This is a genomic window from Aromatoleum toluolicum, from assembly GCF_012911005.2.
GTDB classification, from domain to species: Bacteria; Pseudomonadota; Gammaproteobacteria; order Burkholderiales; family Rhodocyclaceae; genus Aromatoleum; species Aromatoleum toluolicum.
This window is the reverse complement of the sequence record NZ_WTVS01000030.1, coordinates 1-55,983: the sequence shown is the minus strand read 5'-3', so window position 1 is coordinate 55,983 and position 55,983 is coordinate 1. Positions and strand designations below refer to the sequence as shown.

Genomic DNA, 55,983 nt, shown 5'->3' with positions numbered 1-55,983 from the left:
CGGCGAGCGCTCTTTCGAGTGTGGGTTCATCGGTGGGGAAGTACCCGTTCTTCACGAAATTGCGGGCGAGCCGCGGGAACATGAGTGCCATGGGAATCTCCTTGGCATGTCGATGAAGGGAAGCGGACATGCGCGTGGGCATGTCCGGTGCGAAGACCTCAGGCCACCGCTTCGAGCGATAGGTCAGAGGTGATCGGGTACCCGGAGTCCTCTGTGGTGAGCACGTTGCTACGGATCAGCCCGCCCAGCGCCAGGGTCAGCGCCGGTACGTCAATGGCGAGGCGATGGCCTTCCAGTGGCCCGAGGGCGAGCGGAAGGCGGGTCAGCATCGACCGCGCCTGCAGCAACTCCAGCACGATGTCGCGCCAGTGATCGAGCAGCGGCAGCGGGCAGGTATCCCGCACCAACGACCACAGCCGGTCGAGCCGGTGTGCGGACTCGCGCGGCAGAAGCGCCAGCGCGCTGGCGTTGGCCTTGTCAGGCCTCACGGCGCGATGGTCGAACAGCCACACGTTCGTCAGCGCACCGAACAGCGTACGGCGGTAAGCGCGGGTGATGCGCTTCTCCAGGTTGTCGACGTTGCCGACGAAGACCGGAAGCGCGCCGCCCTGCTCGGTGACGACGTGGAACTGGTCCAGCCCCTGCTCGTCGCGCCCGAGGGTCAAGCGAGCCAGGAACTCCTGGACGGCGGTGTCGCGCGCCCAGACGGACAGGAAGACTAGGTTGCCGTGTTCGTCACCCACGCAGCCGTCGGCCATGAGGTCGGGGCATTCGTCGATGCGATACAGCGTCTTGGAAGAATGGGTGGCAGGCATGGTGTTGTCCTCGAAGAGATCGGAGACAGCACGGCCCTTGGGGCAGTCGCTGCCCCAAGGGGTGGAAGAAAGCGCCGGGAACGGCTTGGCGAAGAAGAACGACCTGCGCGTCGCAACGCGTCGTAACCTTGAAGGTCTTGGCTACCTCGGCATGTTGTCGGCATCGCCGACGGACATAGCAGTAGAGTGCTTCAGGTGACCGACGGGCGGGCGCAAAAAACCGTTGTGCTGCACACCCCTGTTTGCCCGAGTAGTTCCTACTGTGGGGGGACCTGCCGACTAATCCTAACTCCAGACTGTGGGGTTCGAGATGCGACGAGTATGAAGGGATAAAAGCAGAGTCCGACCACTATGCGGACGTTTCGAGTCTGAGCTGCTTCCAGACATTTGGGAGTACCGGTTCTCCTTATTTGCGTAGCTCAGCAGGGCCAGAGTCCTCGCTAGCTAGACACCGCACCGCCTCCAAAGCAGCAGAGAAGATTGGTCAGCGCCGAGACTCTCAGAGCGTTATCGGAATGGGACCGTCGTAGCCAGCACTTACAACATTCTGGTTCGAGTTGGCGACCGCCGGGGACACTTGGACAAGGGTCAGCGTCCACGCATTTCGGACCTCGGGTTCGTGCTCGCCCTCCCGGCCCGCGGATCCGCGCCCCCCTCATCGTCACTCAAAGTTCGGGCGCATAGGTATCCACAAGGCAGCGAGTCAGCTGCTCGCCCCGCTTGCTGAGCTTTTCGATGTTCCCCTTCGACATTGGGTTGAAATTCGTCGGGTAGTCGATAACCTGATCACGACTGACCAGGTCGGCAGGCCGGACCGGCAGCGCGCTATCCCGCTGGCCGAGATACGGCATGAGAAACCCCTGAATCTCCCCGCTGGCCGCCATCCGGTGGAGGAGACTCTGTGTCAGCGTCTGCGTCCGCCGGTGGATAGTGATGACCGTCGCCAGCATCCGCGACATCCAGAATGTCGGCCGCCTCGCCCCAGACGGCATCCCCTGGCCGGCATCACACGCAATGATGAAGTCCACCGGGAACACATTGGTACTGAACTCGCTTGAGCGCCCAGGTAGCATGCAGGACACACCAAGATTGTCGTAAACACCCCCGTCCGTGACGATGACGCGATGCTTCGTTTCGACACCGTTCTTGGTGAATGTCAGGTAGTGATCGAGCGCGGGCAGGAATGCAGGGAATGCCGCGGAAGCGGCAACCGCGGTGGCGACGTGCGGGGTATCGGTCAGCCTGCCGAACCGCCAACATCCGCTCTCAACGGAGCCATAGCGGAATGCCGTCTCGGTACGGAGCTCGGCCGCATTGATGACAACCGAGAGCTCTCGGCGCCCGACAGCATCCATGCGCCGGTCGCCGAAGTAGCAACGAACGAGGTGGCGCTCGAAAGCCGTCGTGAAGCTCGCAAACCGTGGGGCAAAGTCGAGGATCTGCTCGGCGATCGTTACTAGCCACTTAGGCCGTAGCTTTACGAGGCTCAGCAACCATCCCGTGAGCTGGAGAGTCCGCGCCAGAACGGCAGCCGGGCCGGCGAGGATCGTGGCGACCACAATCTTAGGCAGTTCGAACGACAAGAGCGTCTCGCGGGCAATTCCCCACACCATGCCGCGCGAGAGCGCCGCCTCGACTCGACGCGCAAAAGCTTCGAATGGTTCATCGCTGTAGGCATAGAGCGCCGCGATGACACTGCCGCCCGAGACCCCCGAAAGCACAGCGACCTTGTCGAGAATTCCGCGGTCGTGAAGCGCACGCAGGCAACCCAGGTGAAAGGCGATGGCCCGAGATCCGCCACCCGAGAGGGCCAAGCCGATTCTCGAGGAGCTCATTGTTGCCCTCCATCCTCTTCCTCGTGCCGCGCAATGAAGACGAATTCGTTGCGCCGGTAGAGGTAGTAGTTTTCTTCGCGCCTCGTTGCGGCGTACCCTACGATGAGCATGACCACCTGGCGCGGCGGAAACTCCTGGAAGTGGAGCAGCTCCAGCATCGCATTGAGGTCGTCTTGGCTCGGCCGGCCGCGACTGATGGGGTGCGTATGCCAGATGCCGATGAAGCGGCTCGACTTCCCACTCGCCACCGATTTGAACGCGTTCAGTTCCTTCGTGCCGGCAGTCCCGCACAGAAACTGCATTTCAGTCGCGGTACTATCCGGCGGCGGCCCGCTGACACTATCGACCCAGATTACCTGATGAGCGTCGTCAACTTCACCGAAGATGAGGCCGCCAGTTTCGACCCTGTCGGAACGCGTGCGTGCGATGCGCCTCAATTCTGACGCCATATCGAGCGCGGCAACATCCGAGCGCAGCACAGCGTAGCCGTGCCTCTGCTCGCTATGACGAGCGTAGCCCTTGAACGTGTAGCTCAGGCGCCGCTTACTATCGTCCGCCCGCAACCACGATGCGGCGACGAGGTCCAGACTTGCCGCATCGGGCGCAAGGCTTTCGATGCGAGACAGACCGATGTTCAAGAGGCCCGCTGCGTGGTGGTCAATGTCGGCCGCCGAGCCGATGAACGTCGGCGCCGAGCAGCCTGGCTCCGGCTGAAACACCGTTACCGTCTCGCGCTCTGGCCAGAACGCCTTCGCCAGTGAATGGCCAGCATCCTTTGCTAACGCCTCTAATTTGGCCTGTCGCGCAATGTGATGCGGACCCCCACGGTACTGAGGCATCTTCACCAGCACCGATCCGTTTTCGGCCGCAGCACTGACCGACATCGACAGCATTGGAATCGGAAGGCTCTGTGCCTTCAATTCCTCTTCGATGCGATGGGTTGCGCTCGCTGACGCCGTGGCGTCTATGACCAAGTCCCATTCCTTGAAGTCGAAACGGGACAGCGCCTGATTGGCGAGGTTACCCTTGCCCACAGTGACCAAGCATTCAAGGCCAATGGCCTGCAAATGCGCTTGCAGCGCGGTGGCCTTTTCCGAGCCGATGTCGCTGTCCGCATAGCGCTGCCTGACGAGGATTCCAGGCTTCACTATGCCGTAGTCGACGAGATGCAGTTTGGCGGCGCCAGAGCGCAGAACCATCTCGGCCACCGCCGACCCCAGTGCTCCGCAACCGAGGAGCAGGACCCGTTTCTCAGAGAGGGCAGCGAGCAGCGTTCCGCCGTCTCGCCGGTTGACGATCTCAGGCCGGTCTTCGAGGACGTCGCACCACCTGACGCCTGCCTTAACCATCCACTTGACGAGCTCGTCTCGCGCGGCTTCGTCTTCCCCCTTGCTCCGCACCATGGCGCGGAGCGTCTTCAGCGTGTCCGGACCAATTTCCCAAACGGTCAGGTGCGGCTTAAGCGGCTCGCCGGCCGCCTTGCGCCGCATCGGAGCGCCAAGGACGAAATATGCGGGCTCCTCCTCTGAGCCGACCAGGGAGAAGAGTCTCAGGAGGGAGTACAGCAAGCCGAACGACAGCCCCGCGTTCTCGACGAGTTCGATGAGATCGTTGACCTTCGTCGGAAATTCGGTCGCGAGCGGCTTGTCGAATAGGATGGCGGCAGCGATCGGATGTCCAGGGTCGGTATCGCCCCAATCATCTAGCTTGGTCCACCCGACGAGGTCGAAGCGGTCACCCCTGACTTTGCGCAAGTCCGCACGCCCGATCCAAATCCCGTCGTCCGCCATTCCGGCAGGTGTATCAGCTCTGACGACGAACGTGGTCGAGGACGTGGTGTAGGCGACGGGCGGATGCAGAGGCGCATCATCAGGGTCCAGCTCGCCCTTTCCCGCCGCGCGCATCCACTGCTCTACCCGGTCAAAGAAGCCGAACATGCCATCGGACGGCTCGTACTCCGTCTCGCCCGATTGATAGAGGCAGATCGAACTGCCCCACTGAACGTGCGGCGTTCCGATGAACCGCGTGTGCTTGAAATAGATGTCGGGTTTCTTGAATGGGAAGTCCGGATGAACGTGCAGGCTTATTCGCTCACGGTCTCGAAATGCGAGACCGTTTCTGGTTCGGTAGTCCTTCGTTTCGAGCGATAGGTGGACCCAGACGTAGCCCTCCGATTTCGACTCGGCCGCTAATTCAAGAACCTCCAGAGCACCGTTCGAGTTGTCGGCGATATCGGCGAGTTGAAGAAGGGCGAGCTGCTGACCTCGACTCAGTTCGGGCATCCAAAACCTACCTTGGTCGAAGGCGTCGCGTCGCTTCCGCGGGCCGCGCTGACCGCCGCCGACAAGGCGCTCGTTCCCTTTTCCTGGCTCTTCGTCTCAGCGTAGTCGATGTCTGAACCGTCCACGGTGAACTTGAGCGGTTCCGCATGCCCGCCATCGTCGTGCGTGCAGACGAACCCGCCGGCCGCGAGCTCCTGATAACGGGCCTTCGCTTTGGCATGAGGCGGGTTGTCCCCGTCCTTGTTCGACGCGGGAATGCAATTCGCGCTGGCCACGACGTAACCCGCGCTGACCTGATATGCCCCTAGGTCGTCGAGGATGTCCTGTTTAAGGAGCTCCTTGCCGTCCTCGTCCTGGTACATCACGGACTTGCTGCAATGGTGAGGCGCGAGCAGCACCTGCCACCGCAGATTCTCCTCCTTCCCGTGCTCCTTGGTGACATCCAAGATCTTCCGGATGACGGGGTATTTGTGGTCGCCGAAGAGCAGCACCCCTCCCACTGAAGGGTCATCTCCGAGCACGACCTGCATAGCCAAGCTCGTGTCGTTCCGGTCCCCAACATCCTCGTCCGAGCCTTGCTTGAAGGGGCCGTGGATGAACGCGCGGAATTCGCCGGTCAGGTCTTCGCCATCGAGCGATTCCACGACGTCGCCAGGCACGCTAAAGAACTCGGACGGAAATCCCTGGTAGTGTTCTTCATCGAGCAGATCGTCCCAGCCGACGAGACGCACCCGGTTTCCAGCGCCAGGGTCGCCACCCGCCTCAACCGTGGCGGTTACGCGCCGGTGCGCTTCGTCGCGGAACGCCTTCGCATCGTCGCCGAGGCTGTCGGGGTCGTCGTCGTGTTCACGGAAGATGCGCGGGGAAAACCACAGCTCGCCGACCGTCACCCGCTCCAGCAGTTCTTCGAAGCCTTGAATGTGGTCCTTGTCAGGATGCGTGATGGCGAACGCCGAGAGGTAGGGCTTTCCATCCACCTTCGGCAGATGTTCCTCAAGGTAGTCGATGACCGGAGCGCAGTCCGTCTCCTCGTCTTCCGACTTCTGACTGTGTCGGAGGTCAACCTGGAACACGACCTCGTTCGGACGCACCACGAACGTCGTGCTGTCACCCGTGCCGACCGGCCAAAAATATACGCACTTCTCGTCGAACATCTCGTCCCCCCCATGTTCCAACGTAAGGCTACCTTATATGCCCTAAGTGCAAATATCATAACAAAACCAATGCGTGCAGGATGAACACTACGGCAACGGCCGTCACGGGTCGTCTTGAATTCTGATCTCACCTTGTAGGTCAGCACACATGGAAGAGAGCGGGCCACACCCATCAGGGCATGGTCCGCTTGAAGATCAGGCTTTCAATTGACGCAAGCCTTCCGCGAGCAGCCAGAGCGCCCGGTTGAGCCGGACGTTCTGGTCGATGCCCTGGACAGGCCGGGTGCGCTGCTGGCGCCCATTGGCGCTGCGGCCAGTCAGGCCGCCTTTGACGAGGTTCTCCTGGACCCGGTTGAACGTCGACCACAGGTCCGCATGGTTGTCGTCGAAGCGACGGGGACGCAGGATCTGGCTTTCCGTGATCGGCAGGGTCTTGCCAGGTTCGTCGTACTTGAGGACCAGGGCCGATCTCGCGAAGACCTCGGCCTCGCCATCGTCGAGCGTGATGGCACGCATGGCGTCGCGCGAGTCCTGCATCTGCTCGAAGCCATGCAGTACCTCGTAGGCGCCCTCGATCACATCGTCGGTGACGTTGCCCTTGTGAGGCACACGGACGTCGGCGAACGTGTCGCCGCACACCAGGCCGTTCTGGCAGACGAAGCGGAACATTCCGGCCAGCATCTGGTAGCTGCTGGTGCCATCGTGCGAGTTGAGCAGGATGATCTCGTTCGCCTCGGTGCCGTTGATCTGGCTCGCATGGCGAAGGCGCAGCATGTGCTTGGTATAGTCGCGGTGGTCCTCCTGGCGCACGCGAGTCTGGCACACCATGAAAGGCTGGAAGCCTTCCTTGCGCAGTTCAGCCAGCACAGCCGCCGTGGAGATGTAGCTGTACCGCTCGGAGCGGCTTTCGTGCGGGGTGTCCGCGAAGATGGAGGGCGCGACGGTGCGAATCTGGTCATCCGACAGTGGCTGATTCGACCGCAGCACCGGGGAACAACAAGCGAAACGGGATGCGAGTTGCATGACGATCTCCTTGAATAAGAGACCGGGGCCCCGCCCACCGGGGAGGAACCCCGGCGGTTGGTGGAACGCCGCTGACGCGGCGGTGGGAATCAGGCCTTGACGAGATGCCAGTCCTGGGACAACGGAGCGAACGCGTAGCCCAACACACCGAGACGGTCGCACTGCTGACGCAGGATGCGGCGATCGACGGTGGCGTCGAGTTTGACTACATCGCCCAGCGGCCAGAGCGAGCCGAACAGTGCAGCATCGTCGGCCGAAACCTCGGATGCCGCTGCGGCCGGCTCGCTGCCGAACGGCGTGGTGTCGACCAGGGGGTCGCGCGAGGAACGCGACTTCGACTTGGCAGTGGCCTTCATCGAGTCCGGTGCGGGCGCCTGCGTTTCCTCGTCGATCGGATCGACCTCCTGCGGACTCAGCCGGCGGGCTTCGTCGCGGCTCAAGGCGTCGATGTTGGACAACGTCATCCCGCCCAGGAGGGCGCGAATTTCAATGACCATGCGGCCGTTGGCGCTGTACGTAGAGGGGCGAATCTCAGCGATGACGAAATCGCCCTCGTACTTGCCTTCGGTGTACTGGTCGAGCTCGGCGTTCTTCACGACGAACTCGCCGATGGAGGTCGCGAGGCGGCCGACGTTGAAATCGCCGTTGCGACCGTGGATAGTCTTGATGGCCAGTTGGCCGGGGATGGTGATCATGAAGGTCTCCTGCTGACGATGAGAAGACAAGACCCCGGTAAGGGGCCTTGTGGATCAGAACGACTCGGCAACGGCCAATGCAGAAGCATCGGCAGAGTCGTCGTCAGCAGCATCCGCGGCCGGCTTGGAAGGCTCCGCTGCTGGGGCTTGCTGTGCGGCGGGCACGTCGGTCGTCACAGGGACTTCCGGAGTGCACTCGTCGGTCTCGGTCGGCTTGGACTCGGCCTTGTAGGCGAGCTTGCCGTCGACTTTGATCCAACTGACGAACAGCAGGCGGGCCTTGAGGCTCACCCCCTGCTCGCCGGCACGCTTCCCCTTGGAGTAGGTGAAGGTGTCGGTCCACAGGTCGCCCAGACGGAAGCCGATCATCACCTTCTTCTCGGCGTCGACCGCCTGGATGCAGCGGCGCACCAGGTGCTGCGCTTCCGAACCCGATACGCGCGTGTCGAAACGCACGTACGAGACGTCATCGCTGGGACCGTTCAGGGCCGCGATGTCGCAGGCCAGGAACGCATCGCCTTTCTTGGGCTTCACTTCGCGGATGCGATTCAGATACCCGAGGCCGGTGATGTGCAGATCGAAGTAGGACTTTTCGGTGGAAGTGGTCATGGCGGATCTCCTGAAGGACAAAGAGGCGGAGACACACCCGACCCAGGCGGGGAAGGTGTGGAAACCCCCGCGTGGGTTGATGGAACAGCTTGGTGGCATCACCATCGGAAACCGATGGGCGTTCGCGCGTGGATGCCGGTGCGAACTGGGATGATCAGCGCGGTCGGAACCGCGCCGTAGCCCTGAGGATCGTGGCTACCTGGGCATGTTGCTGACGGGAGTCAGCGAAACATGGTGAGAAGCGTGGCACCAACACGGCATCTACGCGAGCGGATATCGCGATTCGTCAATGTCCGCATTGGTGGAACTTCCGTCATCAAGCGTCCATGACACGGAGGATGGCGACATGTTTTTTCTGGGCTGGACTCGGCTCGAAGCGGTCGTTCCTGTTGCTTCGGGCTGAAAGGCTGCCGACGATTTATTCGAGCCATCCCACCCCGAAAGGCGCGCAATCGCAATTGCGGTCCGGCGTACAATCGGACGTGACAGCGAGCGGCACGGTCGCCGCGACGCGTCGTTATCCTCTTTGCCCCCGGAGAATTCACGTCGTCATGGATCTCAGCCAGTACACACTCCCTCAGCTTCAGCAGCTCCGCACGAAGATCGCCAAGGAAATCGACAAGCGCCAAACGTCGACTAAGAGCGACTTGCTGAAACGCCTCACGAAGATGGCAAAGGAACACGGCCTTTCCCTGACCGACGTCGTCAGCAGCGCCGCGCCGGCAGAGTCAAAGGCCAAGAGCGTCACCGCGAAAGCGCCAATTGCCCCCAAGGAGCCGCTGCCGGCGAAGTACCGGCACCCGAACAATAAGGATTTGGCATGGTCGGGCCGTGGCCGTCGGCCGCAGTGGGTGGACGCATGGTTAGCGCAGGGTGGCTCGCTGGATGGGTTGGAAATCGCTGCGCAGAAGATGGGGAAGAGGAAGGCCCGTGCCGCGGCGCCAGCGGCCGAAGCGAAGGCAGCCAAATTCGAGCAGCAAGCTGAGGCACCGGCCGCCGCTACCGAATGACAGCTTCGTCACTCAGGGCGCGCTCATTCAACCTCTGGCGATGAAACGCCCCCGGAGCGGGGGCTGGGAATGTGGGACCGTCAGTTGCCGTTCGGCGTTGAGGCCACGGCCTGCAGCGACAGGTGTGTCGGGGTGGCGGACACGTCGAGGTCGTTCGCGTTGTGCAGGATGAGCGCAAAGACACCGTCGTGCGGATCGAAGAACTCGCCGAAATCGTCGCCGCCAAACTCGGCGCGCGCCAGTTCCCACCAGTCATCGAACGCATTGACATCCGGATTGCAGCCGACAGCGTAGGCGATGAGCTTCTGGCACCCATCGGGCCTGCGCTCGCCACGCTCGGCGAGGAAATACACGCCCTGATCCTTGACCAGAACGACGCGACATTGGTTGACCACCGCTTCGAGGAGCACGGGCCGCAGCTCGGTACCTTTGAATCGAACAGACATGGATGGGACCTCCGGGGAAAGGAATGAAGGGCCCCCCGTCGAGAGGGCGGGAGGCCGTATGGCGGTCAGTGCTGAACGGACTTGTGGCCGGACAGGCATTGCACGCGGATGCGCCGCCAGTTCCCGTCGTCGATCAACCGTTCCAGGGTCTCGCCGAGAGCATCGAAGAACACCTCATCGACCCGTTCGACGAGCTCGCCGTCGCGGTGCAGTTCCAGCGCGTACAGATCGAGCCCGCGCTCGTACAGCACGGTGACGCGTCCCTGGAACTTCGCCGTGGCCACCGTGAAGCCAATGGCCGGCGGCGTCGCGATGATGTCCTCGGGCAGCGGGTCGACCCAGGTGAAGTCCCGCGCGCCGGCATCCACCAGCAGGTGGGTGATGCGCCGGAAGCCGTCGGGAGCGGGAAACTGCTCCATCTGCTGGATCAGCTAGCTCGGGGCAACGGGGCTCGGGGATAGGCAGCTTCGCCGGCGCGGAACCGAGCACGAGCGTCTTCACCGTGTAGGGCTGGCCGTCGGCGGTGAACTCGATGCGTTCCGCGGGCGTATCCGCGCGCTGCCCGTCGAAGCGGCGTCGGGCGTAGGGTTCGACGTGCACCTTGGTGCCTTCGTCAGGCACCTCGGTCACGAGCGCCCGGTCGAGCACCGCGAACTCGCCCCGCCCCGTCTTGACGATGACGGCCTCATCGGTGGTGGCGATGACCTTGCCCTCGAACGGCTTGGGATCGATGTGGAAGCCCAGTGTCGAAACCTTGGGCTGGCCGTCGAAGATGTTGAACTTGAAGGTGCGCACGTTGGAAGGTACGTGGCCGCGAACGAGCAACGGCATTTGTGCGCAGATGGATTGGGTGTCCATGGGAGACTTCCTTGTGGCAACCAAGGGACTCCCGCCCGCAAGGGAGGTATGTCCCTTGAGGGTAAGGCGGATAGACGCGGCATGCGTCCGACGGAAGAGACGACCAGGGCGGTGAACGGGCTCACCAACCGCTGTAGTTCAGCACCAGATCGGCAATGATTTGGCGGCGCTCCAGATCGAGACCTCCCAGATCGGAAAGCCCCTCGAATCCGCAACGCTTGAGCATCGCGCCACCCTCGCGGGCGTTGTAGAAGCTCACCATTGCGGACAGGAACATGCGCTGGCCGCCGCTGAGGACGTCAAGGGCGTCGTTGAGCATCAGCACCTTGGGGCGCAGATCCCACTTGCTTGTGGCGCGCTGCAGGCCTTCGGGCGTGCCGTCGCCGAACCATTCGGCACCGGCAATTTCCGCACCGCGTTTCCATGCTTCGAAAAATGCCTGCGGTGCCTCGGCGAAATGCCGTTCTTCCGCGGCGATCTGATCAAGTACGTCTTGGGGCAAAGACCGGTTCATGAAATGGCTCCTGGTGAGTGGAAGTCAGGGGTGGAGGCGTTGCTGCCAGCGGCCTGTTGCCAGGGCGTGCTCGGCGGCGTACTGCGAGCGGAAGTACTCGACGGACTCTCGGGACACCGGGCCGTCTTCGTCGGCGGTGCCGATGTAGTGGCCGGCGGCGCTGTGGCGCACCTGCAGAGGCAGGCGCTTGCCCGTGTGGCCAGGGCCAGATAGCCAATGGCTTCGGCACGGGCCTGTGCAGCAATCAGTGGCGTCGATGTGAATGCAAGAGACATGGGGCTCTCCTGGTTGAAAGACCGGGAGCCCTACCCCCAAGACGGGAGCGGATACCTCCCGAGGGGTTGAAGGAAGAAGCATCGGCGTCGGGAATAAGCTCATCCGCGGTGGGCGATGCGAAGCGGACTGGTTCGATCCACGCGGCGAATCGCGTTGCAGCCTTGAAGATCGGAGCTGCCAGGGTATGGTGCTGACGACCGTCAGCAGCGCATGACCGCAGGATGGACGCGACGCATCGCTGGCGTCTTTGGGGAATGCGCATTGCACAAGGGCCGCTTTGAGGCAGCGCGACACCGATCAGGATCAAATAAAGACCAACAGGCCGAAGGCCCTTGAGCCTTCAGCCGGAGAAGAGAGAAACCACCTGTGGGCTGTGGCAGTCCCGGCCGTCGTCAAAGCCGCTCGCTGCGTCAGCAATCGCACCCGACCCGTGTCGTGGCTGGGGTCGACATCCTTCGGCACACATCCGCGCACAAAGGGAGCCCGTTGTTCCACCGGCGGGCACCGGCACCGAATACCGTCGACCCGAGGGGTCTCCTGACGGCTCGCCACAGCACAGGTCAGCCAGACGTCAGGAGACCGCTCGTCATCGACGGAAGCATCTCGATCAACGGAGTCGCGGCAGACGCGATTCGCAGAGGAACCGCCTTCTCGTCTCGCTGACCCGTCGCGGGGCAGAGAGACGCGCACACCGTTGCAGAAGGAGGCGTGTGCTGGGGAATCCCGCGGGGTGCGGGAAGTCGGCCCCGCCGTTCGGAACGGTCGGCGTGGCGAGGGGATTCGTCGGCGTCAGGATGCCTTGCGGGAAGCCCGCTGCTTGCGCGGCGCTTCGCGCTTGCCAGTCGAAGTGTCGACCGGCAGCGTTCCCTTGCAGTCCGGGTAGCGGTTGCACGACCAGAAGGCACCGCTCTTGCCCGTGCGCTGGCGCATCTGCGCGCCGCACTGGGGGCAGGACGGAGATGGTGGCAGCTTGATGGCGAGCGTCACACCGCGGTACTGCTGCACGAGCTGGGCCATCCAGGCGGATTGCTTGGCGATGAAGGTATCCAGCGTCATCTGGCCGGCCTCGATCATGTCCAACGCCTGCTCCCAGACCGCCGTCGTGCCCGGATCGGCAATGGCGGCCGGCACGGTGTCGATCAAAGTGAAGGCGGCATCCGAGGCACGGATGGCACGGCCCTTCTTCAGCAGATAGTCGCGCCCAAGCAGGCCGCTGATGATGTTGGCGCGCGTGGCTTCGGTGCCGATGCCTGTCGTGTCCTTGAGCTTCTGCTTCTGGCGCGGGTCGGTGACGAGCCTGGCGACGCCCTTCATGGCCTTGACCAGTTCGCCCTGCGTGTAGGGCTTGGGCGGCAAGGTCTTCAGCGCCTTCAGATCGACATGGCCGACCTGGCAGGACAATCCTGCTTGCAGTGCCGGTAGCACCTGGCTGCGCTGGGCGTCGTCGCCATCCGCATCGCCTTCCTCCTGCGCCGACAGTACCTGGCGCCACCCGGCCACAGCGATCTGCTTGCCCACGGCATGCAGCGACTGCCCGCCGCACGCGAACTGCGCCACCGTCCGGTCGAACTCGTGGTGGGGCAGGAACTGCGCCAGGTAATGCGCGCGGATCAGTCGGTAGACGGCCAGTTCCTTGTCGTTCATCGCCGAGAGGTTGGCCGGTTCCAGCGTCGGGATGATGCCGTGGTGCGCCGTGACCTTGCTGTCGTTCCAGGCGCGCGAGCGCTGAGCCGGGTCCAGGCGGTCGATCAAGGGGCGCAGGCCGGGATCGGTCTTGACCAGGCTGTCGAGAACGGTCGGCACCTCGGCCAGCATGCTCTCGGGCAGGTAGCCGGAATCCGAGCGTGGATAGGTCGTCGCCTTGTGCGTCTCGTACAGCGCCTGGGCGATGTCCAGGGTTTCCTGCACTTCCAGGCCCAACTGCTTGGAACACACCTCCTGCAGCGTGCCCAGGTCGAACGGCAGCGGCGGACCTTCGCGCACGCGCTCCGTCTCGACCGACACCACCTGGGCGCTGCCGGCGGCGCGCATGCGGTCTGCGGCCTGCTGGGCGACCGGCTGTTGCAAGCAACGGCCAGCATTGTCCATACACCCCTGCGACGGCGTCCAACTTGCGATGAAGGATTGGCCGGCATGGGACAGCGTGATGTCGATCGCCCAGAACGGCACCGAGACGAAGCTCGCAATCTCGCGGTCGCGATCCACCACCAGCTTCAGTGTTGGCGTCTGCACCCGGCCCACCGACAGCACACCGGTGTAGCCAGCCTGCCGTCCCAGCAGGGTGAACAGCCGGCTCAGGTTCATGCCGATCAGCCAGTCGGCACGCGAACGGGCCAGGGCCGAGTAGTACAGCGGCAGCGTCTCGGCCGACGGCTTCAGCGCGCCCAGTGCCTTGCGGATCGACGCATCGTTGAGCGCTGACAGCCACAGCCGCTGGATCGGCCCGCGGTAGCCGCACAACTCGATGATCTCGCGGGCAATCATCTCGCCTTCGCGGTCGGCGTCGGTGGCGATCACCAGCTCGCTGGCTTGACCGACGAGCTGCGTGACGATCTTGAACTGCGTGGCGGTCGCAGCCTTGGGCTCGACACGCCAGCGCTCGGGAAGGATGGGCAGTTGCTCGAGAGTCCAGCGCTTGTAGCGCTCGTCATAGCCCTCGGGCGGAACCGCTTCGACCAGATGACCGATGCACCAGGTCACCACGACACCCGCGCCGCTGTAGCAGCCGGAACCACGCTGGCCAGCCCCCAGCACACGGGCGATGTCCTTGCCTTGCGAAGGCTTCTCGCACAGGAACACGCGCATGCTGAAGCCTCCTCGGGAATGTGCGGTTCATCAGATGGACGACAGCATGGCTGGGCCAGGTGAGACCGGCCGCAAGGAAGCCGGACGGCATGGACACCGATTTGTGATCGGCTGGGGAATCGCTGCCGCGGCCGTATGCACGGATCGCGGCGGTATGAGAGGCGGGAGATTGGTGTCGGGAGGGCGACTGGAACTCGGTGGACCGCAGTGGAACTATCCCCAGGGGATAGCCCGCTGGTGCATGGCGGGCGTCTGACGGTTGCTACAGCCGCCCGCGATGATCGGCTACTGGCCCCCGGCCGGTTTGGCGCCGAGCATCACCGTCTCGATGCGATACGGCAGGATGCCGACGCGCCGGGCTTCGATCTTGAAGGTGACGCGCTCGTTCTCGTCGGCGTCCTCCCATTCGTCGCGCACGGTACGGCCTTCGACCAGAACGCGCATGCCTTTCTGGTACAGCGACTGCCAGTGCTCGGCATCGCGGTGCCACAGCTCCACCGGCGCCCAGAAGCCGCCGCGGTCCTCGTACTCGCCATCCCTCTTCGGGATCGGATTGTCGAAATAGACGTTCAGCCGCAGCAGCCTGCGCGGTTCGTCATTGCCGTTGGGGAATTCGCGGTAGTCCGGCGCAGAACCGATGTTGCCCTCGCCGACGAAGTGCGTGCTCATGGTGACTCCTTGGGGGTGGAGGGAATGGATGCGACATGCCCATGGGCACGCCGCAGATACGTCGCCTCGGCCCGCGCCATCCTGCTGGCGCATTCCAGGGCGTGGCGGGCGATGCTGTGGGTCAGGCTGATCTGCATGTTCAGCGCGATGCGCTGCAGTTCGATCGCATACAGGTCGTCGATCAGCGAAGCCGATGTCGCGGGGCGCGCAAGCAGCGCCTCCCACAAGGCCACGCCCATGGCCGAGCGGTCGAGGTTGCGCCAGCGCAGGAAGGTCGTCCCTGCGCCAGTCGCCTGCTGGGCCAGGTGCACATCGAGCACGCTGAAAGGATAGGCCCGCGCCTGCGGTAGCACCTGCCGTTGTGCCAGGGCGATCAACTCGTCGCGCAGCGCCATGCACTGGCTGGCCCAAGTCTCCAGACTCCCCTTACCTTTAAAAGGCTGTAAAAGGCCTTTTAGGTAGCCGGCGTGTTCCAGCCGCTGGAAGTCCGCCTGTCCCAGCGGAATGAAGCGCGCCGGACGGCCGGAAGAAGAAGGTGCCGTCATGCCTTGGCGTCCTCGTCTTGCGCCGTGGTGTCGGCTGCGCCATCGGTGAGGCCTGGCTCCGATGCGTCAGCGGACGGTACCTCGGGCCGGTTTCCCCGTCGCGCGATGGGTGGCGCAAAGCGCGAACGGCGCGTGCCTTCGAGCACGTCCTGCGGCAACTCGCCAAACTTCTCCTGTGCCGCCCGCGCCGCGGCGCTCTTCGCCGCGAAGTCGTCGCGCGTCGTGCCGGAGTAACGGTACTGCTGTGCCAGGGCGAACAAGCTGCGCAGTGCATGCGCACCGTCGTTGAGCCAGCGCTCCAGCGTGCTGCGGTCGATCAGCGCGGTGTGGTGCGCCAGGATCAGCTTGCGCGCCAGATCGTCGTAGTCGGCCAACAGGTATACCGCCATGAAACCGAGCTGCGCATTCACAAACAGCGGCAGCTTGACCGGCTGCACGTTCATGTTCTCACCCAGGGACAGCGCTGGCGGCACGTCGGACAGGGCTTGCTCCACCTGTTCGCGCAAGGTCTGCAAGCGGGTCTTCGTATCGGCCAGCTTGTCCTCGATGCGCAGCATCCACCAGTCCGAGTAGGGATCGTCCTGCTCGGCGCCGCGCTTCATCTTGTTCATCACGCTGAGGTAGCCGTTGAGGCCGATGATGCCGGGGCGCCCCTCGGTCGGTGCGCGACCGTGCCAAATACGAGAGGCATGATGCGTATGCATCGTCAGCGACATCGCGCTGCGCAGCGATCCGAGATTCAGTTGCAGGGGTTCGTTGGCCATGGAGACGACTCGCGGGGAATGAATGTGTCGCCAGCATCGGCATCAGGCGGAAGGCTGTCAGTCATCAAACCGCCGCCGGTGTCCGCCCGGTTTGCCTGATGCGGAAGGCCGCCTGTGCCGGCTATCCCCTGGGGATAACGCGGAAGGCAAAGCAAGGCATGAGCTGCTGGCACAGCGTCATGCAATGTCGTCGCGTAAGGCTATGTCTCTCGTGCCCTGAACCAAGCGGCACGCCGACCATCCACATCGCGGTAGCGAAGCTCGAACAGGCGGGACTCATGCACCACCTGGCGCCAACTGCTGCATCCATATTTGGCGGGCAGTTGCTCGGGATGCCGTTCGGAAATCCACCGTCCGGCCGCGGCGACGGGCGTCCATCCCTCGACGGCCAGTTCCCCGGCCGCCTCGCGCAATGCGCGAACGATGCCGGCCGCCGGCCAATCCACCGTTCCGTCCGGTGCAATGCCGTTGACCACCAGGTCGTGAAACACATCCGACTGGACGAACTCCGCCGCCAGGCTGCGCGCCTGATCCATGTGTTCGGCCCAACCACGCAGTTGCTCGAAATGCTGATCGATGCGGGTGTAGGCGGTGGTCAGCGCATCGTGCGCGGTGTGGCACCCCTTGATTGTCCAGAGGTCGTGCTGGTCGATGAAGTGGTGTACCAGGGCATTGCGCAGCGACACCAGATCCTTGAGGTCGGCCTGCGTCCTGACGTAGTCCTCCGCAGACAGGCTCAGTTGCACCCGCGTGCGAAATGAAATCACGTCGGCGGACAGGTCCGGGCCCTTCTCGCTGACGTCACCGCCCTCCGTGACGACATACGATCCGAACAATTGACCTACCAGCGTACCCAAGGTCTTGGTCGCCGTGTCCTCGATGCGCTCCGCACGAATGGCCTCCAGTGAATGCGCAGGCCCCGAAATGTCATGATGGGCCACGATGGCCTTCATCAGGCGTTCGTATTGCTGAAGGCGCAACACGCAGCGGCCCAGCAGGCGCTGAACTTCTCGCTGCTGTGCCTGAAGTTCGTCATCGCTCGCGGGGCGGTGGGCTCCGGGGTGCAGCAATCCTGAGTCCAGACCATGCGGGTCGGAAGCCGTCGAAGGTATTGCTTCAGAGATCAGGTTCATTTGTGCCATCAGGCAGCAGTTTCGCCCATGGGACAACAGGGAGCAATCAAGAACGGAAGGAAGGCAGCCTGTGCCGGCTATCCCCCGGGGATAGCCCAGTCGATCAGGGATCGCGCATCATCGACCGCAACTGCGCCAGGTAAGCGCGCGCCATCTCACGGTCGGGGCCATTGGACGCAGCAGGTGACGACGGCGCAGGAGCCGTGGCTCGAGGCGGTGGCGGCACTGGGCTGCCTTCGCCCGCCCAGGCCTTGAACTCCCCGCGAATCGCCTTCTGGATGATGCCGAATAGGTAGCCAGCCGGATTGCGCACCGTGCCGCCGCGGCAGCGCGCCGCCCACTCGTCGAGCACCGCCTGCCGCTGGGCTTCGTCCACCTGCTGCAGAGCGATCAATGCACCTGCCTGCTGCTCGTCCTTCAAATTCAGGAAGCGCTCAGGCAGGCGCAGGTTCTGCAAGGCCTTCGCGCGCGGTATTGTACATACTTCATTTATACGATCCTTACGTACGGTACGGTCTTCCTTCGGATTCCGAAGAGAGCCGTCCGGCGCGGGTTTTGGTCCTGCTCCGGATTCCGAAGACGGGTGTTCTGCATTCCGAAGCAAGCCCTCCCTGCCTCCTTCGGAATCGTGATCGGTGCCATCCTGTGGATAAGTCTCTGGCATCCAGCCATGCCGGACCATGCGCTGCGCGAGCACCTGCAGGCGTGTCGGCAGCATGCGACCGCTGAGCAACGGGTCTTCGGCGATTTCCTTCAGCGTGTGTATGCCGACGATCTGCACCGCCTTGGCGGCATGGGTGAGGGCCTGGCTCACCAGACCCAAGTAGTCGGGGTCGAGTTGCATCGCCTCGAAAGGCGTCAGCGGTTCGTCGTGCAGAACATAGAGGTTGCCCAGGATGCGGCCGGTCTTCGGATCGCGCCGTCGCCGCACCAGACTCAACCAGCGCGTCAGCCGCAGCAGCGTCAGGGCACGCGCGACGGTTTCGTGCGATGCCAGCGCCGCGCACGGCATCGACGCCAGGTAGGGCCGCAGCTGGTCGTAGGTCGGGAACGCGGTCACGCCGTCGTCGTTGAGCTGCAGGCGGAACACCTGCCAAGCGTTGCGCTCCAGCGGCGTCAGGCGCCGGTCGAGAAACAGCGCCCGCGGCACGCTCTCGTGGCGGTTGCCGCTGTAGAGGAATCCATCGGCGGCGGGCGCCGAGGCTTGGCTTGATCGTGGGTCCGGTGCCAGCTCGCGCAGCGCATCGTCGAACAACGCCGACAGCACCAAGGGACCATCGCGCCGTGGCGCGCCGCCCGTGGCCATGGACTACACGACTCCCTGGTCGATCCAGTTCCGAATCGCCGCCCAGATCACCGACATCGGCAGCATCAGGGTTTCGGCGAGGTCCATGGTCAGCGCCAGCATCGCCACGTCGTCGTCCAGCGCGATGTGACGCTCGGTGATACCGGCCTTCCAGTGCTCCCACAAGGCAGCGTCCTGCACCTCGTCCAGCACCGGATGCCGCCCCTTGCGCTTGGGCAACCCGAGGATGTCGCGCCGTAGGGCGACTTCCTGATGCGTGAGGCCGTAGAAGCGGCTCACCATCTCCGTGCTCGCACCCAGGCGCAGCATGCGATCCACCGTGGCGATTTCCTGCTCCACGTCATGCACCTGGTTCAGCAGCCGTTTCAGCACCTCGCGGTTGACCGAGACCGAGCACCACGACACCGTGGCGTTGACCAGCACGCTGACCAGCGCCGGATGCTTGAGCGCATCCAGTTCCTCGTCGCCAAAGCCCATCGCCTTGCAGCGACGCAGTTGGCCGTTGCGCAGATCGTGCAGCGCCTGGGCGATGACGGCCTGGTTGAGCGGATGGGGTGACGACATGGTGGCCTCCCACGCTCAGGGTTTGTGGCTCGGGGCGACGGATGCCACACCGGTCTCCAGGTCCAGCAGGCGACGCGCCAGGCGCAGCAGCCGGAACAGCTTCACCAGGCCGGCGTCGCTCAGGCGCATGGACGTTCCGCCGCCGCGCAGCAGCGGCGCCAGGTCGTTGGCCAATCGCTCACGATCCAGGCCCGGCGCAGGTACCCGCGCCGCGCTCAGCGCATGCAGCAGCGTCAGCACGGCACGAGCGAAGGCCGGAAAGTCCTTTGTCTGGCAAATGGCAGTAGTCGCACAGATAAAGCCGATGCCGCTCTCACTGGGCTCGATGTGCTCGGCGACCGCAGCCTCCTCGGCGATCTCGCGAGCGAACTGTGCGATATGCACCCGGAGCCGGTCCGGCCCATCCAGTCCGGGCTCGATGTACCAGACATCTGAAATCGGGTAGAGCCCGCCGACCTGTACAGGAATCGCACGCAAGGCATCGGTCTCGAAATCGGGCAGCTTGTCGCCCATCTGATCCGCCACCAGGCGCTGAATGGATTGCAGGCGTTCAGTGGTCAGCGCCGGAGACACGATGTGTCCCTGCAGACGCTCCGCATCGCGATCGGCCGGTTCTGGTGCGGCGCCTACTCCCTCACCTTGCTCATTGCCAAGCGCGAGCGCCGTAGCAGTCTGTGTCGGGGGAAGCTCGGCAACGGGTCCAGCCGGTGCGCCAGCCTGCTGAGCAGGTGTCGCCGCCGGAGGTGGCGATGCAGGCCTCGGCGTCGCGGGCACGATGGGTGCCGCCGGGCTCACAGGCGCCGGCTCGCGGGTCAAGGCCCGATGGCGGATTTCGCTGTCGTCGATCTCCAGGCTCAGCGTGTCATAGTCCGCTTCCAGGAAGTCGGCCATCTGACCCACCAGTTCGTCCTGCACCCGCTGGAACGAGAAGTCATCCGGCTGCGAGTCGAACTGCGACAGCACATCCTGGAACAGCGTGGCGAAGTCCACGGCGAGGTGACGGCCCAGCGCTCTCCGTTCCCAGGTGCGCTCGCACGCCTTGCGCAGCACCGCGAGCCGTTCCACCTGATGCCGGCCCAGCCCGCCGTACAGCACTGTCGGAATCGCCGGCAGCAGGTAGCGCACCGAATCCTGCATGCGACTGATGTGGGACTGCTGCACCGGATAGCCATCGCCCGTCAGGCGCCGCGCCAGCTCGGACTGAGTCAGCGTGCTGCCGGTTTCCTGTTCGTAGAACTCGCGCGCCTTCTCCACCCCCAGGGCGCGCTCGATGAATGTCAGGCCGCCGCGCAGCTCGTTTTCGGCGAGGTGGCCCGTCAAGGCGACGATTTCGCCCCGTTCTGGCCAGGGGCGGAACAGGCAGGAAATGCGGAAGAACCGTTCCTGCTTGGTCTCGGTCCACAGCTCGCGAAGAATGGCCAGTCGCGTATTGCCGCCATTGCGAATGATGAAGTGTTCTTCGCCGGGCCTGCGTGTGATCGCCGGTGAAGCATCCAGCCCGCGCTCACGGATGGACGCCTTGATTTCCTCGTACGCCGGATTGCGCTTGACGCGAGGGTCGTGGTCATAGGGGCGCAACTGGTCCAGCGTTACGATCATCGGCGTATCGGCGATGGGGTCGCTCAAGACCGTTACCGTCGGACCGCTCCGCTCGAAGCCGGAGGCCATCAGCTTGGCGGCCATGTCCTGCGGGGTCAGATCAGCCAAGGCCATTCTCCTGGGCCGGTATCCGGCTGATGGCTGCCTCCCGATCGGCACGACGAAGCTGCGCGCGAGCATTGAGCCCGGCACGATGGTCGCTCGCCGTCGAACTGGTGTAGATCGATGCGCGACCTGGCTTGGTGAACTTCAAGTGGCCGCCTGGCGTGCGCACCACATGCCAACCTTCACCCAGGGCAAAGTCGATCAGCGCCCGCAGCCGCTTGTGGCCGCGCGCCAGGTCATGCGCGTTCGCCATCGCCCTCGCTCCTTGTCACGCCTCTCGCATCGGATCGGCCGGTCACCTGCGCAAAGCGTTCCCGCCACTGCGGAAACAGCTCGCCGGAAAGGGCGCGCATCGTCGTCAGCGCCGAAGGCGCGACACGACCGGCGGGCTGGCGGTGCTCGACCTGATGCACCGGCAGGCCTCGTGTCGCCGCACGCGGATAGGCTTCAATGGCTGGTACGTCGGTGTCCAGCACCTGCACGCCTGCCTGTCCTTGGAACATCTGCCGCAGCGTCTGCTGAATCAGCCGGGCATTCGACGAGACCGGGTGTACCCGGTTGATGAGCAGGTGCAGCGGTGGAGGCTCGATGCCGAGGAGCCGGTACGGCCCGATGTCCTCGATCAGTTGCAGCGTGCCGCGCCGCAACTCACGTGCCGCCAGAATCTCCGGCGTCACCGGCGACAGCGCCATGTTCGAGGCCAACACCGCCATTTCCAGCAGCACGCTGCGAGCGCCCTGTGTGTCGATCAGCACCAGGTCATAGAACGGCGCCAGCGCGGGTAGCAGGTGTCGGAGCCGCAGGCGCCCGTCCGGCGCATGCAGCAGCAGCGTGTTCAGTTCTCCGCGATCGTCGTTCGACAGCACCAGGTCCAGTCCGGCAATCGCAGTGCGCGACACCAGTTGATCGATGCGACGCTCGTTGAACGCCAGCAACTCGTAGATGCCGGCGGGCGCACGCGCGCTCAGCGCGAAGTAACTCGACAGCGTAGGTTGCACGTCCAGATCGAGCAGCAGTACGCGCAGCCCTGCGTCGGCGACAAAGGCGCCCAGGTTTGCTGCCGTTGTCGTCTTGCCCACGCCGCCTTTGGTCGAAATGATCGAGATGACCAGCATCGTCAGGCTCCTCGTCGCGTTGTCGGAGTACGGAACGAGGATCAGATGCGCTCACTGCGGCGCTCGGCGATCCACTGCTCGATCTCGAGCGAGTCCCACCCGACAGCACGAATTCCAAGACGTATGGCTTTCGGAAACTTGCCCGACTTCATCAGGTTGTAAATGTGGGCGCGCTTGAAGCCGGTCTTGGCTTCGACTTCCTCGCGGCGCAGGATGCGGTGCTCACCCGCAGGCAGCGGAAGTGGCTTATCCGACATGAGGGGCACTCCTTAGCGCTTACTGGCGCATGTTTGGCGTAACCCGTAATTGACAGGAACCCCGGGGGAAAGAACACCGCAAATGCGGTTTCTGCGACCGCAGATTGGGGCTTGACGCCCTTCAGTGGCTCGCTGCCTGCAACCTGCGGCGGGCCTGAGCAAACTTGGCCTGCAGCGTGCGCTCGGTGATGCCCATGAGGTTGCCGTGATGGGCGATCAAGGCGCTGATGATCGCGTCCTGGCTGTTGAAACTGGAGTATGGAGCCCCGGAAGGGGTGCGTCCGAGCATCAAGGCCAGCATCGTGCCGATGATGTTCAGATAAGTGGTCTCGCCACGATCACTGAGGGGGCACAGGGTGCAATTGAGATTCGGAGATCCTTGCTTCTTCTGCTGCTCTTGAAGCTGATGCAACTGATGGCGACATTGCTCGAGCTGGGACTTCAGCGCTTCCCGTTCGACCAAGAGCGCATGACCCGCCTCCAGGGTGATCACCGGGTGGGCGATCCTCTCGTGACGGGAGAAGAGGAACGCCGGCCGCTGCTCCGGATAGCTTCGTAGCATCCACCGCTTGAGGTCGACGTGGCGAACGGTCAGCTCAGGCGAGTCCCACAGGGACTTGTCGCTCATCGTAATCCCGTTCAGTCCGTAAGGCAGCTCGCCGTGGAAGATGGCATCGTAAATGCGATCGGTATACAGGCGGAGTTCATTGCAGCGCGGGCAATTCAACGTCTCAGGCAAGCGCCCGGACCTGACAGCCGCGAGGATGTCATCCCTGAACCGATACAACCCAGCCCATCGGATGGCTGCATCGATGGGCCGGTAATACACCTCCGAAAGCGAACTCCCTTGCATGTAGTTGCTCCCTTGTAACTGCTACCCCCACAAGGGCTCCTGGCTGCCCCGGCCGTGGCCAGTGCTTTGAAATCGCGTCAGCGGTACGATGACGCTATGCAGCCCTGCGCGGAAGGATCGGGCTTCATCGCGAATACCGCGACCAGATCGGGCTCGGTGTCGGCGTTGCATCCGGTGCTACCCCGGGGTAGCCAACGTAGGACCTTGACGAGTGGTCGGTAATCGCACGCAGGTCGACTCCGGCGTCCGCAAGATGGGGGGCTACGCCTCTGTTGCCGCGCATGCAATCATCATGATCGCGCGAAGCGCCGGCAAGACCGGCTGAGAATGAACTGATCTCGCGGCGATCTATGACACTGCGATATCCCGCAATGCGAAGCTTCACGTCGCCCAATGTCAGGCAAAAGCGCCGTGGGTCAGACCTGATCGGTATGCTGATAGCCTGAAAAGGAATCGCGCCGCAGGAGGTATGAGCGTTCAACGGGGGGCCAGGAAGGCAGCCCGTGCGCTGGCTGTCCATGGCTGAGGATGGCCCGCCTTGGAGCGAAGACGTTGCCTGCTTTCCGACTAGCGGGGTAAACTAGTCCATGAGCCAGTCCAATGGCTGGTTTGGGTTTGGAAAAATCGATTATGACTCAACAACTTGGGAGTCGGATTCGATTCCCATCGCCCGCTCCAGATTCCCCAGGAAGGGCCCGCCATCTGCCGGGCCCTTCGTCTTTTTGCGGCGCGCTTCGCCTACTTCAGGCGCGCGATCACGCCGCACGCGACGCGCGCGCCGGAGTTGCCGGTCGGCTGGGTGGTGAAGTCGTCCGGAGCGGCGTGCACGATGACGCCGCGACCGACGATGCTGCCCTTGCCCTTGCCGCTGATCGTCAGGCCCTCGAGGGTCGTGCCGAACCTTGCGTTGCCGTTCGCATCGGCGACCAGCATCGGCATGTCGCCGAGGTGGTGATCGCCTTTCGCCGGGTCGCCGTGTGGCTTGCCGGTCGGGTTGAAATGGCCGCCGGCGCTGGTGGCGTCGGGCGCGGAGCAGTCGCCCTGCTCGTGGATGTGGAAACCATGCTTGCCGGGCGAGAGGCCCGTCACGCTGGCGTCGATGACCACGCCGCCGTCGACTTCGGTGAATTTCACCATGCCGGACGCGCTATTGCCCTTGGTCGGGGCCAGGGGCGCTTCCGCGGTGATCGGCCCGCCGACGCCGAGGTTGCTGCAGGCGGCGACGAGCAGGGTTGCTGGCAGTAACGCGCTGAGGGTGCGGGATTTCATGTTTTTCTATCCTTTCTCGAATGGAGGATGTCGTGTGTCCGGCATGGCGGCCGGCCATAGTCCATCATGGACCATCGATACAGCGAAAGGAATAGCTTCACGCCGCCCGGCGGCCTCAGGCATATGCGCGCGCGCCGACGAGTTCGCGCGCCGCGGCGACGATCGCGTCGGCCTGCGGCACGAAGGCCTGTTCGAGCGGCCACGACGAGGGCGCGGGGGTGTCCGGTCCGGTGAGGCGGCGCACCGGCGCCTGCAGCGCGTCGAAGGCGTGTTCGGCGACCAGCGCGGCGACTTCGGCGCCGACGCCGCACAGGCGGCTCGCCTCATGCACGACGACGACGCGCCCGGTGCGACGGACCGAGGCGAGTATCGCGGCCTCGTCGAGGGGCTTCAGCGAGCGCAGGTCGATGACCTCGGCGGAGATGCCCTGCCCGGCCAGCGTGTCGGCGGCGGCGACGCAGTAATGCACGGTCTTCGCGTAGCTCACGAGGGTCACGTCGCGCCCTGCGCGCAGCGTCGCGGCGCGCCCGAGCGGGACGAGGTGCTCGGCGGCGGGCACCTCGCCGGACTGGTAGCCGAGCGCGAGGTCCATGAAGAACAGCACCGGGTTGTCGTCGCGGATCGCGGCCTTCAGCAGGCCCTTGAAGTCGGCCGCGGAGGACGGCATCACGACCTTGAGTCCGGGGCTGTGCACGAACCAGGCCTCGACGTTGTGGTTGTGCTGCGCGCCGACCGTCCAGCCGGCGCCGCTCATCGCCAGCACGACCAGCGGGAACTTGAACTGGCCGCCCGACATGTAGCGCAGCTTGCCGGCGCTGTTGACGATCTCGTCCATCGCGAAACACAGGAAGGGCGCGAACAGCAGGTCGACGATCGGGCGCAGGCCGCTCGCGGCGGCGCCGACCGCGGTGCCGGCGATGATGCCTTCGGCGAGCGGGGTGTTGCGCACGCGCGCCGCGCCGAATTCGGCGACGAGCTCGCGGCGCTTGGTGGCGACGCCTTCGCCGAACATCAGCACGGATGGGTCGCGGCGCATTTCCTCGGCGATCGCCTGGGAGATCGTACCGTTGACGGTGATCACGGGCATGGCGGGCTCCTTAGGCGTAGACGTCGGTGAAGAGTTCGGCGGTGTCGGGATAGGGCGAGGCGTTCGCGAAGGCGACGGCCTCGTCGATGAGGGCGCGCACGCGCGCGCGGATCTGCGCGAGGCGCGCGTCGTCGAGGCGGCCGTCGGCGCGCAGGCGGTTGGCGAGCAGCTCGATCGGGTCGCGCGCCTGCCAGGCGGCGAGTTCGGCGGGGTCGACGTAGAACTGATCGTCCGGCTCGTAGTGGCCGCGGGTGCGGTAGGTCAGGGTCTCGAGGAAGGCGGGCTCGCCGGTCGCGCGGATGCGGGCGGCGAGGCGTGCGGCCGCCGCATGCACGGCTTCGGCGTCGTTGCCGTCCACGGTCTCGGCGACGAGCCCGTGCGCCGCGGCCCAGTCGCGCACGTGCGCCATCGGCATGGTCTCGCGCCGATGCACGAAGGCCTGCCACTCGTTGTTCTCGCACACGTAAAGGATGGGCAGCTTCCACACCACGGCGAGGTTCAGCGATTCGTGGAACACGCCCTCGCAGGCCGCGCCGTCGCCGAAGAAGGCCGCCACGATGCCGTCGTCGCCAGGCGTCATCGTGCGTGCGAGCGCCACCCCCGGCGCGAGCGAGAGTTCGCCGCCGACGATGGTCGAGGTGAGCACGACGCCCAGCTCGGCCGCGGAGATGTGCAGCGAGCCGCTCTTGCCCTTGCAGTAGCCGGTGCGCTTGCCGAGCACCTCGGCGATCATGCGCCCGGGATCGGCGCCGCGGGCGAGGAGGTGCCCCGCACTGCGGTGGTTGGTGAGGATGCGGTCGCGCGGGGTGAGCGCGCGCACGACGCCCGCGGCGGCGGCCTCCTGGCCGACCGAGGTGCAGGTGCCGGGGGCACTGCCGCCAGCCGCGATGCCGACGAGGGCCTCCTCGTAGGCGCGGATCAGCATCATCGTCTCCAGCAGCGCGAGCGGGGACGGGGCTTGTTCGCTGTGTTGCATGTGTCGCCTCCTGATGTCCGGCGGCCTGCCCCGGAAGGGCCGGGGGCCGCGTGAGGACACTCTAGGCGTGCGCAGCGCCCCGTGGACGGGGCTTAAGAGACTCTTAGGATTCGCTGAGGGAAGATTTAGGAAGCCGGCTCAGCAGCACGCGTCGTCGGGTCGCGCACCGCCATGCCCGGCCTCGACAAGGGTCAGCGGACGCGACGCGGTGAGCAGCAGGCGGCCGCGGCCGGCCTTCTCGAGGCGCACGCAGGCCTCGCGCTCGTTGAGGCGGCGGCGCAGCAGGATCAGGCGCGCCTCGAGGTTGTCGGAAAGATCCGGCAGGCGGATGCGCGCGTCGAGGCGCAGCTCGCGGTTGCTGAAGGTGCTGCGGCCGGTGTCGACATGGTCGCGCACCAGCGCCCAGAAGATCGAGCCGGCCACGCCCTTGATCAGGTAGTCGTCGTCGAGGAAGACACTGTCGTCCCCGGCGTAGTGGCGCACGACGACCGGGCGGCCTGCGGAGGACTGCGGCGGCGGTTCGGGGACGAGCACCTCCTCCTGCCACTCGCTCGCCTGCTGCAGCGCCAGCGTCACCGCGCCGAGCTGGCCGGCGAGCGCGACCAGCGCGTCCTCGTCGTCGTAGCCGAAGCGCAGGTTGTGCGGGCTTTCGACATACAGCACGCCGAGCAGGCGCCCCGCGGCGCGGATCGGCACCGCGAGCTGGCTTGCGGAGTCGGCGAGGCCGGGGAGCGGGATCTCGGTCTCGAGCGCGTCGGCAAGCCCGCTCGCCTCGGTTGCGGCGCGGATCGCGCGGCCGTAGGCGTACTCGAGCGTCGCGTAGCCGATGCGGATCGGCGTGCCCTCGCGCGCGGCGACGCCGATCACGCCCTGCCCCAACGGAATCTCCGAGCCGACGCCGGACGCCTCGTAGCCGCGGCTCGCGATCGTGTACAGGCGCGTGCCCGAGCCGTCGAGCAGCAGCACCATTGCGTGGCGGATGTCGAACTGCGCTTCCAGCCCGGCGAGCGTCTCGGCGAACAGCAGGTCGAGTTCGCGGCAGCACGCGATGCGCGCCGACACCGCGCGCAGCGCGGCGAGCAGGCTCGCCCGCGGGGGCGGCGGCGCGAGCGCGGCGCCGGGGATGCGTTCGATCTCGGAGACGCGGTAGATGTCCGAGCCGAGCAGGCGGAACACGCCGCTCATGCCGGTATGCGACGCGATGCCGGCGAGCTTGGCCTTCATGCGCTCGAACAGCGGGCCGGCGGTTTCGGTGCGCAGGTAGCGCAGGCGCAGGCGGAAGCGCTCGCCGGTGTGCGGGTGCGTGACGATCAGGCGCGCCTCGGGGTTTTCGAGGATGTTGCGGCGCGTGGTGTTGAAGAACTGGTAGGACAGCGCGATGTGCCGCCCATCGACGTATTCGGTCTGCGACAGGTAGGCGACGTTGGGCGTGCCGTCGGCCGCGCAGGTCGCCATGATCCCCGGCACCGCGCCTTCGAGGCATTCGCGGATGGCATCGAGCCGCTGCGTCATTTCGCGTTCGCGAGCGGTTGGCCGGCGCGCGGGCCGGGCGTCTGGTCGAAGGCGGCGCAGGGCGTAAAGGCGAGCGCGACGACGTCGCCGCCGCCGCTGTCGATCAGCGCGTGCGTGAACAGCGTGCCGAAACCGATCGCCCCGAGTTCCGCGGTGAAAGCCGTACGGTAGCGCTCGACGCGTTCGCGGTCGCCGGGCTCGAGCGACTCGACGACGGCGTCGCGGCCCTTGATCTGCAGCGTGCGGTGGCTGTGCGGTTCGCTGAATACGACGGCGAGGCGCCGCGTGGCGCGCACGTCGTCGAGCAGTTCGCGCGACTGGTCGGCCACGACGAAGACGCTGATGCGCGAACGGTCAGGGGCGATGCGGCAGCCGATGCCGCGCGTGATGCTGGGCAGCAGGTCGGCGCCGGACGAACCGACGCTGATCGACACGCCCGCGGTCGCGATGAAGGCCGCATGATCGGCGTCGATCGGCGATTCGGGAACGGCGGAGGGAGCGGAAAGCGGCTGGTCGGGCATCCGGTCGCAGGCGATCGCAGGCGTTTTGGGGTCGGTACCCTTCCACGGCGGGCACGGCGTTGCCGGTCGTGCGCCGGCTTACTGGACAGTATAGTTCGCCCAGCCGCGGGCGCCGCCCGGAGAAAACGTCAGCGAATCGGGACCTCAGCCCGCGCTGAGGCGGCGATAGGCGCCAGCATGGTAGATGAGCGGGGCGCGGTCCTCGCGGTCGAAGCGCACGACTTCGGAGATGAAGACGAGGTGGTCGCCGCCGTCGTGGCGCACGGTGTTGCGGCACTCGAAGCGCGCGCAGCAGTTCTTCAGCAGCGGCACGCCGTACAGGCCGTCGTCGATGTCGAGACCGGCGAACTTGTCGTCCGAGCGCGTCGCGAAGAGCTGCGACAGGTGCTGCTGGTCCTCCGCGAGCACGTTCACCGCGTAGTATTCGCAGGCTTCGAACACCGGCAGGCTGGCGAGGTGGCGCGACAGGCTCCACACGATGAGCGGCGGATCGAGCGACACGGAGTTGAAGGAATTGACCGTCAGGCCGATCGCCTCGCCGCTGGGCGCGCGCGTCGTGACGACGGCGATGCCGGTGGCGAACATGCCGAGGGTATCGCGGAAGGCGCGGGTGAAATCCTGATGGGTGACGGGGGGCTGGGACATGGTCGGTTCTTGTGATCGGCGCCAGCCCCTCTCGAAGGCGGGCGCGAATTGGACGGGACCGGCGATTATCGCTGCGCGCACCGCGCAGGGCAACGCGGCAGGTGCGGAAGCATAACCGGGAAAAGGAAAAGGACTGGGGAAGGAATGGACGGGACGACGAGGGACAGCGACTTCGCGCCGCGGCTGATCGCATGGCACCGCGGGCACGGGCGGCACGACCTGCCGTGGCAGAACACGCGCGACCCGTACCGCATCTGGCTGTCGGAGATCATGCTGCAGCAGACCCAGGTGGATACGGTGATCCCGTACTACGCGCGCTTCCTCGCGCGCTTCCCGGACCTCGCGCGCCTCGCCGCCGCGCCGGTCGACGACGTGCTCGCGCTGTGGAGCGGGCTGGGCTACTACGCGCGGGCACGCAACCTGCACCAGGCCGCGCAGGCGGTCATGACGCGGCACGACGGCGAATTCCCGCGCCGCGCCGCGCAGATCGCGGAGCTGCCCGGCATCGGCCGCTCGACCGCGGCGGCGATCGCGGCCTTCGCCTTCGGCGAGCGCGGGGCGATCCTCGACGGCAACGTCAAGCGCGTACTGTGCCGCGTGTTCGGCATCGCCGGCTTTCCCGGCGAGCGCGCGGTCGAGCAGCGCCTGTGGGCGCTCGCCGAGGACCTGCTTCCGCAGTCGGAGATCGGCACCTACATCCAGGCGCAGATGGACCTCGGCGCGACCCTGTGCACGCGCGCCCGTCCCGCCTGCGGACGCTGCCCGATGGCGGAGATCTGCGTCGCGCTGCGCGAGGAGCGCGTCGGCGAACTGCCCGCGGCGCGCCCGAAGAAGGCCGTGCCGCAACGCCACGCGCGCGTCGCAGTGATCGTGGCCGACGGCGCGGTGCTGCTCGAACGCCGGCCGCCGACGGGGATCTGGGGCGGGCTGCTCGCGCTGCCGGAGATTCCGGAACAGGAGCCGGACGCGGCACGCTGGTTGGCGACGCGCTACGGCCTCAGCGCACATGCGACGCGCCCGCTGGCAGTGCTGAACCATGCCTTCACCCATTTCCGCCTGGAGATGACGCCCGTGCTCGTCGAGGTCGCGGGCCGCGGACACGTCGCCGCGGACGACGACCACCGCTGGCTGGCGCTCGATGCGCTCGCGGACGCGGGTCTGCCGACGCCGGTGCGGCGCATCCTCGGCGATGTCGTCGACGGGCCGAAGGAGACGCCGCAGCGCGAGCTGCCCTTGTGAGCGCCGTAGGGCGGATGAGCCGAAGGCGTTATCCGACGAATGCGCAGTATCGACGGTATGCATGTGGCGGAAGGCGCTTCGCTTTTCCGCCCTACGACTCAGCGCCGCCGCCGTGCCTCAGCTACCTTTAGGCTGCTTCATGCGCTCCGCGAGCAGGCCGCGCTGGTCGAGGAACTGGCGGACGATCTCCAGCCGGTCCGTCGGATCGTCCAGTTCGAGCAGCGCCTGCTTGGCCTGCGCCGGGATCGGCAGCACCTCGGCGAAGCGCAGCCCGACCCAGCCGGCATCGTCGAAATCGTGCGGTTCGGGCAACCGTTCGACGCCCGCATCCTCGACGATCGCGCGCAGCAGCGCGACCAGCGGCAGGCAGTTGTCGGGAATGGCCCGGTGCGGCGCCTCGGCGAGCCACTCGACCTCGCCGAGCAACAGGCTGTTGGCGCCGAGCTCCGAGCGCAGGACACGGTAGCGGCACTCGCCGCGCACGACGAGGTCGAGCGTGCCGGGTTTGGCCATGTCCCAGTCGACGATGCGCGCGCTCACGCCGACCTCGTAGGGCCGCGCCGGCGCACCGACCTCGCGGCCTTCCGCGATCAGGTTCACGCCGAACACCGAGCCGTCCTTCAGGCAGCGCGTCGCGAGGTCCATGTAGCGCGCCTCGAACACGTGCAGCGGCAGCAGCGCACCGGGGAAGAGCACCGTCTGCAACGGGAAGAGGGGTAACAGCGGCGACGACTGCGCGGCATCTTCCATCACGCGCCCTCCCCGCCCGTCTCGCCCCAGCGCTGCATCAGGCGGTGCGGCACGCGGATCTGGTCGAGCACGCGCGCGACGACGAAATCGACCATCTCCCCGACCGTCTGCGGGTGGTTGTAGAAGCCCGGACTGGGCGGCAGGATCACGACGCCGAGGCGCGCGAGCTTGAGCATGTTCTCGAGGTGGATGGCCGAGAACGGCGTCTCGCGCGGCACCAGCACGAGCTTGCGGCCTTCCTTGATCGCGACGTCGGCCGCGCGCTCGATGAGGTTCTGGCTGAGGCCCGCGGCGATCGCGGCGAGCGTGCCCATCGTGCATGGGCACACGACCATCGCGTCGGCGGGGTTGGAGCCGGACGCGAGCGGCGCGAACCATTCCTCGCGGCCGAACACGCGCAGCTGGCCTGCCGCGGCCTTGAAGCGCGCGGCGAGCTGCGCCTCGACCTCGGCCGGGCGCGAGGGCAGCTCGAGGTTCATCTCCTGGCGCGCGACGATCTGCGCGACCTGCGAGTACAACAGCCACACCTTGCAGCCGGCTTCCAGCAGGCATTCGACGAGACGCATCCCGTAGGGCATGCCCGAGGCGCCGGTGAAGGCGACGGCGACGGTCTGCGGGGCGGCATGGCTCATCGGGACGGGGTTCTCACTTCGGGTTCTCACTTCAGGTAGTCGCTCAGGATCACCCAGCGGCCATCCCGGATCTGCGCGATGCGGCCGTGGCGGTTGCCGAGGTGGTCATCGCGACTGAAACGATACTCCGGGGCGCCGAAGAAGTCGCGCGGGGTGTGCAGCGACTCCAGCGCGGCGGTGAAGCGCTCGACGGTGAGCTCGCGCCCGGCCTTGTCGGCGGCCTTCACGAACAGGTCGGCGACGCCGTAGCCCATCACGCTCCACACGTTCGGCGCGGCGCCGAAGCGCTCGCGGTAGCGGCGGATCCAGTCGGCGAGCTGGCCGTTCGCGCCCGCCTCGTAGGGATGCGGCAGCACGGTGACGCCGTACAACCCCTCGACCGCCTTGCCGCCCAGCTCGTGCGTCTGCGCCGAATAGCCCGACGCGGTGACCAGCATGTCGACGTTCCAGCCGGTGCGGCGCGCCTCGGCGACGGCCGCGACGGTCTCGCGCACGACGGTCGCAAGCACGACGAAGTCGCAGCCCGCACCGCGCAGGCGCGCGATCTGGCTGGAGAAGTCGGTCGCGCCGCGCTTGTAGCTGGTCTTCTCGACGAGCGGCTGGCCGAGCTTCGCCAGGCCCGCCGCGACACCCCTCATCACCTCCAGGCCGTAGTCGTCGTCCTGGTACAGCAGGCAGGTCTTGCGGTAGCCGTGCGTCTGCACCATGTGGCGCGTCGCCGCGTCCATGTAGTCCTGGTAGGGCGCGAACATCTGGAACTTCAGCGGGTGGCGCGGCGAGTAGGTCGATTCGTGCGGCGAGAACGGGAAGAGGTGCGGCCGGCCGGCGTCGACGATCAGCGGCATGGTCGCCATCACGACCGGCGTGCCGAGATTCGCGAGGAAGGCGAAGACCTTGTCACGCTGGATCAGCTTGCGCGCCGCGAGCACGCCCTTCTTCGGGTCGTAGCCGGCGTCCTCGACGACGAGGCGCAGCTTGCGGCCGTGCACGCCGCCGGCGGCGTTGGCGTCGTCGAAGCGCATCTGCATGCCGTCGCGCACCGGCACGCCGAGCAACGCGATCGGGCCCGACAGGTCCTGGATGCTGCCGACGACGATCTCGCGCTCGCTCACGCCCGGCACCTGCGCCGCGGCGACGCCGGCGACGGCCAGCAGCAGCGGGGCAAGGATGCGGCGGCTGAGCTTCATGGGTCCTCCCGGCGCGGCCAGCGGCGCCCAACAAGGGGCGATTATCAGTGCAGCACGCCCTCGGCCGCCATGCGCAGCGCGAGGTCCGCCGCCGGCATCGGCCGGCCGATCAGGTAGCCCTGCAGGCAATCGCAGCCCAGGCGGCGCAGGAAGTCGCGCTGCGCTTCCGACTCGACCCCTTCCGCGGTGACCCTGAGGTCCAGACTGTGCGCCATGTTGATGATCGCCTCCACCAGGCTCGCATCGTTGCGGTCGTCGGGGCAGTCGCGCACGAAGCTGCGGTCGATCTTCACGACGTCGACCGGGAAGCGCTTGAGGTAGGACAGCGACGAGAAACCGGTACCGAAGTCGTCGAGCGAATAGGCAATGCCCTGGCTGTTGATCTCGCGCATGCGCGCCTCGGCCTCCTCGCTGCTGCCCATCAGCACCGATTCGGTGATCTCCAGCATCAGATGCTGGCGGCCGTCCTCCCCGTCTGCCAGCAGCGAGCGCACCAGCTCGGGCAGGCCGGGTTCGCGGAACTGCACGCTGGACACGTTGACCGCGATGCGCAGCGCCGGGTAGCCCGCCTCGCGCCACGCGCGCGACTGGCGCACCGCCTCACCCAGCGCCCATGCGCCGATCGGCACGATCAGGCCGCAGTCTTCGGCCACCGCGATGAAGTCGCCCGGAGCCACCAGCCCGCGCCGCGGATGCTGCCAGCGGATCAGCGCCTCGGCACCGACGATGTGCCCGCTCGCGGTATTCACGATGGGCTGGTAGTGCAGCACGAACTGCTGCTGCTCGATCGCGGCGCGCAGGTCGTTCTCCAGCTGCACGCGCGCCAGCGCGTCGGCCTGCATGTGGTGCGCGTAGAACTGTGCGCGGTTCTTGCCGGCCTGCTTGGCCTTGTACATCGCGATGTCGGCGTTGCGCAGCAGGGTCTGCACGTCCGCGCCGTCGTCGGGGAACACCGTGATGCCGATGCTGCCGGAGATGTGATGGCGCGCATTGCCCAGCTGGAAGGGCTCGCGCAGCACCGCGACGAGCTTCTCCGCGACCGCGTGCAGGTCCTCCATGTCGCGCTGGTCGTGCAGGTCGTGCACCACCACCGTGAACTCGTCCCCGCCCAGGCGCGCCACCGTGTCCTGCTCGCGCACGCTCGCCTTGAGGCGGCGCGCGACCTCGATCAGCATCTCGTCGCCGACGTCGTGCCCGAGCGAATCGTTGATCCACTTGAAGCCGTCGAGGTCGAGGAACATCAGGCCGACCTTGCCGTCGTGCCGCCGCGCCTGCGCCAGCGCGTGCTGCAGGCGGTCCTGCAGCAGGCTGCGGTTGGCCAGGCGCGTGAGCGGATCGAAGTTCGCCTGGTGCCAGATCGCCTCCTCCTGCTGCTTGCGCTCGGTGATGTCGCTGAACAGCGAGACGTACTCGGCGACCGTGCCGTCGTCGTTGCGCACGGCGGTGATCGTGAGCCACTGCGGATAGATCTCGCCGTTCTTGCGGCGATTCCAGATCTCCCCCTCCCACGCGCCCCCTTCGGCAAGACGGCTCCACATCGTGTCGAAGAAGGCCGGGTCGTGACGCCCGGACTTGAACATCGACGAGCGGTGGCCGATGACCTCGTCGACCGCATAGCCGGTGATCGCGCAGAAGGCCGGATTCACCGAGGTGATCACCCCCTGCGCGTCGGTCGTCATGATCGCCTGGCTCGATGCGTTGTACACCACCAGCGCCTCGCGCATGTGCTCCTCGTAGCGGCGCCGTTCGGTCACGTCCTGCACGATCGAATACAGCAGGCTGCGCCCGCCGAGCTCGATCGGGCCGCTCGCGACCTCGACGTCGCGCACCTCGCCGCTGGCGAGACGGTGGCGGAACTGGAAGAAATCCGACGCGCGCGCCCGCGCACGCGCCATCTCCTGCAGCACCTCCTCGCGCGACAGGATATTGATGTCCGAGATCCGCATGCGCGTCAGCGTCGCGTGGTCGTAGCCGTAATACGCACACGCCTTATCGTTCGCATCGACGATGGCACCGTCGGCCGGGTCGATCACCAGCATCACCACCCGGCTGTTGGCGAACAGCGCCCGATAGCGCGTCTCGCTCTCGGACAGCGCGCGCTCCATGCGCACCCGCTCGGTGATGTCGCGCGCCAGCGCGATGAAGCCCGCGGGGCCGTCGGCATCGTTCAGGCGGCTGATCGAGGCGCTGAAGTAATGCACGCCGTCGGCCAGGTCGAGCGCATATTCGGTCTGCCGCGGCACCCCGTCGGCCGCGATCGCGTCGATGGTCGCATCGAACTTCGCCGCGGCCTCGGGCGGCAACGTCTGCGCATAGGGGCGCCCGACCAGATCCTCGACCGGAGCGGCGAGCAGCCGCGGTTCCGGCGCATGGCACTCCACGACCCGCCGGTCCTCGTCGATCAGCAGCATCTTGTCGGGCAGCGACGTGATCAGCGCCGCCAGCCGCGCCTCGCGCGCCGCCAGCTCCGCCGTCCGCTCGGCAACGAGCCCCTGCAGGGCGCTGCGGTGCTCGCGCAGCTGCACCAGGCTCGTCGCCAGCCAGCCCAGCGCGACGCACAGCACGGTCGCGACGGCAATGTCGAAGGGCAGGGCTGAACCGTCCTTCCACCCCGCGACGGGCGCGACGCCCAGCGTCCACACCGCGTTAGGGACCTCGATCGCGTGCTCGACCGGCGCGATCAGCGGCCGGGCAGACGAGGCGGCGATGACCTGCCTCTCCCCCGTATCCGGATGGGTGCGCCACAGTTTGTAATCGAAGCGATACTTTTCGACCGAAGGCAGCAGCGCCGTCGTCAGCACGTCGGGAAAGCGGATCACGACCGCGACGAAGCCCCAGAACGCCGGCTGCCCGCTCTCGTCCGGCAGATACACCGGCAGGCGCCCCACCGCCCCCATGCCGCCCTGCTTCAGCGCGAAAGGACCGGCCAGCGTCAGCTTGCCGGTGTCGCGCGCGAGGAAGGCCTCGCGGTTGCGCGTCGGATCGGCCAGCAGGTCGTGTCCGATCACGCCGGCGTTCTCGGCCAGCGGCACGATCTGCCGCACCACGCCCGCCGGCGCCAGCGCCAGTGCCGACGCGCCTTGGTAGAACGGCAGCATCTGCTCCGCCAGCGCCTCGAAATTCGGGATGCTGCCCTCGCCCTGGCGCACAAGCGCCGCCAACGCATAGGTCACCGCCAGCGCGTGCTCGATGTTGCTGCGCAGGTCCTGCGCCTCGTCGAACAGCGTATTGGCCACCTCCGCGCGGCGGATCTCGATGCGCTGACGCTCGAAATCCGAGATCAGCACGGCCGCGACGAGCGCGGCGACCCCGAACACGAGCAGTCCGACCAGCAGCGCGCGCCGCCGGCGGGCGAATGCCGACAGGCTGGTCATCGCCGCCTCGATCCCGCCCTTCCCCGCCGGACGGCGGACCGGGGGACGGAACTGGCGTTCGCGGGACGACGCGTGGCCGGGACACCGATCATGCTTGCAGGCCCTCCCGCATCGACTGGATTGTAATCAAATGCTACCGCCGGTACGCGTCTTCCACCAGTGCACGGTTGCACGTTATCTGGGCGGCGATCGAATTCCTCCGTTCTCCCTGTGTTCGTCGAAGGGCAATCGCAGGGCTTAGACAGTCCCGGCCCGAACGGTAGCGGGTTGCCGGGTTGATCGCGGCGCGGGAAACGCTCAGCGCGATCCGGCCAGGCCGCCGGGGCGCAGCAGCACCAGAACGACCAGCACGCCACCGAACAGCGCGGTCTCGATGCCCGCGGCACCGGCCAGCCCCGGCGGCAGGCGCTCGACCGCGAGCGACACCGCCTGCGGCAGCGCCACCACCACCAGCGCGCCCCACAGCGCGCCGGCGAGCTGGCGCGCGCCACCGATGAAGGCCAGCATCAGCAGCTCGAAGGACAGCATCAGGCCGAACTGTTCCGGGCTCACGAAGCCGATCCAGTGCGCATACAGCGCGCCGGCCAACCCGGAAAGCCCGCCGCCCAGCACGAACGCGAGCGTCTTCGCGCGCGCGACGTCGATGCCGGCCGCCGCCGCGGCGACCTCGTCCTCGCGCACCGCGCGCCACGCCCGCCCCAGCCGCGACGCCACCCAGCGCCGGCAGGCGAGCCACGCCAGCGCCAGCGCGACGCCTGCGACCAGCGCCTGCGCGGGCGACGTGTCCGCCACCCATCCGCCGAGCGCCAGCGACGGCACCGCGAGACCCGCCGCGCCGCGGGTCAGCGACTCCCAGCGCACCAGCGCCTCCTCGACCACCAGCGCGAAGGCCAGCGTGCTCATCGCGAAATACAGCCCGCCCAGGCGCCGCGCCGGCAGGCTCGCCAGCCATCCGCCGGCCGCGGCGAGCGCGACGGCCGCCGCCAGCGACAGCGGCGCCGGCACCCCGCGCAGCGCAAGCAGCGCCTGCGCATAGGCCCCCAGCCCGAGCAGGGCGCCCTGGCCCAGCGAAACCTGGCCGCACTGGCCCACCACGAGGATGACGCCCAGCCCGGCGATCGCCCACGTCGCCACGAAGGCGGCCTGCGCGAGCGCGTAGTCCGCGCCCAGCGCCCACCCCGCGAGCGCGCCAAGGACCGCCAGCGCCGCCGCCACGGCGAACGGGCGCCGGGTGTCGCGCGCGCCGTCCCTGCCGCCCGCCACCGCACTCACGGCCGCCCCCGCAGGCCCGCCGCGAAGCCGCCCGGAAACAGCAGCAGCACGGCCAGCATCAGCAGGTAGGGCACGACGTCCTTCGCCCCTTCCGGCAGCGCCAGCCCCGCGAGCGCCTCGACGACGCCGAGGAACACCCCGCCCGCGAGCGCCCCCGGCAGACTCGTCATGCCGCCCAGCACCGCGGCCGGGAACGCCTTCAGCGCCACCAGCCCCATGTTCGGATGGACGAAGGTCACCGGTGCCAGCAGCACCCCCGCGACCGCGGCGAGCCCGGCGCCGAGCGCCCACGCCAGCGTGTGCATGCGCGGCACCGACACGCCCATCAGCGCCGCGACCCCGGCGTTCTCCGAGCACGCGCGCAAGGCCAGCCCTGCGCGCGTGCGGCGGAAGAACAGCGTCAGCGCGCCGGCGAGCAGCGCGGTCGCCGCGATCACCGCGAGGTGCTCCACGGCCAGGGCCGCGCCGCCCAGTTGCACGCTTGCGCCGGCGAAGGGCAGAGGCAGGCGGTGCATCGCGTGACTCGCCGCCGGCACCGCCCCGACGGCGCCGCGCATCACCATCCCCAGCCCGAAGGTCAGCAGCAGCGCCGTCAGGTGCCCCGGTCCGAGCGTGCGGCGCAGCACCGTGCGCTCGAGCAACGCCCCGAAGGCCGCCATCGCGGCGACGCCGAGCACGACTGCGGCGGCGAGCGGCAGGCCGGCCGCCTCGTGCAGCGCCAGCACCGCGAAGGCCCCGAGCATGAGGAGCTCGCCCTGCATGAAGCTCACCGCTCCGGTCGCCTTGTAGATCAGCACGAAGGACAGCGCCACCAGCCCGTACACGCAGCCGGTCGCGACGCCGCTCGCGAGCACCTGGATCAGGGTCTCGGCGGACATGGATGCGGCGACGGGGGCGTGCCGGGTGGAGAAAGGGGCATGCGTCTTCCGGACGAAGGGGGCTGGAACGGCAGGGGCAAAGCGCGATTATGCCAAGCCCGTGCCAAGCCCGCGCCAAGCCCACGCTGCCTATGGCCGCTGCGCAGCGCCGCGGCGCGATGCTATGCTCGCCCGATGCGTCCGATCGACACCCTCGTCTATGGCATCGGCCTCGCCGGCGTCGCCGCCCAGGCCGCCGCGGGCGTCCTCGAAGCCGGCAACAAGCGCTTCGACCTCTTCGGCATGGTCGTCGTCGCCCTCGCCGCCTCGCTCGGCGGCGGCTCGCTGCGCGACATGCTGCTCGACCGCCAGGTGTTCTGGATTGCCGACCAGAGCTACCTCGTCACCGCGCTCCTCGCCGCCCTCGCGGCCTTCGCGCTGGCGCGCGTGATGCGCCTGCCTGCACGCCTGTTCCTGCTGCCCGATGCGATCGGCCTCGCGCTGTTCACGGTCAGCGGCACCCAAGCGGCGCTCGCCCTCGACGCGCCCTGGCTCGTCGCGAGCCTGATGGGCGTCATCACCGGCGCCTTCGGCGGCATCGTGCGCGACGTGCTGTGCAACGAGGTGCCGCTCGTCTTCAGCGGCGCGCTGTACGCCACCGCGTCGTGGGTCGGCGCGCTGCTGCTGGTCGCGCTGTCGGAGTTCGGGGTCGCGCACACCTGGGCGGCCCTGCTCGCCGGCTCCGTCGTGCTCGCGATCCGGCTCTCGGCGATGCGCTTCGGCTGGCGCCTGCCGGTGTTCCGCGCACGGATGTAAGCCCCCGGACTGCGCTGCGCAGCACGGACGACTATCCCGGACGGAAACCACCGCCTGCGCGCGATGACGTGCGAAAGGTGCAAAAGATGGCACACTAGCCGCGTCGGCACGGTCAGCGCGCCCTGCCGTGCCCCATCAACCACCCCGGGAGGTTATCGAGAATGAGTTTCCTGCGCGAGTTCAAAGAGTTCGCCATGCGCGGCAACGTCGTCGACCTGGCGGTCGGCGTGATCATCGGCGGCGCCTTCGGCAAGATCGTCGATTCGCTGGTCAAGGACGTGATCATGCCCGTCGTCGGCCGCCTGATGGGCGGCGTCGATTTCCGCCACCTGCACATCAACCTCGGCGACAAGACCTTCGAAACGCTGGAAGCCGCCGAAAAGGCCGGCGCACCGCTGGTGAAGTACGGGGCCTTCATCAACACGACGATCGACTTCATCATCGTCGCGTTCGCGATCTTCGTCGCGATCAAGGCGATCAACCGCCTCAAGCGCGCCGAGCCGCCGGCACCGCCGCCCGAGCCCGCCCCCGAGCCGGAAGAAATCAAGCTGCTGCGCGAGATCCGCGATTCGCTGCAGCAGCGTGGCTAGAAGGCATCAACAATCAAATACTTGCCGTCTGCCGGGCACTTGGTTCCTCCCCCTTCAAGGGGGAGGTCAGGAGGGGGATGGGTTTCTGCGGCGCCTGCTTAACCCATCCCCACCCCAACCCTCCCCTTGAAGGGGAGGGAGCGACCGTACAGCACTCAACCTGATATCCCTTACGCGTAGTCGCCGACGTAGGGGTTGTTCTTGCGCTCGTCGCCGAACGTCGAGGTCGGGCCGTGGCCCGGCAAGAAGGTGATGTCGTCGCCGAGCGGGAAGAGCTTCTCGCGGATCGAGTGGATCAGCGTCGCCTGGTCGCCCTTGGGGAAGTCGGTACGGCCGATCGAGCCCGCGAACAGCACGTCGCCGACGATCGCGAGGCGCGCATCGGCGTGGAAGAACACGACATGGCCGGGGGTGTGGCCGGGGGTGTGGATCACGCGAAAGCTCTCCTCGCCCACCGTCACGGTGTCGCCGTCGTGCAGCCAGCGGTCCGGCTCGAAGGCCTCGACGTCGGGAAAGCCGAACATCTTGCTCTGCTGCGGCATCCCGGCGATCCAGAAGCGGTCCTCCTCCTGCGGCCCCTCGACGGGCACGCCCAGCTCGCGCGCGAGAATCGCCGTGCCGCCGGCATGGTCGATGTGGCCGTGCGTGATCAGCAGCTTCTCGATCTTCACCCCGAGCTTGTCGGCCATGGCGCGGATGCGCTCCAGGTCGCCGCCCGGATCGACGACCGCCCCCCTCATCGTCTTGTCGCACCATACGATGCTGCAGTTCTGCTCGAAGGGGGTCACCGGGACGATACGCAGCTGGATCATGGCGGGCAAGAATTCGGGTTGAACGGCCCGACAGTTTAGCGCGGTCGGCGTGCCCCGCCCTAGCGCAGCAGCGCCACGCCCTTCACCTGCGCGAACAGGCTCATGCCCGGCGCGATGCCCATCTGCACCGCGGAGCGCGTCGTGATGCGCGCGAGCAGTGCGCGACCTGCGACGTCGAGGCGCACCAGCGTGCGTCCGGGGCTCGCGTCGTCGAGCGACACCACGCGCGCCGGCAGCACGTTGAGGATGCTCGAATCGTGGCGTTCCGCGAGCGCCAGGCTCACGTCGCGCGCGAGCACGCGGGCGCGCACCTGCGCCCCGAGTGGCGCTTCCAGCCCGGTGATCCACAGCGGCAGGCCGCCGAATTCGAGTCGCGTCAGCGCGAAACGCTCGTCGCGCCCCGCAACCTGCGCATCGACGACGACGAAGGCCTCCTCGTCGTGCGCGAAGGGCAGGTCCAGGCGCGGCATCACCTCGTCGATCGCACCCGACGCGAGCACGCGCCCGTCGCGCAGCAGCACGACGTGATCGGCCAGCCGCGCGACCTCCTCCGGCGCGTGGCTCACGTACACGACCGGGATGTCCAGCTCGCCGTGCAGGCGTTCCAGGTAGGGCAGGATCTCCGCCTTGCGCTGTGCGTCGAGCGCGGCCAAGGGCTCGTCCATCAGCAACAGGCGCGGACTGGTCGCCAGCGCGCGCGCGATCGCGACACGCTGGCGTTCGCCGCCCGAGAGCCGCTCCGGCATACGCTCGAGCAGCGGCTCGATGCCGAGCAGCGCGATCGCATGATCGAGCGACACGCGGCGCTCGGCCGCGGCGACCCGCCTCAGGCCGAACTCGAGGTTGCGCCGCACCGACAGATGCGGAAACAGGCTCGCCTCCTGGAACACGTAGCCGAGCGGGCGGCGGTGCGTCGGCACGAACACGGCACGCGCGTCGTCCTGCCACACCTCGCCGCGCACCGCGAGGTAGCCGTCCGTCGCCCGCTCGAGGCCCGCGAGGCAGCGCAGCAGCGTCGTCTTGCCCGATCCGGAGTGGCCGAACAGCGCGCTCACGCCGCGCCCGGGCAACTGCAGCGCCGCATCCAGCGCAAAGCCGGGCCACGCCAGCCGGAAGCACGCCTCGATGCCGGCGCCGGGGAGCGGTTCCGCGGCAGCGGAACTCATCGCGCCCCCCCGCGCTTGCGGCTGTGCAGCAGGAACAGCACGAGGAAGCTGAACGCCACCATCCCCGCCGAGAGCCAGTGCGCCTGCGCGTATTCGAGCGCCTCGACGTGGTCGTAGATCTGCACCGACACCACGCGCGTCTTCTCCGGGATGTTGCCGCCTATCATCAGCACTACGCCGAACTCGCCGACCGTGTGCGCGAAGCCCAGCACCGCCGCGGTGACGAACCCCGGGCGCGCGAGCGGCAGCACGACGCTGAAGAACGTGTCGAGCGCGCCCGCGCGCAGCGTCGCGGCGACCTCCAGCGGCCGTTCGCCGATCGCCTCGAAGGCCTGCTGCAGCGGCTGCACGACGAAGGGCAGCGAATAGAACACCGAGCCGACAACGAGGCCCGCGAAGCTGAAGGGCAGCAGGCCCAGCCCCAGCGCCTGCGTAAGCTGCCCGACCGGGCCGTGCGGCCCCATCATCACGAGCAGGTAGAAGCCGATCACGGTCGGCGGCAGCACCAGCGGCAGCGCGACCACCGCGCCGACCGCGCCCTTCCATGCCGAGCGCGTGCGTGCGAGCCACCACGCGACGGGCGTGCCGATCACGAGCAGGATCGCCGTCGTCACCGCCGCCAGCTCCAGCGTCAGGCGGATCGCCGCGAAATCGGCCGCGCTCATCATTGTCCCGCCTGCCTCACTGCCCGTAACCGTAGGACTTGATGATTGCGGCGGCCTTCGCGCCACGCAGGTAGTCCGCGAGCGCGCGCGCCGCCGGCTTGTCGCGGCCCTTGGCGAGGATCACCGCATCCTGGCGCAGCGGCGCGTGCAGCTCGGCCGGCACCCGCCACGCCGACCCGCCCGTCAGCCGGCCGTCGGACCACACCTGCGACAGCGCGACGAAGCCCAGCTCGGCGTTGCCGCTGGCGACGAACTGGTGCGTCTGCGCGATGTTCTCGCCGGTCACGAGCTTCGCCGCGAGCGCATCGGCCACACCCAGCTTGCGCAACACCTCCAGCGCCGCCACGCCGTAGGGCGCGGTCTTGGGGTTGGCCACCGCGAGATGGGCGAAGGCGCCGCGTCTGAGCACCTCGCCCTTGTCATCGACCACGCCGGGCTGCGCCGACCACAGCGCCAGCTTGCCGATCGCGTAGGTGAAGCGGCTGCCGGCGACCACCGTGCCCTCCTCCTCCAGCTTCGCCGGCGTCGTGTCGTCGGCGGAGAGGAACACCTCGAAGGGGGCGCCGTTGCGGATCTGCGCATAGAACTTGCCGGTCGCGCCGAATGCGAGCTGCGCCTTGTGGCCGGTGTCGCGCTCGAACTCGGCGGCGATCTTCTGCATCGGCGCGGTGAAGTTGGCGGCGACCGCGACGCTGACTTCGGCGGCGCGGGCAGTCCCGCATGACAGGACGGCAGCACACAGCAGGCGGGCGAGGAGGGATTGCATGGGAACTCCTTGTCGGCAGACGCAGCGGAGGTCGGTTCGAACCTTGTGGCGGACTCAATCCCAAGTTGCGAGGATCACGCTGGATGCCTTGAAGATCGCGCTGGCCGGCACGCCCACCGCGAGCCCGAGGGCCTCGCAGCTGCCGTGCGTGACGACCGCCGTGACGGTGCGCCCGGACAGCAGTTGCAGCGTCACTTCGTCGTTCACCGAGCCCGCGTGGATCGCCGCGACCTCGCCCTGCAGCCGGTTGCGCGCGGTGATGCGCAGGTCGCCGTCGGTCATCAGCAGCACCGACGAGGATTTCACCAACGCGCACACCTCCTTGCCGATCGCGAGGCCCAGGTTCTCGGCGCTTTCCTTCGTAATCACCGCGACGATCTCGGTGTCGCGGTCGAGGCGCAGGCGCACCTCGTAATCCACGCCGCCGTCGCGCAGGCCGGTGATCGGGCCGGTGAACTGGTTGCGCGCGCTGGTCTTCATCGACATGCGGTGCATCAGGGTCTGGAACTCCCGGATGCCGACCGGCCCGATGTCGTCGAGCCGTTCGGCGAGGCGGTCGAGCGTCGCCTGGTACTCGATCTCGAGCGCGCGGTACATCGCGACGATGCGCCGGCCGTACTCGGTGAGCTGCGTCCCGCCGCCCTGGCGCCCGCCCGTGACGCGAACGACCAGCGGTGCGGGGGCGAGGTTGTTCACGGCGTCGACCGCGTCCCACGCCGCCTTGTACGACAGCGGCACCGCCTTCGCGGCCTGGCTGATCGAGCCGCGCCGGTCGATCTCCTCGAGCAGACGGATGCGGGTGTCCGACAAGGCCGTACCCATCATGCCGGCTTCGATCGCGAGGCGCCCGATGAATCGATGGGAACCGGGGGAACTCATCCGTGAACCTCAATTTATATAGTTACGACTATACAGCGAATTGCGTGCCAGAACCGGCTGGCGCTATGGTTGAGCCCGTGTCGCTTGCAGTTGTATGTTGCCGGACACGCGAGCCGCTCGGTGCCATCGCCGATTATATGTATCAAACAATACAACGACGTCGCAATCCCGACAAACCGTACGAGGAGTCCGCGATGAAGGTCAGCGCACGATCTGAAAGCCGCAGGCCTTGAATTCTCCCGCGACCCCGTTCATGCTCCCGCTGCTTGCGACGCAAGACCAATAAGAACGAACGCGAAGCTGACGTGCCCCTCTTTGGGGCACCGACCCACACGATTCAAAGGGGACAGCAGGAATGAGCAGGGCAACAAAGGGCGCGGGAGGCGCCAGGCATACGCTCGCCGACCGCCGGCGCGTCGTGTTCGGATTGCTGGCGACCATCGGGCTGTCGCTAGCGGACCGTTCGATCCCTGCCGCATTGGCCGCGGGCGAGGCTCCGCTGGTGATGGGGATCTTCCCGCGGCGCCAGGCGACGCTCACCACGGAGCTCTACGCCCCGCTCGCCGCCTACCTCGGGCGCGAGCTCGGGCGCGAGGTCCGGGTCGTCACCGCGAAGGACTTCGACGCCTTCTGGGACGGCGTGGAACAGCGGCGCTACGATATCGTTCATTACAACCAGTTCCATTACGTCCGCTCCGCCGACAAGTACCGCGTCATCGCCCACAACGAGGAATTCGGCACCGGCACGGTCGCCGGCGCGCTCTACGTGCGCAAGGACAGCGGCATCGCCACGATCCCGCAGCTGCGCGGGCGCAAGATCGTGTTCGGCGGCGGCACGGACGCGATGATGAGCTACATCCTGCCGAGCTACCTGCTGCTCGAAGCCGGGCTGAAGCCCGACGACTACGAGACGGTGTTCTCGAAGAATCCGCCGAACTCGCTGATCTCGCTGTACCACGGCCAAGCCGACGCGAGCGGAGCGGGCGACATCCTGATCGACCTGCCTGTGGTGCGCAATGCGATGGACACCAGCACCGTCACCCACCTCGGCATGACCGAGCGGGTGCTGCACCTTCCCTGGGCGGTGCGCAAGGACATGCCGCAGGCACTCGCCGCGCGCATCCAGACGCTGCTGGTCGGACTGCAGGCCCGCGAGGACGGCCGCGCGATCCTCGCCCGCGCGGAGATGACCGGCTTCGGTGCCGCGCGCGACGCCGACTACGATCCCCACCGCCGCATCATCCGCAAGGTCATGCCGTCGATCGACATGCCGCGCTGAACACGGAGAACGCAGTTGCGCCTGGCGAGCAAGTTCATCGTCATCGTGGCCGGCATCCTGTCGGTCACGCTGGCGCTGAACGCCTACTTCTTTCTGCACAGCCAGACGGAGATTCTCGAGCGGCAGCTCGACGAACGCGGCCGCGTGCTGGGGCATCTGATCGCACTGATCAGCCCCGAGGCCATCCTGGGGCTGGATTTTCTGACCCTCAACGAGTACGCGCGCGAGGTCAGCCGGCAGCACGATGTCGTCTATGGCGTCATTTTCGACGCCGACGACAGGCCGCTGACCTCCTACGTCAATGGCGACGATCCGCGCATCCGCGCAGTCCTCGGTGCCGACAGCCCGGCGCAGCACCATCTGGCGCCGGCACGCATGAAGGCGCTGGTCCGGCGGCTCGCCGAGCAGCCCGACGTGATCCCCGCCGAATTCCCCATCCTCCATGACGAACGCCTGCTGGGCCGGCTGCGGGTCGGCATCAGCCGCAAGGAGCTCGAGCTCCAGTCCCGCCAGCAGCTGGTCCATCAGATCGCCATCTATGCATTGATCATCGCATTCCTGAGCGCCGCGATCTATCTGGTGTTCAAGTACAGCGTGATGCATCCGGTACAACGCCTGATCGAGGTCTCGCGCGATCTCGGCCGCGGGGAATTCACCCTCATCCCCGTGACATCGGGCGACGAGCTCGGGCGACTCGGCGAAACCTTCAACGCGATGACCCTCGAGATCCAGCGCGAACAGGCCAAGCTGCACTACCAGGCGAACTATGATTCGCTGACGGCGCAGCCGAACCGGATGCTCGCGATCGAGCGGCTGCAGCAGGAAATCCGCTCGGCGCACCGCCAGCAGCAACGCTTCGCGCTGATGTTCATCGATCTCAACGACTTCAAGATCGTCAACGACACGATGGGGCACGCCGCGGGCGACCGCCTGCTCGCGCAAGTGAGCGCCAACATCCGCGCGCGCCTGCGCGACGAGGACACCCTCGCCCGGCTCGGCGGCGACGAATTCCTGGTGCTGCTGCCGCGCCTCGGGCAGGCAAACGACGCACGGGATGTCGCCGGCCGCCTGCTCGAGGCGGTGGCCGAACCGGTGACGCTCGACGGCCACGACGTGGTCGTGCATTGCAGCATCGGTATCGCGCTATACCCCGACGACGGCGAATCGGTCGAGGCCCTGATGGCGAACGCGGACAATGCGATGTACCAGGCCAAGAAGCCCGGGCGACCGCCGATCTGCTTCTTCACCGCGGAGATGAACGCGCAGGTGCATGAACGCCTGCGCCTCGAACAAGACCTGAACAAGGTCCTCGCACGTGGCGAGCTGCAGCTCGCGTTCCAGCCGATATTCCGCGCCGAGGACGGCGCCTACGTCGGCGCCGAAGTGCTGCTGCGCTGGCTGCACCCGGAACGCGGTTTCATCAGCCCGACGACCTTCATCCCGCTCGCCGAGAGCACCGGCCAGATCGTCGCGATCGGCGAATGGGTGCTGCGCGAGGCGGGGCGGCAGCTGCGCCGCTGGCTGAACGCGGGACTCGCGCCGGGGTATCTGGCGGTCAACCTCTCGCGCGTGCAGCTGCGCGAGGACCTGGAACAGCTGATCCGCAGCGTCCTCCACGACAACGCGCTGCCTCCACAGGCCCTGGAGCTCGAGATCACCGAGAACATCCTGCTCGACGACCACCAGCAGATCAACGCGGTGTTGGGGCGGCTGCATGGACAGGGGCTGCGCTTCAGCCTCGACGACTTCGGCACAGGCTACTCGTCGCTCAGCTACCTGCGTCGCTTCTCGTTCGACACGCTGAAGATCGACCGCAGCTTCGTCGCACCCCTGTGCGACGACGCCGAGGCCGCCGCGCTGGTGCGCGCAATCGTCGCGATGGCGCACAGCCTCTCGCTGAAGGTGATCGCCGAAGGGGTGGAGACCCGTGCCCAGCTGGAATTCCTGCAGGCCCTGGGCTGCGATTACATGCAGGGCTACCTGCTTTCACGCCCGCTCGACGCCGAACATTTCACTACCCTCCTCACCCGTTTCGCGCGCGAACCACAGCCTTGGGGCAGCCCGCAGGTACTTGTCCAATGAGCGCAACGCGGCCCGACGCCGCGATGCGCGACCGCCGGCGCGCCGCACGGAAGGCGCAGCTGCGCGTTGTGCTGCGCGGGGCGCTGGGCGCGGCGGTCGTCATCGGCACGGTGGCGTGGGCCCACTTCGGCTCGGGCCGGCCGGTCTTTTCGCCCCACGGAACCCCGGAAGCGGGCTGGAGCGCGTTTCGCGAGGCCTACGGCGTCGACAGCTTCGGCCGCGACGGCTATTTCGTGCGCGCAATCCAGAACGGCTACAACCTCGTGCACCACACGCACAAGTACGCCTGGCGCTTTACGCGCAAGGGCGCGCTCGATCACCCCAACGCGTGCAGCGACTGCCACAGCGCGGAAGCGCTGGCGTACGCCTTCGCGGCCGGCGATCGCTTCGACGCGCGACTCGGGCGGCGGGTGTCCTTCGAGGAACGCGTGATGCGCTGCTACGCGACGCACCTCGACGGCTTCATCCCGACGATCCACGAGCCGGCGGTGCGCGACATCCGCATCTTCGCCCGCATGGTCGCCCACCACCTGCAGCTCGGCGAAGGGGCACTGGAGCGCACACCGTGAAACCGCTCGCGCCGGGACCGAAGAAGGCCGCAAGGCTCGCGCTGCTGATCGGCGTGCTGCTCGCGCTGTATGCGCTCGCGGTCGCGAAGCACGAGGAGCGCCAGCGCATCCGCGATCAGGCGGTGACGCTGACACCGGGCTGCGCGGACAAGCTCGCCCGCTACGGTCTCGTGGCCGGTGCGACCTACGTCTCGCCCTACACGCTCGCGCGCAGTGGGCAGGCAATCGTGCGGCAGGGCTACAGCGACGAGGACGTACGCGCGATCCAGCGCGGCTGCAACATCATCGACGACCTGCAGGGGCAGCTCGCCGCGGACCCGGCGCGCGAGCGCTGGAATGCGACGCGCTTCGTGCGCGGTACCCACACCAGCTGCGACCACTGCCACCAGGGCATCGGCGACAAGCAGACTGCGGACGGCGTTCCACAACCCGGGTCGTTGAGCCTCGCTGCGTCGTGGGTCATGGCCGACATGTACGACCAGTTCACCGGCATCCTGCTGCCCTACGAGCTGCGCCAGATGCAGTGTTACATCAACTCGTCGAACGGCTTCAAGCCGAACATCGCCGACGACCTGATCCGCGACGTCACCGCCTACGGCCGCTTCCTCGCCGCGGCGCTCGACCTGCGCTTCGGCAACCGCTACCAGGAGCAGGGCATCGACGAAGTGACCGCGTCATCCACCCTCAAGCGCGGCGACGACTACGTCCGGGGCGGCGCGCTGTTCCGCGACAGGTGCGCGCGCTGCCACGGCCCGCAGGGGCTCGGCACGGTCGTCGACGGCAAGGTACTGTTCCCCGCGGTGGCCGGGCCGAACGCTTTCAACCTGCAATCGCGCAACAACTTCTCCTTCGTGTCGACGATCCTGCCGGGCTTCATCTGCCGCAACATGCCGCCCGGAGAAGAGGGCTCGCTTTCCAACCAGGACTGCCGCGACATCGCCTTCTACGTCAGCAACCTGCCGCGCCCGGCCGGCGACAAGCAGGGGCCGCTTGCGGCACTTTGGCAGCAGCTGATGATGCGCGTGATGCCGCCGCTGATCCGTACCGTCGAATCCTGGCAGCGGCCGGCAGAACCGGGGGGGAGCGGGACGTGAACGTGAAGACCGGCGTGTTTGCGTGGGCGCCGCTGCGTGCGGGCGCGCTCGGCAACGAATTGCTGATCGGGCTGACGCTCGCGATCGTCGTGCTGCCGCAGGCGATCGCGTTCTCGACGACGCTGGCCGGCCTGCCCTCGTATTTCGGCCTGTACGGCGCGATCTGGGGGGTGCTGATCACGGCGCTGCTGAACCCGTCGCGGGTGTTCCACGGCGGGCCGAACAGCACCCTGTCGGCGGTCGTCGGTGTCACGCTGCTGCCGATTGCGCCACAGTTCGGTCCCGACTACATCGGCTACGCGCTGACGCTGTTCCTGCTTGCGGGACTGATCCAGCTGGCGTTCCTCGCGGTGCGGCCGCTCGGCCGCGTGCTCGACTTCGTCAGCGAACCGGTCGCCAACGGCATGATCTGCGGCATCGGCCTGTACATGATCTTCAAATCCTTCCCGGCCTTCGCCGGGCTGCCGATCAACACACAGGTCGAATGGCGCCTGTGGATCGCCTGGCAGAGCTTCCTCGCCGTGCTCGAGATCGGCAACCTGCACGCGATCCATATCGGCCTGATCACGCTGCTCGTGACGGTCGTCGCGCGCCAGTTCGCGGCACTGCGCAACTGGGCGATCCTGCTCGGCATCATCGCCGGCACGCTGTATTCGGAATACCTCAACGCGCGACTCGGGCTCGCCGAGACGCTGATCGAACAGACTGCGAACGTCTCTGCCGCGGGCGCCGTGTACCCGTCCTTGCCGCTGTTCGCCCAGGAGGCGATGCCCGACATCATCAGCATCATCCCCGGCGCGGTCACGCTCGCGCTGCTGGGCCTGTTCCAGACGGTCGCGGCGATGCGACGCATGAACCGCCGCAGCGGCCAGTTCGTCGATGCCCGCCACGGCATCTTCGCCGACGCGCTGTCGAACTGTGTGCTGCCCTTCATCTCGGCGCTACCGACCTGCGCGTCGTTCAACCGCATGTCGCTGATGCACGCGATGAACACCGGCAGCCGGCTCGCCGCGGTATCGTCGGCGCTGTTCCTGCTCGCGCTGGTGAGCTTCTTCGGAGACTTTATCGCCATCATCCCGGTGCCGGCGATGGCGGCGATCATCATGGTGGTCGGCGCCAACATGATCGACTGGTCGGACATCCGGGCGCACTTCCAGCACCGCCCCGAAGCGATCGTGTTCAGCGCTTCCTTCCTGTCGGTGCACCTGTTCGGTCTCTTCGGCGCCGTGATCTGCGGCTCGCTGCTCGCCCTCGCCTACGCGAAGTGGGAAAAGGCGCACCCCAACGTCAGCCTCGAGCGCAACGTGCTGCGCATCCGCGGCAACATCTACTATGGCTCGCTGCCGGTGATCGAATCGCTCTACCATCGGGCCAATAGCGACGCGCGTTTCGACGAACTCGTCGTGGACTTCTCCGCCGTCCATCACATCGACCCGGAAGGCATTCGCTGGCTCGCGGAGGTGGGCAAGAACCACAAGGTCCGCTTCGCCGACCGGCGAAGCGGACAGGATCGGCGCGCGGCCTCCGGCGAACCACCGGCGGACCGCCAGCGCAAGGACCGGCGCCGCCGGCGCACGCTGTAAGCGCCGACCACGGGACGACACGGACTGTGCGGGCGCCTCCTACGATCGCGCGTGGCGGGTCCGTTATCCGAACAGTTACAGCCTGCGAGAGACTTACTTCTTCGCGATCGTCGCGTCCTCGACCAGCAGCGGGTACATGTAGCCCGATCCGAAGTCGCGGTCGAGCTTGACGTTGCCGGTGACGACGACCTCGTCGCCGACCGCGGCGGTGTCCTTGCTGGTGACGATCAGGTTGTTGGTGGCCTGATCGCCCGAACCGTCGCGCACATGGACGAAGTTGCGCCCCATGATGCCGTTGTTCACCTTGACGACCTTGCCGCTGACCTGGACCGCCTTGCCCGACAGCTCGGTCTTTTCCTGGTGGATGGCGGCGACGGTCTTGACGGCGGCATCCGCGGCAAACGCTGCGGGGGCACCGAAACCGATCATTCCGGCGATGACGAGGGCGAGAACTTTCTTCACGAACAGACTCCTGCTGATGGGTCCGCATGCGGACATGAGTGCGGTGCTGCGACCGCACATTCTATACCGCGACGCCACCGCACGATGGTATTTGCATCAAGAGAGGCGCCCCCGGCGCGGACCACAGGGGCCGCAGCACGGGGGCGGGAAGCAGAGGGGAAGCAGGCCGGGGAACCGCCGGAACTCAGGCGAGGCGGAAGCGGCCGGCGGTGGTCTGCAGCCGGGCCGCGACGCCTTCGAGCTGGTGCGCAGCGGTCGCGGTCTCTTTCACCGCGGCGCTGTTCTCCTCGCTCATCTGGGCGGTCTGCTCGACACGCCGTGCGATCTCGTTGCTCGCGGTCGACTGCTCGTGCAGCGCGCTCGTGATGTCCTCGACCGCCGCGACGACGTGGCGCGCCTGGTCGGTGAGCGCGCTGATCGCGGCGCCCGCCTCGCGCGACAGGGAATCGACATCGCCCATGTGGGCCACGACCTTTTCCATGCTGGAGACGGCATCGCGGGTGACGTTCTGCACCTGCGAGATCATCTCGGTGATCTCCTGCGTCGACTTGCCCGTGCGCTCGGCGAGCTTGCGCACCTCGTCGGCGACGACCGCGAAGCCGCGCCCCTGCTCGCCCGCACGCGCTGCCTCGATCGCGGCATTGAGCGCCAGCAGGTTGGTCTGGTCGGCAATGTCGCGGATCACTGCGACGATCGACGAGATCTGGTCGGAGAAACCGCCCAGCATGCGGATCTGCTCGGCCGTATGGGTCACGGCGGAGGCCGTGACGCGACCGCTCTCCACCATGCGCGTGACGATCTCGTGCCCTTCGGCGGACTTGCGTCCCGACTCGGTGGCCGCGACACGCACGTCGTTGGCATGATCGGACACCTGCGCGATGCTGACCGACATCTCCTCGACCGACGCCGCCATCGAGGACGCAGCCTGCGACTGCAGCTCGGACGAACCCGAGAGCTGCGTCGTCGTCGAGGCAAGCTCCTCGCTCATCGACGCGAGCCCTTCGGCGTGCTCCTGCAGGTTCCCCGCGATCTCACGCAGGTTGCCCTGCATCGTGCGACAGGCCCTGAGCACCTTGGCCAACTCGTCGCGGCCGTCCACTTCGAAGGCATGCGTCAGGTCGCCCCCGGCGATGCGCTCGGCGGCTTCCTGCACGATCTGCAAGGGCTTGAGAATGGAGCGCAGCACGAAACCCGCGTACACGGCCAGCCCGATCGCCGCCACCACGGCGATGATGGCGATCTCGATCAGCGTCCGGCTGCGCTCTTCGTCAAAGAGGCGATCGGAGTCGACCGCCTCGCGCCCCATCGACTCCGCGACCGTGGCCAACTGCTCGCGGATGCGGCTCACCGTGGCGTCGGCCTCGTCGTCGATGGCATGGATCGCCGGGTCGACCTCGTTGTCGGCATTCAGGGCGGGTAGCAGGCGCTTCTCGAACAGCGCGACGATCGCATCGACGTCCTTGCGCGCCTGTGCCACGGCCGCCCTCTCCTCGGGAGTATCCGCGGCCTCGGCAAGCTGCTGCAGATCGCGGTTCGCCTCGGACTGGAGGGCGGCAAAGTCCTTTTTCGCCGCGTCGATGTCACGGTTGATGATCGTGTCGGCGAAGATCTGGTAGAACTGGGCACCCAGCCACGAGGCCTCCGCGGCGCGCGCCTGCGTTTGCGTCCGGGCAAAGCCGTCGTCCTGGAAGTTTGCGAGTTTACTCATGCGGTAGAGCGCGATGCCCATCACCGTGGCAAGCATGAAGAGGGCGATGGCTACCATGACCAGCAGGCGGTGTTTGACACTCATTGCGCGGCTCCCTGACTCTTATGCGATTCCGGGACGGTCGACTACCAGCCCGGGTTCAGATCTTAACGTCGCAACCATAATTTTATTAAGGTTATTTTTCTTCAAATTCATCGGTTTCGACGCCCCAAAATGGGTCGTTCGTGCCGTCGGTGACTTTTTAGTGGCGCACATCCCAATTAGTTACTCCTTTGTCATTCAACCACGCCGCAATGGTTGACCGGCAATGCAATAATTGGCATTCCACTCCTGCATTCCCTCCCCCCGACTTCCCGAGGTCGCAACGATGGCACGCATCCACCCCGAAGGCTGGCAACGCATCCCCGCAAGCGGGGCGCTGGCGCGCGAACTGGAGACGCTGGCGACACTGGCTGAAGGACTGCCCGACGACCACGCGGTGTATCACGGCATCCACTGGACGCGGGTGAACCGCGACCACGCGCTGTTCGGCGAGATCGACTTCGTCGTCGTCGGCCCGAGCGGGCGCGTGCTGCTGATCGAGCAGAAATCCGGCTTCCTCGACGAGACCCAGGACGGACTGGTCAAGACCTATGCGAAAGCGAAGAAGAACGTCAGCGTGCAGATGGCGCGCAGTGCGGAGCACCTGCGCGAGCGCCTCGGGGCCTTCCTGAAGGGTCACAAGGCGCGCATCGACGCCCTGCTCTACTGCCCGGACTATGCGGTGCGCCAGCCCGGCAGCGCCGGCATCGACCCCGCGCGCATCGTGGACGCCAGCCGCCGCCAGCACCTCGTCGCGATCGTGGAGAGCCTGCTGCGCGACGAGGTGCGCGACCGCGTCGTGCTCGACCATATCCACCGCTTCCTCACCGACGAGCTGGAGCTGGTGCCGGAGGTGAACGCGATCGTCGGCCAGGCGGAGGCGCTGTACACCCGCCTCGCCGGCGGCCTGGCGGAATGGGCACGGCGCATCGAGATGGAGCCCTTCCGCCTGCGCGTGACGGGCACCGCGGGCAGCGGCAAGACGCAGCTGGCGATGGCGGTGTTCCGCGACGCGCTCGCGGCGGGACGGCGGCCCTTGTACGTGTGCTACAACCGCCCGCTCGCCGACTACATCGCGCTGATCGCGCCGCCCGGTGGCGAGATCGCGACCTACCATCAGCTGTGCGACCGCGTGCTGCGGGCCCACGGCGAGGTGCCCGACTTCCGCCAGGCGGACGCGTTTGCGCGCCTGGAAACGCGCTTCCGCGAGCTCGACCCGGGCGAGGCGTGGCGCTTCGACGAGCTGATCGTCGACGAGGGGCAGGATTTCCGCGCGGAGTGGCGCGACACGCTGCTGCGCCTGTTGCGGCCGAACGGACGTGCGTGGTGGCTGGAGGATCCGCTGCAGAACCTGTACGACCGTCCGCCCGTCGAGTTGCCGGGCTGGGTACGCATCACCAGCGAGCGCAATTACCGCAGCCCAGCCGACATCCTGGCGGCGCTGAATCGCATGCTGCCGCTGCCGCAGGCGCTCGAGGCGGGCAGCCCGCTCACCGGCTCCGACGTCGAGTTCCTGACATGGAGCGATTCCGCCGCGCTCATCGACGCGACCAAGCGTGCGATGACCCGCGCAATCGCGCTGGGTTTCCGCCGCGACATGATCGCGACGATCACCTTTCGCGGGCGCGAGCATTCGCTGTTCACGCCCTTCGACAGCCTCGGCGTACACCGCCTGAAGGCGTTCACGGGCAATTACGACCTGCTCGGCAACCCCGTGTATTCGGACGGCGACTTCCTCATCGACTCCGTCTACCGCTTCAAGGGTCAGGCCGCGCCGTGCGTAATCTTCACCGAGATCGACTTCGCGGCGCTCGATCCGCTGACGGTGCGCAAGCTCTTCGTCGGCGCGACACGCGCGAGCATGAAGCTGATCCTCGTCGTGTCGGAGCGCGCGGCGCGCCTGCTCTCCGCGCGGCTGGACTGAGCCCGTCACGCAGCGCGGAGCACGCTTCCGCCCGGTCGTAGGCCGGGCGGGCGAGGCTCAGCGCCTGGCGAACTTGCCGACGAGCTGGGCGAGCTTCTCGGTCTTGCGGCGCTCGGTTTCTTCGGCGCGCTGGCGCTCGCGCTCGGCTTCGGCCGCAGCCTTCTTGCGCTTGGCGACTTCGGCGAAGCGCTCCTTGAGCGTCTGCGCGGCGTGCTGGCGCTGTTCCTCGGTGACTTCGCCGCTTTCCTTGCCGTCGAGGTCGAAGCGCGCGGTGGCCTTCTCGACGGCCTTGAGGTAGCGCGTCGTCGCGGTGTGCATGCGCATCGCGCTGCGGACGACCTTGCGGTCGACCTCGGGGAAGCGCTCGGCGATGGCCTTGTCGATGCGCAGCGCGAGCGGCTTCACTTCGCTGAAGGTCGGGGAGATTTCCTGAAGCTTCTGCAACAGGCCGCGGGCATCGATGCCGGCGGGCTTGGCTTCGGCGGCCGGAGCGGCGGACTGTTCGGCCACGGCTTCGGGTGTCGTTTCGGTAGTCATTGCGGGAGGGTGCTGGGACTGCGGACTAAAAGCGGCATGATCGCATGAAAACGGCTTGGGGGGCCGGAACGGGATTGGAATGGCTGCGTCCGACGATCATGGCGTCGGGGCGGGCGCACGCGGCGCTCGTGCCGGCGCATTCATCCAGCGGGCAGACGCTCGCGGCCTTCGGCTTCCCGGAGCGGGCCCGATTGCGGGGGCGGCGACGCAAACTCGGGCGCGATGCGCCCTCAGACATGCGTCGCCTTGTTTCCCCCGCAACCGGGCCCGCTCCGGCGCTCACGACAGCCCGCCGGCCGAACGCACCGGCGCGCCGCGTGCGCCCGCCCTGACGGGTGAGCTTGGTCAGGTCTCGACGGTTTCTTTGGTGGTGATCCTGGCGGCGCAGTACTTGAACTCGGGGATCTTGCCGTAGGG

53 protein-coding genes (1 of these 53 only partly in view) are annotated in these 55,983 nt (G+C 67.0%); 10 read left to right on the top strand and 43 right to left on the bottom strand.

The window, feature by feature from the left end; translation table 11 throughout:
- The 8 genes from GPA27_RS15125 to GPA27_RS15090 all read right to left on the bottom strand — a co-directional run.
- A protein-coding gene (locus tag GPA27_RS15125; RefSeq protein ID WP_050417967.1) for a DUF6094 domain-containing protein crosses the window boundary here: on the bottom strand, positions 1-91 show its 5' portion. 1,019 nt of this gene lie to the left of the window's left edge; the window shows 91 of its 1,110 coding nt (coding positions 1-91); it begins with the start codon at positions 89-91; its stop codon lies beyond the left edge, outside the window.
- 67 nt (positions 92-158) lie between these two features.
- On the bottom strand, positions 159-815 hold the full coding sequence (locus tag GPA27_RS15120) for a hypothetical protein (protein WP_050417968.1): 657 nt from the start codon (positions 813-815) through the stop codon (positions 159-161).
- 665 nt (positions 816-1,480) lie between these two features.
- Positions 1,481-2,650 carry a patatin-like phospholipase family protein gene (locus GPA27_RS15115; RefSeq protein WP_050417970.1) on the bottom strand — a complete coding sequence of 390 codons (1,170 nt, stop codon included), beginning with the start codon at positions 2,648-2,650 and terminating at the stop codon, positions 1,481-1,483.
- A complete protein-coding gene (gene cap2-3 / locus GPA27_RS15110; RefSeq protein WP_050417971.1) occupies positions 2,647-4,932 on the bottom strand; it encodes an anti-phage 6A-MBL system cap2_3 protein in 2,286 nt (761 codons plus the stop codon). Before cap2-3 ends, GPA27_RS15115 begins: the two co-directional genes overlap by 4 nt.
- On the bottom strand, positions 4,920-6,086 hold the full coding sequence (gene mblB, locus GPA27_RS15105) for an anti-phage 6A-MBL system MBL-fold protein (protein ID WP_050417972.1): 1,167 nt from the start codon (positions 6,084-6,086) through the stop codon (positions 4,920-4,922). Before mblB ends, cap2-3 begins: the two co-directional genes overlap by 13 nt.
- A 195-nt stretch (positions 6,087-6,281) precedes the next feature.
- A complete protein-coding gene (locus GPA27_RS15100) occupies positions 6,282-7,109 on the bottom strand; it encodes a DUF932 domain-containing protein (RefSeq protein ID WP_050417973.1) in 828 nt (275 codons plus the stop codon).
- Positions 7,110-7,198: 89 nt separating this feature from the next.
- Complete coding sequence (locus tag GPA27_RS15095) at positions 7,199-7,804, bottom strand: DUF3275 family protein (RefSeq protein ID WP_050417974.1); 606 nt, start codon at positions 7,802-7,804, stop codon at positions 7,199-7,201.
- A 54-nt stretch (positions 7,805-7,858) separates the two neighbouring features.
- Positions 7,859-8,413 carry an STY4534 family ICE replication protein gene (locus GPA27_RS15090; RefSeq protein WP_050417975.1) on the bottom strand — a complete coding sequence of 185 codons (555 nt, stop codon included), beginning with the start codon at positions 8,411-8,413 and terminating at the stop codon, positions 7,859-7,861.
- Positions 8,414-8,964: 551 nt separating this feature from the next.
- On the opposite strand from GPA27_RS15090, the gene GPA27_RS15085 reads away from it, so the two are divergent.
- Positions 8,965-9,423 carry an H-NS histone family protein gene (locus tag GPA27_RS15085; RefSeq protein ID WP_050417976.1) on the top strand — a complete coding sequence of 153 codons (459 nt, stop codon included), beginning with the start codon at positions 8,965-8,967 and terminating at the stop codon, positions 9,421-9,423.
- A gap of 80 nt (positions 9,424-9,503) precedes the next feature.
- On the opposite strand, the gene GPA27_RS15080 is transcribed toward GPA27_RS15085, so the two are convergent.
- From GPA27_RS15080 to GPA27_RS14975, 21 genes are all read right to left on the bottom strand, one after another.
- The gene (locus tag GPA27_RS15080; protein WP_050417977.1) at positions 9,504-9,869 is read right to left on the bottom strand and encodes a DUF3085 domain-containing protein; all 366 of its coding nucleotides are present in this window, start codon (positions 9,867-9,869) and stop codon (positions 9,504-9,506) included.
- A 65-nt stretch (positions 9,870-9,934) separates the two neighbouring features.
- The gene (locus GPA27_RS29610) at positions 9,935-10,288 is read right to left on the bottom strand and encodes a hypothetical protein (protein WP_444541840.1); all 354 of its coding nucleotides are present in this window, start codon (positions 10,286-10,288) and stop codon (positions 9,935-9,937) included.
- A gap of 560 nt (positions 10,289-10,848) precedes the next feature.
- Positions 10,849-11,241, bottom strand: coding sequence for a hypothetical protein (locus GPA27_RS15070; RefSeq protein WP_050417978.1), 393 nt, complete (start codon positions 11,239-11,241; stop codon positions 10,849-10,851).
- A 1,065-nt stretch (positions 11,242-12,306) separates the two neighbouring features.
- Positions 12,307-14,322 carry a DNA topoisomerase III gene (locus GPA27_RS15060; protein ID WP_050417980.1) on the bottom strand — a complete coding sequence of 672 codons (2,016 nt, stop codon included), beginning with the start codon at positions 14,320-14,322 and terminating at the stop codon, positions 12,307-12,309.
- A 285-nt stretch (positions 14,323-14,607) separates the two neighbouring features.
- Complete coding sequence (locus tag GPA27_RS15055) at positions 14,608-14,991, bottom strand: single-stranded DNA-binding protein (protein WP_050417981.1); 384 nt, start codon at positions 14,989-14,991, stop codon at positions 14,608-14,610.
- Positions 14,988-15,536: a DUF3158 family protein gene (locus GPA27_RS15050; RefSeq protein ID WP_050417982.1), complete on the bottom strand. Its 549-nt coding sequence runs from the start codon at positions 15,534-15,536 to the stop codon at positions 14,988-14,990. The genes GPA27_RS15055 and GPA27_RS15050 overlap by 4 nt, the downstream gene beginning before the upstream one ends.
- On the bottom strand, positions 15,533-16,300 hold the full coding sequence (locus tag GPA27_RS15045; RefSeq protein ID WP_050417983.1) for a PFL_4669 family integrating conjugative element protein: 768 nt from the start codon (positions 16,298-16,300) through the stop codon (positions 15,533-15,535). The genes GPA27_RS15050 and GPA27_RS15045 overlap by 4 nt, the downstream gene beginning before the upstream one ends.
- 200 nt (positions 16,301-16,500) lie before the next feature.
- Entirely contained in the window at positions 16,501-17,253 is a 753-nt protein-coding gene (locus GPA27_RS15040; protein ID WP_050417984.1) for an OST-HTH/LOTUS domain-containing protein, read from the bottom strand.
- 283 nt (positions 17,254-17,536) lie between these two features.
- Positions 17,537-18,739, bottom strand: a complete 1,203-nt coding sequence (locus GPA27_RS15035) for an STY4528 family pathogenicity island replication protein (protein ID WP_050417985.1) — start codon at positions 18,737-18,739, stop codon at positions 17,537-17,539.
- Positions 18,740-18,742: 3 nt separating this feature from the next.
- Positions 18,743-19,303 carry a DUF2857 domain-containing protein gene (locus GPA27_RS15030; protein ID WP_050417986.1) on the bottom strand — a complete coding sequence of 187 codons (561 nt, stop codon included), beginning with the start codon at positions 19,301-19,303 and terminating at the stop codon, positions 18,743-18,745.
- A 15-nt stretch (positions 19,304-19,318) separates the two neighbouring features.
- On the bottom strand, positions 19,319-21,010 hold the full coding sequence (locus tag GPA27_RS15025; protein ID WP_050418518.1) for a ParB family protein: 1,692 nt from the start codon (positions 21,008-21,010) through the stop codon (positions 19,319-19,321).
- Positions 21,003-21,260 carry a hypothetical protein gene (locus GPA27_RS15020; RefSeq protein WP_050417987.1) on the bottom strand — a complete coding sequence of 86 codons (258 nt, stop codon included), beginning with the start codon at positions 21,258-21,260 and terminating at the stop codon, positions 21,003-21,005. Before GPA27_RS15020 ends, GPA27_RS15025 begins: the two co-directional genes overlap by 8 nt.
- Complete coding sequence (locus GPA27_RS15015) at positions 21,244-22,122, bottom strand: ParA family protein (RefSeq protein ID WP_050417988.1); 879 nt, start codon at positions 22,120-22,122, stop codon at positions 21,244-21,246. The genes GPA27_RS15020 and GPA27_RS15015 overlap by 17 nt, the downstream gene beginning before the upstream one ends.
- Before the next feature lie 41 nt (positions 22,123-22,163).
- Positions 22,164-22,379: an AlpA family transcriptional regulator gene (locus GPA27_RS15010; protein WP_050417989.1), complete on the bottom strand. Its 216-nt coding sequence runs from the start codon at positions 22,377-22,379 to the stop codon at positions 22,164-22,166.
- Between the two features lie 121 nt (positions 22,380-22,500).
- Positions 22,501-23,232 carry a hypothetical protein gene (locus tag GPA27_RS15005; protein ID WP_050417990.1) on the bottom strand — a complete coding sequence of 244 codons (732 nt, stop codon included), beginning with the start codon at positions 23,230-23,232 and terminating at the stop codon, positions 22,501-22,503.
- 738 nt (positions 23,233-23,970) lie between these two features.
- Complete coding sequence (locus tag GPA27_RS15000) at positions 23,971-24,501, bottom strand: superoxide dismutase family protein (protein WP_169141419.1); 531 nt, start codon at positions 24,499-24,501, stop codon at positions 23,971-23,973.
- Positions 24,502-24,616: 115 nt separating this feature from the next.
- Positions 24,617-25,588 carry an alpha-ketoacid dehydrogenase subunit beta gene (locus GPA27_RS14995; RefSeq protein ID WP_169141418.1) on the bottom strand — a complete coding sequence of 324 codons (972 nt, stop codon included), beginning with the start codon at positions 25,586-25,588 and terminating at the stop codon, positions 24,617-24,619.
- A gap of 10 nt (positions 25,589-25,598) precedes the next feature.
- Positions 25,599-26,564, bottom strand: coding sequence for a thiamine pyrophosphate-dependent dehydrogenase E1 component subunit alpha (locus tag GPA27_RS14990; RefSeq protein WP_169141417.1), 966 nt, complete (start codon positions 26,562-26,564; stop codon positions 25,599-25,601).
- Positions 26,565-26,702: 138 nt separating this feature from the next.
- Positions 26,703-28,076, bottom strand: a complete 1,374-nt coding sequence (locus GPA27_RS14985) for a GAF domain-containing protein (protein WP_169141416.1) — start codon at positions 28,074-28,076, stop codon at positions 26,703-26,705.
- On the bottom strand, positions 28,073-28,597 hold the full coding sequence (locus tag GPA27_RS14980) for a hypothetical protein (protein WP_169141415.1): 525 nt from the start codon (positions 28,595-28,597) through the stop codon (positions 28,073-28,075). Before GPA27_RS14980 ends, GPA27_RS14985 begins: the two co-directional genes overlap by 4 nt.
- Before the next feature lie 144 nt (positions 28,598-28,741).
- A complete protein-coding gene (locus GPA27_RS14975) occupies positions 28,742-29,242 on the bottom strand; it encodes a flavin reductase family protein (RefSeq protein ID WP_169141414.1) in 501 nt (166 codons plus the stop codon).
- 144 nt (positions 29,243-29,386) lie between these two features.
- On the opposite strand from GPA27_RS14975, the gene mutY reads away from it, so the two are divergent.
- Positions 29,387-30,481, top strand: coding sequence for an A/G-specific adenine glycosylase (gene mutY, locus GPA27_RS14970; protein WP_169141413.1), 1,095 nt, complete (start codon positions 29,387-29,389; stop codon positions 30,479-30,481).
- 117 nt (positions 30,482-30,598) lie between these two features.
- Here the strand turns inward: mutY and GPA27_RS14965 are convergent, their stop codons facing one another.
- From GPA27_RS14965 to GPA27_RS14940, 6 genes are all read right to left on the bottom strand, one after another.
- Complete coding sequence (locus GPA27_RS14965; protein WP_169141412.1) at positions 30,599-31,231, bottom strand: LON peptidase substrate-binding domain-containing protein; 633 nt, start codon at positions 31,229-31,231, stop codon at positions 30,599-30,601.
- A complete protein-coding gene (locus GPA27_RS14960; RefSeq protein ID WP_169141411.1) occupies positions 31,231-31,863 on the bottom strand; it encodes a flavin prenyltransferase UbiX in 633 nt (210 codons plus the stop codon). The genes GPA27_RS14965 and GPA27_RS14960 overlap by 1 nt, the downstream gene beginning before the upstream one ends.
- Positions 31,864-31,889: 26 nt before the next feature.
- A complete protein-coding gene (locus tag GPA27_RS14955) occupies positions 31,890-33,050 on the bottom strand; it encodes an ABC transporter substrate-binding protein (protein ID WP_169141410.1) in 1,161 nt (386 codons plus the stop codon).
- Between the two features lie 44 nt (positions 33,051-33,094).
- Complete coding sequence (locus GPA27_RS14950) at positions 33,095-36,424, bottom strand: bifunctional diguanylate cyclase/phosphodiesterase (protein ID WP_169141409.1); 3,330 nt, start codon at positions 36,422-36,424, stop codon at positions 33,095-33,097.
- Positions 36,425-36,721: 297 nt separating this feature from the next.
- Positions 36,722-37,639, bottom strand: coding sequence for a branched-chain amino acid ABC transporter permease (locus tag GPA27_RS14945; RefSeq protein WP_169141420.1), 918 nt, complete (start codon positions 37,637-37,639; stop codon positions 36,722-36,724).
- A 53-nt stretch (positions 37,640-37,692) separates the two neighbouring features.
- A complete protein-coding gene (locus tag GPA27_RS14940) occupies positions 37,693-38,574 on the bottom strand; it encodes a branched-chain amino acid ABC transporter permease (RefSeq protein WP_169141408.1) in 882 nt (293 codons plus the stop codon).
- 174 nt (positions 38,575-38,748) lie between these two features.
- On the opposite strand from GPA27_RS14940, the gene GPA27_RS14935 reads away from it, so the two are divergent.
- Together GPA27_RS14935 and mscL are read left to right on the top strand one after the other, a co-directional pair.
- Positions 38,749-39,369: a trimeric intracellular cation channel family protein gene (locus GPA27_RS14935; RefSeq protein WP_169141407.1), complete on the top strand. Its 621-nt coding sequence runs from the start codon at positions 38,749-38,751 to the stop codon at positions 39,367-39,369.
- Between the two features lie 161 nt (positions 39,370-39,530).
- Positions 39,531-39,959, top strand: coding sequence for a large conductance mechanosensitive channel protein MscL (gene mscL / locus GPA27_RS14930; RefSeq protein WP_169141406.1), 429 nt, complete (start codon positions 39,531-39,533; stop codon positions 39,957-39,959).
- Positions 39,960-40,129: 170 nt separating this feature from the next.
- Here mscL and GPA27_RS14925 read toward each other — a convergent pair whose 3' ends face one another.
- Genes GPA27_RS14925 through GPA27_RS14905 form a run of 5 tightly spaced genes read right to left on the bottom strand, consistent with a single transcriptional unit; the run spans position 40,130 to position 44,247 of the window.
- Positions 40,130-40,771 (bottom strand): MBL fold metallo-hydrolase, encoded by a 642-nt coding sequence (locus GPA27_RS14925; protein ID WP_169141405.1) that lies wholly within the window; start codon positions 40,769-40,771, stop codon positions 40,130-40,132.
- 59 nt (positions 40,772-40,830) lie between these two features.
- The gene (gene modC / locus GPA27_RS14920; RefSeq protein WP_169141404.1) at positions 40,831-41,937 is read right to left on the bottom strand and encodes a molybdenum ABC transporter ATP-binding protein; all 1,107 of its coding nucleotides are present in this window, start codon (positions 41,935-41,937) and stop codon (positions 40,831-40,833) included.
- Positions 41,934-42,605 (bottom strand): molybdate ABC transporter permease subunit, encoded by a 672-nt coding sequence (gene modB, locus GPA27_RS14915; protein ID WP_169141403.1) that lies wholly within the window; start codon positions 42,603-42,605, stop codon positions 41,934-41,936. Before modB ends, modC begins: the two co-directional genes overlap by 4 nt.
- A 13-nt stretch (positions 42,606-42,618) precedes the next feature.
- A complete protein-coding gene (gene modA / locus GPA27_RS14910; protein WP_169141402.1) occupies positions 42,619-43,368 on the bottom strand; it encodes a molybdate ABC transporter substrate-binding protein in 750 nt (249 codons plus the stop codon).
- 54 nt (positions 43,369-43,422) lie between these two features.
- Positions 43,423-44,247 (bottom strand): TOBE domain-containing protein, encoded by an 825-nt coding sequence (locus GPA27_RS14905; protein ID WP_169141401.1) that lies wholly within the window; start codon positions 44,245-44,247, stop codon positions 43,423-43,425.
- Positions 44,248-44,602: 355 nt separating this feature from the next.
- Between GPA27_RS14905 and GPA27_RS14900 the strand changes: the two genes are divergently transcribed.
- Genes GPA27_RS14900 through GPA27_RS14880 form a run of 5 tightly spaced genes read left to right on the top strand, consistent with a single transcriptional unit; the run spans position 44,603 to position 50,854 of the window.
- On the top strand, positions 44,603-45,526 hold the full coding sequence (locus GPA27_RS14900) for a PhnD/SsuA/transferrin family substrate-binding protein (protein WP_169141400.1): 924 nt from the start codon (positions 44,603-44,605) through the stop codon (positions 45,524-45,526).
- Between the two features lie 15 nt (positions 45,527-45,541).
- Entirely contained in the window at positions 45,542-47,608 is a 2,067-nt protein-coding gene (locus GPA27_RS14895; RefSeq protein ID WP_169141399.1) for a putative bifunctional diguanylate cyclase/phosphodiesterase, read from the top strand.
- The gene (locus tag GPA27_RS14890; protein WP_169141398.1) at positions 47,605-48,177 is read left to right on the top strand and encodes a hypothetical protein; all 573 of its coding nucleotides are present in this window, start codon (positions 47,605-47,607) and stop codon (positions 48,175-48,177) included. The genes GPA27_RS14895 and GPA27_RS14890 overlap by 4 nt, the downstream gene beginning before the upstream one ends.
- Positions 48,174-49,271 carry a c-type cytochrome gene (locus GPA27_RS14885; protein ID WP_169141397.1) on the top strand — a complete coding sequence of 366 codons (1,098 nt, stop codon included), beginning with the start codon at positions 48,174-48,176 and terminating at the stop codon, positions 49,269-49,271. The genes GPA27_RS14890 and GPA27_RS14885 overlap by 4 nt, the downstream gene beginning before the upstream one ends.
- Positions 49,268-50,854 carry a SulP family inorganic anion transporter gene (locus GPA27_RS14880; protein ID WP_169141396.1) on the top strand — a complete coding sequence of 529 codons (1,587 nt, stop codon included), beginning with the start codon at positions 49,268-49,270 and terminating at the stop codon, positions 50,852-50,854. The genes GPA27_RS14885 and GPA27_RS14880 overlap by 4 nt, the downstream gene beginning before the upstream one ends.
- Positions 50,855-50,947: 93 nt before the next feature.
- Here GPA27_RS14880 and GPA27_RS14875 read toward each other — a convergent pair whose 3' ends face one another.
- Together GPA27_RS14875 and GPA27_RS14870 are read right to left on the bottom strand one after the other, a co-directional pair.
- Positions 50,948-51,316 carry a hypothetical protein gene (locus GPA27_RS14875; RefSeq protein ID WP_256222969.1) on the bottom strand — a complete coding sequence of 123 codons (369 nt, stop codon included), beginning with the start codon at positions 51,314-51,316 and terminating at the stop codon, positions 50,948-50,950.
- 184 nt (positions 51,317-51,500) lie between these two features.
- Complete coding sequence (locus GPA27_RS14870) at positions 51,501-53,108, bottom strand: methyl-accepting chemotaxis protein (protein ID WP_169141394.1); 1,608 nt, start codon at positions 53,106-53,108, stop codon at positions 51,501-51,503.
- Between the two features lie 283 nt (positions 53,109-53,391).
- Between GPA27_RS14870 and GPA27_RS14865 the strand changes: the two genes are divergently transcribed.
- Positions 53,392-55,029 (top strand): ATP-binding domain-containing protein, encoded by a 1,638-nt coding sequence (locus GPA27_RS14865; protein WP_169141393.1) that lies wholly within the window; start codon positions 53,392-53,394, stop codon positions 55,027-55,029.
- A gap of 57 nt (positions 55,030-55,086) precedes the next feature.
- On the opposite strand, the gene GPA27_RS14860 is transcribed toward GPA27_RS14865, so the two are convergent.
- Complete coding sequence (locus GPA27_RS14860; protein WP_169141392.1) at positions 55,087-55,566, bottom strand: ProQ/FINO family protein; 480 nt, start codon at positions 55,564-55,566, stop codon at positions 55,087-55,089.
- Positions 55,567-55,983 lie beyond the last annotated feature (417 nt).

What these genes read in the sequence shown, in the direction of transcription:
- GPA27_RS15070 (WP_050417978.1), bottom strand. Translation starts at nt 11,241, where the DNA reads ATGAACCGGTCTTTGCCCCAAGACGTACTTGATCAGATCGCCGCGGAA.
- GPA27_RS14950 (WP_169141409.1), bottom strand. Translation starts at nt 36,424, where the DNA reads ATGACCAGCCTGTCGGCATTCGCCCGCCGGCGGCGCGCGCTGCTGGTC.
- GPA27_RS14900 (WP_169141400.1), top strand. Translation starts at nt 44,603, where the DNA reads ATGAGCAGGGCAACAAAGGGCGCGGGAGGCGCCAGGCATACGCTCGCC.
- GPA27_RS14995 (WP_169141418.1), bottom strand. Translation starts at nt 25,588, where the DNA reads ATGCCCGTGATCACCGTCAACGGTACGATCTCCCAGGCGATCGCCGAG.
- mutY (WP_169141413.1), top strand. Translation starts at nt 29,387, where the DNA reads ATGGACGGGACGACGAGGGACAGCGACTTCGCGCCGCGGCTGATCGCA.
- GPA27_RS14955 (WP_169141410.1), bottom strand. Translation starts at nt 33,050, where the DNA reads ATGAAGCTCAGCCGCCGCATCCTTGCCCCGCTGCTGCTGGCCGTCGCC.
- modC (WP_169141404.1), bottom strand. Translation starts at nt 41,937, where the DNA reads ATGAGTTCCGCTGCCGCGGAACCGCTCCCCGGCGCCGGCATCGAGGCG.
- GPA27_RS14860 (WP_169141392.1), bottom strand. Translation starts at nt 55,566, where the DNA reads ATGACTACCGAAACGACACCCGAAGCCGTGGCCGAACAGTCCGCCGCT.
- GPA27_RS15035 (WP_050417985.1), bottom strand. Translation starts at nt 18,739, where the DNA reads ATGGCCACGGGCGGCGCGCCACGGCGCGATGGTCCCTTGGTGCTGTCG.
- GPA27_RS15095 (WP_050417974.1), bottom strand. Translation starts at nt 7,804, where the DNA reads ATGATCACCATCCCCGGCCAACTGGCCATCAAGACTATCCACGGTCGC.
- GPA27_RS15085 (WP_050417976.1), top strand. Translation starts at nt 8,965, where the DNA reads ATGGATCTCAGCCAGTACACACTCCCTCAGCTTCAGCAGCTCCGCACG.
- GPA27_RS15080 (WP_050417977.1), bottom strand. Translation starts at nt 9,869, where the DNA reads ATGTCTGTTCGATTCAAAGGTACCGAGCTGCGGCCCGTGCTCCTCGAA.
- GPA27_RS15100 (WP_050417973.1), bottom strand. Translation starts at nt 7,109, where the DNA reads ATGCAACTCGCATCCCGTTTCGCTTGTTGTTCCCCGGTGCTGCGGTCG.
- GPA27_RS15055 (WP_050417981.1), bottom strand. Translation starts at nt 14,991, where the DNA reads ATGAGCACGCACTTCGTCGGCGAGGGCAACATCGGTTCTGCGCCGGAC.
- GPA27_RS15115 (WP_050417970.1), bottom strand. Translation starts at nt 2,650, where the DNA reads ATGAGCTCCTCGAGAATCGGCTTGGCCCTCTCGGGTGGCGGATCTCGG.
- GPA27_RS15040 (WP_050417984.1), bottom strand. Translation starts at nt 17,253, where the DNA reads ATGAAGGCCATCGTGGCCCATCATGACATTTCGGGGCCTGCGCATTCA.
- cap2-3 (WP_050417971.1), bottom strand. Translation starts at nt 4,932, where the DNA reads ATGCCCGAACTGAGTCGAGGTCAGCAGCTCGCCCTTCTTCAACTCGCC.
- GPA27_RS15020 (WP_050417987.1), bottom strand. Translation starts at nt 21,260, where the DNA reads ATGGCGAACGCGCATGACCTGGCGCGCGGCCACAAGCGGCTGCGGGCG.
- GPA27_RS14890 (WP_169141398.1), top strand. Translation starts at nt 47,605, where the DNA reads ATGAGCGCAACGCGGCCCGACGCCGCGATGCGCGACCGCCGGCGCGCC.
- mblB (WP_050417972.1), bottom strand. Translation starts at nt 6,086, where the DNA reads ATGTTCGACGAGAAGTGCGTATATTTTTGGCCGGTCGGCACGGGTGAC.
- GPA27_RS15030 (WP_050417986.1), bottom strand. Translation starts at nt 19,303, where the DNA reads ATGTCGTCACCCCATCCGCTCAACCAGGCCGTCATCGCCCAGGCGCTG.
- GPA27_RS15060 (WP_050417980.1), bottom strand. Translation starts at nt 14,322, where the DNA reads ATGCGCGTGTTCCTGTGCGAGAAGCCTTCGCAAGGCAAGGACATCGCC.
- GPA27_RS14940 (WP_169141408.1), bottom strand. Translation starts at nt 38,574, where the DNA reads ATGTCCGCCGAGACCCTGATCCAGGTGCTCGCGAGCGGCGTCGCGACC.
- GPA27_RS15015 (WP_050417988.1), bottom strand. Translation starts at nt 22,122, where the DNA reads ATGCTGGTCATCTCGATCATTTCGACCAAAGGCGGCGTGGGCAAGACG.
- GPA27_RS15045 (WP_050417983.1), bottom strand. Translation starts at nt 16,300, where the DNA reads ATGGCCAACGAACCCCTGCAACTGAATCTCGGATCGCTGCGCAGCGCG.
- GPA27_RS14870 (WP_169141394.1), bottom strand. Translation starts at nt 53,108, where the DNA reads ATGAGTGTCAAACACCGCCTGCTGGTCATGGTAGCCATCGCCCTCTTC.
- GPA27_RS14985 (WP_169141416.1), bottom strand. Translation starts at nt 28,076, where the DNA reads ATGACGCAGCGGCTCGATGCCATCCGCGAATGCCTCGAAGGCGCGGTG.
- GPA27_RS15090 (WP_050417975.1), bottom strand. Translation starts at nt 8,413, where the DNA reads ATGACCACTTCCACCGAAAAGTCCTACTTCGATCTGCACATCACCGGC.
- GPA27_RS14925 (WP_169141405.1), bottom strand. Translation starts at nt 40,771, where the DNA reads ATGATCCAGCTGCGTATCGTCCCGGTGACCCCCTTCGAGCAGAACTGC.
- GPA27_RS14865 (WP_169141393.1), top strand. Translation starts at nt 53,392, where the DNA reads ATGGCACGCATCCACCCCGAAGGCTGGCAACGCATCCCCGCAAGCGGG.
- GPA27_RS14935 (WP_169141407.1), top strand. Translation starts at nt 38,749, where the DNA reads ATGCGTCCGATCGACACCCTCGTCTATGGCATCGGCCTCGCCGGCGTC.
- GPA27_RS15000 (WP_169141419.1), bottom strand. Translation starts at nt 24,501, where the DNA reads ATGAAATCCCGCACCCTCAGCGCGTTACTGCCAGCAACCCTGCTCGTC.
- GPA27_RS14905 (WP_169141401.1), bottom strand. Translation starts at nt 44,247, where the DNA reads ATGAGTTCCCCCGGTTCCCATCGATTCATCGGGCGCCTCGCGATCGAA.
- GPA27_RS15010 (WP_050417989.1), bottom strand. Translation starts at nt 22,379, where the DNA reads ATGTCGGATAAGCCACTTCCGCTGCCTGCGGGTGAGCACCGCATCCTG.
- GPA27_RS29610 (WP_444541840.1), bottom strand. Translation starts at nt 10,288, where the DNA reads ATGGAGCAGTTTCCCGCTCCCGACGGCTTCCGGCGCATCACCCACCTG.
- GPA27_RS14965 (WP_169141412.1), bottom strand. Translation starts at nt 31,231, where the DNA reads ATGGAAGATGCCGCGCAGTCGTCGCCGCTGTTACCCCTCTTCCCGTTG.
- modA (WP_169141402.1), bottom strand. Translation starts at nt 43,368, where the DNA reads ATGCAATCCCTCCTCGCCCGCCTGCTGTGTGCTGCCGTCCTGTCATGC.
- GPA27_RS14960 (WP_169141411.1), bottom strand. Translation starts at nt 31,863, where the DNA reads ATGAGCCATGCCGCCCCGCAGACCGTCGCCGTCGCCTTCACCGGCGCC.
- GPA27_RS14975 (WP_169141414.1), bottom strand. Translation starts at nt 29,242, where the DNA reads ATGTCCCAGCCCCCCGTCACCCATCAGGATTTCACCCGCGCCTTCCGC.
- GPA27_RS15120 (WP_050417968.1), bottom strand. Translation starts at nt 815, where the DNA reads ATGCCTGCCACCCATTCTTCCAAGACGCTGTATCGCATCGACGAATGC.
- modB (WP_169141403.1), bottom strand. Translation starts at nt 42,605, where the DNA reads ATGATGAGCGCGGCCGATTTCGCGGCGATCCGCCTGACGCTGGAGCTG.
- GPA27_RS15050 (WP_050417982.1), bottom strand. Translation starts at nt 15,536, where the DNA reads ATGACGGCACCTTCTTCTTCCGGCCGTCCGGCGCGCTTCATTCCGCTG.
- GPA27_RS14990 (WP_169141417.1), bottom strand. Translation starts at nt 26,564, where the DNA reads ATGCAACACAGCGAACAAGCCCCGTCCCCGCTCGCGCTGCTGGAGACG.
- GPA27_RS14980 (WP_169141415.1), bottom strand. Translation starts at nt 28,597, where the DNA reads ATGCCCGACCAGCCGCTTTCCGCTCCCTCCGCCGTTCCCGAATCGCCG.
- GPA27_RS15005 (WP_050417990.1), bottom strand. Translation starts at nt 23,232, where the DNA reads ATGCAAGGGAGTTCGCTTTCGGAGGTGTATTACCGGCCCATCGATGCA.
- mscL (WP_169141406.1), top strand. Translation starts at nt 39,531, where the DNA reads ATGAGTTTCCTGCGCGAGTTCAAAGAGTTCGCCATGCGCGGCAACGTC.